This is a genomic window from Streptomyces netropsis, assembly GCF_014203545.1.
Classification (GTDB): domain Bacteria; phylum Actinomycetota; class Actinomycetes; order Streptomycetales; family Streptomycetaceae; genus Streptomyces; species Streptomyces netropsis.
Map to the genome: position 1 here is coordinate 73,726 of NZ_JACHJG010000005.1, position 55,763 is coordinate 129,488.

Annotated in this window: 57 protein-coding genes, 4 tRNA genes and 1 pseudogene (1 of these 62 running past the window's edge); 34 read left to right on the forward strand and 28 right to left on the reverse strand. The window is 69.4% G+C overall.

Features of this window, described 5'->3' with window-relative positions; all coding sequences use genetic code 11:
- Positions 1–335 precede the first annotated feature (335 nt).
- The 10 genes from FHS38_RS13815 to FHS38_RS13860 all read left to right on the forward strand — a co-directional run bounded on the left by FHS38_RS13815 (position 336) and on the right by FHS38_RS13860 (position 10,203).
- A complete protein-coding gene (locus tag FHS38_RS13815; RefSeq protein ID WP_184733853.1) occupies positions 336–1,301 on the forward strand; it encodes a complex I subunit 1/NuoH family protein in 966 nt (321 codons plus the stop codon).
- Positions 1,301–1,861, forward strand: coding sequence for a NuoI/complex I 23 kDa subunit family protein (locus FHS38_RS13820; protein WP_184733854.1), 561 nt, complete (start codon positions 1,301–1,303; stop codon positions 1,859–1,861). Before FHS38_RS13815 ends, FHS38_RS13820 begins: the two co-directional genes overlap by 1 nt.
- Positions 1,858–2,484: an NADH-quinone oxidoreductase subunit J family protein gene (locus tag FHS38_RS13825; protein ID WP_184733855.1), complete on the forward strand. Its 627-nt coding sequence runs from the start codon at positions 1,858–1,860 to the stop codon at positions 2,482–2,484. The genes FHS38_RS13820 and FHS38_RS13825 overlap by 4 nt, the downstream gene beginning before the upstream one ends.
- A complete protein-coding gene (gene nuoK, locus FHS38_RS13830; protein ID WP_184733856.1) occupies positions 2,484–2,897 on the forward strand; it encodes an NADH-quinone oxidoreductase subunit NuoK in 414 nt (137 codons plus the stop codon). Before FHS38_RS13825 ends, nuoK begins: the two co-directional genes overlap by 1 nt.
- Entirely contained in the window at positions 2,894–4,888 is a 1,995-nt protein-coding gene (locus FHS38_RS13835) for an NADH-quinone oxidoreductase subunit 5 family protein (protein ID WP_184733857.1), read from the forward strand. Before nuoK ends, FHS38_RS13835 begins: the two co-directional genes overlap by 4 nt.
- 17 nt (positions 4,889–4,905) lie before the next feature.
- Positions 4,906–6,471, forward strand: a complete 1,566-nt coding sequence (locus FHS38_RS13840; protein WP_184734162.1) for a complex I subunit 4 family protein — start codon at positions 4,906–4,908, stop codon at positions 6,469–6,471.
- Entirely contained in the window at positions 6,471–7,979 is a 1,509-nt protein-coding gene (locus FHS38_RS13845; protein WP_184733858.1) for an NADH-quinone oxidoreductase subunit N, read from the forward strand. Before FHS38_RS13840 ends, FHS38_RS13845 begins: the two co-directional genes overlap by 1 nt.
- A 259-nt stretch (positions 7,980–8,238) precedes the next feature.
- Entirely contained in the window at positions 8,239–9,102 is an 864-nt protein-coding gene (htpX, locus tag FHS38_RS13850; RefSeq protein ID WP_184733859.1) for a zinc metalloprotease HtpX, read from the forward strand.
- Positions 9,103–9,223: 121 nt separating this feature from the next.
- The gene (locus FHS38_RS13855) at positions 9,224–9,652 is read left to right on the forward strand and encodes a nuclear transport factor 2 family protein (protein WP_184733860.1); all 429 of its coding nucleotides are present in this window, start codon (positions 9,224–9,226) and stop codon (positions 9,650–9,652) included.
- 158 nt (positions 9,653–9,810) lie between these two features.
- Complete coding sequence (locus FHS38_RS13860) at positions 9,811–10,203, forward strand: YccF domain-containing protein (RefSeq protein ID WP_184733861.1); 393 nt, start codon at positions 9,811–9,813, stop codon at positions 10,201–10,203.
- 213 nt (positions 10,204–10,416) lie between these two features.
- On the opposite strand, the gene FHS38_RS13865 is transcribed toward FHS38_RS13860, so the two are convergent.
- The 3 genes from FHS38_RS13865 to FHS38_RS13875 all read right to left on the reverse strand — a co-directional run bounded on the left by FHS38_RS13865 (position 10,417) and on the right by FHS38_RS13875 (position 12,458).
- Complete coding sequence (locus tag FHS38_RS13865) at positions 10,417–10,974, reverse strand: nuclear transport factor 2 family protein (RefSeq protein ID WP_184733862.1); 558 nt, start codon at positions 10,972–10,974, stop codon at positions 10,417–10,419.
- 113 nt (positions 10,975–11,087) lie between these two features.
- Positions 11,088–11,537: a DUF6228 family protein gene (locus FHS38_RS13870; RefSeq protein ID WP_221494980.1), complete on the reverse strand. Its 450-nt coding sequence runs from the start codon at positions 11,535–11,537 to the stop codon at positions 11,088–11,090.
- A 432-nt stretch (positions 11,538–11,969) separates the two neighbouring features.
- Entirely contained in the window at positions 11,970–12,458 is a 489-nt protein-coding gene (locus FHS38_RS13875; protein WP_030368439.1) for a YajQ family cyclic di-GMP-binding protein, read from the reverse strand.
- 187 nt (positions 12,459–12,645) lie between these two features.
- On the opposite strand from FHS38_RS13875, the gene FHS38_RS13880 reads away from it, so the two are divergent.
- Positions 12,646–12,727, forward strand: a tRNA-Tyr gene (locus tag FHS38_RS13880).
- A 76-nt stretch (positions 12,728–12,803) separates the two neighbouring features.
- Here the strand turns inward: FHS38_RS13880 and FHS38_RS13885 are convergent.
- Positions 12,804–13,466, reverse strand: a complete 663-nt coding sequence (locus FHS38_RS13885; protein ID WP_184733863.1) for an NAD(P)H-binding protein — start codon at positions 13,464–13,466, stop codon at positions 12,804–12,806.
- A gap of 91 nt (positions 13,467–13,557) precedes the next feature.
- Positions 13,558–14,832 carry an amidohydrolase family protein gene (locus tag FHS38_RS13890; protein ID WP_184733864.1) on the reverse strand — a complete coding sequence of 425 codons (1,275 nt, stop codon included), beginning with the start codon at positions 14,830–14,832 and terminating at the stop codon, positions 13,558–13,560.
- Positions 14,833–15,048: 216 nt separating this feature from the next.
- Between FHS38_RS13890 and FHS38_RS13895 the strand changes: the two genes are divergently transcribed.
- The 6 genes from FHS38_RS13895 to FHS38_RS13920 all read left to right on the forward strand — a co-directional run bounded on the left by FHS38_RS13895 (position 15,049) and on the right by FHS38_RS13920 (position 17,850).
- Positions 15,049–15,121 (forward strand) — tRNA-Thr (locus FHS38_RS13895).
- 51 nt (positions 15,122–15,172) lie between these two features.
- Positions 15,173–15,245: transfer RNA gene (locus FHS38_RS13900), tRNA-Met, on the forward strand.
- Between the two features lie 85 nt (positions 15,246–15,330).
- Positions 15,331–15,495, forward strand: coding sequence for a 50S ribosomal protein L33 (gene rpmG, locus FHS38_RS13905; RefSeq protein WP_087927546.1), 165 nt, complete (start codon positions 15,331–15,333; stop codon positions 15,493–15,495).
- Positions 15,496–15,585: 90 nt separating this feature from the next.
- A complete protein-coding gene (locus FHS38_RS13910) occupies positions 15,586–16,038 on the forward strand; it encodes a MaoC family dehydratase N-terminal domain-containing protein (protein WP_184733865.1) in 453 nt (150 codons plus the stop codon).
- Positions 16,038–16,469, forward strand: a complete 432-nt coding sequence (locus FHS38_RS13915) for a MaoC family dehydratase (RefSeq protein WP_184733866.1) — start codon at positions 16,038–16,040, stop codon at positions 16,467–16,469. Before FHS38_RS13910 ends, FHS38_RS13915 begins: the two co-directional genes overlap by 1 nt.
- 325 nt (positions 16,470–16,794) lie before the next feature.
- Entirely contained in the window at positions 16,795–17,850 is a 1,056-nt protein-coding gene (locus FHS38_RS13920; protein WP_184733867.1) for a UDP-N-acetylmuramate dehydrogenase, read from the forward strand.
- Between the two features lie 103 nt (positions 17,851–17,953).
- Here FHS38_RS13920 and FHS38_RS13925 read toward each other — a convergent pair whose 3' ends face one another.
- On the reverse strand, positions 17,954–19,009 hold the full coding sequence (locus FHS38_RS13925; RefSeq protein WP_184733868.1) for an adenosine deaminase: 1,056 nt from the start codon (positions 19,007–19,009) through the stop codon (positions 17,954–17,956).
- Between the two features lie 173 nt (positions 19,010–19,182).
- Positions 19,183–20,421: a pyridoxal phosphate-dependent aminotransferase gene (locus FHS38_RS13930; protein WP_184733869.1), complete on the reverse strand. Its 1,239-nt coding sequence runs from the start codon at positions 20,419–20,421 to the stop codon at positions 19,183–19,185.
- A gap of 361 nt (positions 20,422–20,782) precedes the next feature.
- Here FHS38_RS13930 and FHS38_RS13935 point away from each other — a divergent pair.
- The 9 genes from FHS38_RS13935 (at position 20,783) to FHS38_RS13975 (ending at position 33,314) form a co-directional block, all read left to right on the forward strand.
- Positions 20,783–20,855: transfer RNA gene (locus FHS38_RS13935), tRNA-Trp, on the forward strand.
- A gap of 108 nt (positions 20,856–20,963) precedes the next feature.
- Positions 20,964–21,254 carry a preprotein translocase subunit SecE gene (gene secE, locus FHS38_RS13940; protein ID WP_130879202.1) on the forward strand — a complete coding sequence of 97 codons (291 nt, stop codon included), beginning with the start codon at positions 20,964–20,966 and terminating at the stop codon, positions 21,252–21,254.
- A gap of 80 nt (positions 21,255–21,334) precedes the next feature.
- A complete protein-coding gene (gene nusG, locus FHS38_RS13945; protein ID WP_184733870.1) occupies positions 21,335–22,252 on the forward strand; it encodes a transcription termination/antitermination protein NusG in 918 nt (305 codons plus the stop codon).
- A gap of 163 nt (positions 22,253–22,415) precedes the next feature.
- Positions 22,416–22,850: a 50S ribosomal protein L11 gene (gene rplK, locus FHS38_RS13950; protein ID WP_130878950.1), complete on the forward strand. Its 435-nt coding sequence runs from the start codon at positions 22,416–22,418 to the stop codon at positions 22,848–22,850.
- Positions 22,851–22,932: 82 nt separating this feature from the next.
- Entirely contained in the window at positions 22,933–23,649 is a 717-nt protein-coding gene (rplA, locus tag FHS38_RS13955; protein WP_130878951.1) for a 50S ribosomal protein L1, read from the forward strand.
- Positions 23,650–24,134: 485 nt separating this feature from the next.
- Positions 24,135–24,695: a 50S ribosomal protein L10 gene (rplJ, locus tag FHS38_RS13960; protein ID WP_184733871.1), complete on the forward strand. Its 561-nt coding sequence runs from the start codon at positions 24,135–24,137 to the stop codon at positions 24,693–24,695.
- 111 nt (positions 24,696–24,806) lie between these two features.
- Complete coding sequence (rplL, locus tag FHS38_RS13965; RefSeq protein ID WP_184733872.1) at positions 24,807–25,190, forward strand: 50S ribosomal protein L7/L12; 384 nt, start codon at positions 24,807–24,809, stop codon at positions 25,188–25,190.
- A 605-nt stretch (positions 25,191–25,795) separates the two neighbouring features.
- Positions 25,796–29,278, forward strand: a complete 3,483-nt coding sequence (rpoB, locus tag FHS38_RS13970) for a DNA-directed RNA polymerase subunit beta (RefSeq protein ID WP_184733873.1) — start codon at positions 25,796–25,798, stop codon at positions 29,276–29,278.
- Between the two features lie 121 nt (positions 29,279–29,399).
- Positions 29,400–33,314: a DNA-directed RNA polymerase subunit beta' gene (locus FHS38_RS13975; RefSeq protein ID WP_184733874.1), complete on the forward strand. Its 3,915-nt coding sequence runs from the start codon at positions 29,400–29,402 to the stop codon at positions 33,312–33,314.
- A 94-nt stretch (positions 33,315–33,408) separates the two neighbouring features.
- On the opposite strand, the gene FHS38_RS13980 is transcribed toward FHS38_RS13975, so the two are convergent.
- The 16 genes from FHS38_RS13980 to FHS38_RS14055 all read right to left on the reverse strand — a co-directional run bounded on the left by FHS38_RS13980 (position 33,409) and on the right by FHS38_RS14055 (position 47,380).
- Positions 33,409–33,681 carry a hypothetical protein gene (locus tag FHS38_RS13980; protein ID WP_184733875.1) on the reverse strand — a complete coding sequence of 91 codons (273 nt, stop codon included), beginning with the start codon at positions 33,679–33,681 and terminating at the stop codon, positions 33,409–33,411.
- Positions 33,678–33,953, reverse strand: a complete 276-nt coding sequence (locus FHS38_RS13985; protein WP_184733876.1) for a hypothetical protein — start codon at positions 33,951–33,953, stop codon at positions 33,678–33,680. Before FHS38_RS13985 ends, FHS38_RS13980 begins: the two co-directional genes overlap by 4 nt.
- Before the next feature lie 56 nt (positions 33,954–34,009).
- The gene (locus FHS38_RS13990) at positions 34,010–35,050 is read right to left on the reverse strand and encodes a peptidoglycan-binding protein (RefSeq protein WP_229822450.1); all 1,041 of its coding nucleotides are present in this window, start codon (positions 35,048–35,050) and stop codon (positions 34,010–34,012) included.
- Positions 35,051–35,351: 301 nt separating this feature from the next.
- Positions 35,352–36,833 carry a phage tail protein gene (locus FHS38_RS13995; RefSeq protein ID WP_184733877.1) on the reverse strand — a complete coding sequence of 494 codons (1,482 nt, stop codon included), beginning with the start codon at positions 36,831–36,833 and terminating at the stop codon, positions 35,352–35,354.
- Between the two features lie 31 nt (positions 36,834–36,864).
- Positions 36,865–37,575: an NHL repeat-containing protein gene (locus tag FHS38_RS14000; protein ID WP_184733878.1), complete on the reverse strand. Its 711-nt coding sequence runs from the start codon at positions 37,573–37,575 to the stop codon at positions 36,865–36,867.
- A complete protein-coding gene (locus tag FHS38_RS14005; protein ID WP_184733879.1) occupies positions 37,576–38,694 on the reverse strand; it encodes a hypothetical protein in 1,119 nt (372 codons plus the stop codon).
- A complete protein-coding gene (locus tag FHS38_RS14010; protein WP_184733880.1) occupies positions 38,691–39,809 on the reverse strand; it encodes a hypothetical protein in 1,119 nt (372 codons plus the stop codon). Before FHS38_RS14010 ends, FHS38_RS14005 begins: the two co-directional genes overlap by 4 nt.
- A 46-nt stretch (positions 39,810–39,855) precedes the next feature.
- The gene (locus FHS38_RS14015) at positions 39,856–40,782 is read right to left on the reverse strand and encodes a phage distal tail protein (protein ID WP_184733881.1); all 927 of its coding nucleotides are present in this window, start codon (positions 40,780–40,782) and stop codon (positions 39,856–39,858) included.
- Between the two features lie 26 nt (positions 40,783–40,808).
- A complete protein-coding gene (locus FHS38_RS14020) occupies positions 40,809–41,990 on the reverse strand; it encodes a hypothetical protein (protein WP_184733882.1) in 1,182 nt (393 codons plus the stop codon).
- Between the two features lie 54 nt (positions 41,991–42,044).
- Positions 42,045–43,118, reverse strand: a complete 1,074-nt coding sequence (locus tag FHS38_RS14025; protein WP_184733883.1) for a phage tail family protein — start codon at positions 43,116–43,118, stop codon at positions 42,045–42,047.
- 16 nt (positions 43,119–43,134) lie between these two features.
- On the reverse strand, positions 43,135–43,758 hold the full coding sequence (locus tag FHS38_RS14030) for a hypothetical protein (protein ID WP_184733884.1): 624 nt from the start codon (positions 43,756–43,758) through the stop codon (positions 43,135–43,137).
- Positions 43,759–44,261: 503 nt separating this feature from the next.
- On the reverse strand, positions 44,262–44,609 hold the full coding sequence (locus FHS38_RS14035; RefSeq protein ID WP_229822452.1) for a hypothetical protein: 348 nt from the start codon (positions 44,607–44,609) through the stop codon (positions 44,262–44,264).
- A 65-nt stretch (positions 44,610–44,674) separates the two neighbouring features.
- Positions 44,675–44,965, reverse strand: coding sequence for a hypothetical protein (locus FHS38_RS14040; protein WP_184733885.1), 291 nt, complete (start codon positions 44,963–44,965; stop codon positions 44,675–44,677).
- A gap of 114 nt (positions 44,966–45,079) precedes the next feature.
- Entirely contained in the window at positions 45,080–45,655 is a 576-nt protein-coding gene (locus FHS38_RS14045) for a phage tail tube protein (protein WP_184733886.1), read from the reverse strand.
- 106 nt (positions 45,656–45,761) lie between these two features.
- Complete coding sequence (locus FHS38_RS14050) at positions 45,762–46,169, reverse strand: hypothetical protein (RefSeq protein ID WP_184733887.1); 408 nt, start codon at positions 46,167–46,169, stop codon at positions 45,762–45,764.
- A gap of 254 nt (positions 46,170–46,423) precedes the next feature.
- A complete protein-coding gene (locus FHS38_RS14055; RefSeq protein ID WP_184733888.1) occupies positions 46,424–47,380 on the reverse strand; it encodes a peptidoglycan-binding domain-containing protein in 957 nt (318 codons plus the stop codon).
- A gap of 226 nt (positions 47,381–47,606) precedes the next feature.
- Here FHS38_RS14055 and FHS38_RS14060 point away from each other — a divergent pair, with 226 nt between their 5' ends.
- Entirely contained in the window at positions 47,607–47,972 is a 366-nt protein-coding gene (locus tag FHS38_RS14060; RefSeq protein ID WP_184733889.1) for a cupin domain-containing protein, read from the forward strand.
- 91 nt (positions 47,973–48,063) lie between these two features.
- Here the strand turns inward: FHS38_RS14060 and FHS38_RS35310 are convergent.
- Positions 48,064–48,156 (reverse strand): annotated as a pseudogene (locus FHS38_RS35310) (GntR family transcriptional regulator); the annotation flags it as partial.
- Between FHS38_RS35310 and FHS38_RS14065 the strand changes: the two are divergent.
- Positions 48,155–48,781, forward strand: coding sequence for a DUF5753 domain-containing protein (locus FHS38_RS14065; protein WP_229822454.1), 627 nt, complete (start codon positions 48,155–48,157; stop codon positions 48,779–48,781). The pseudogene FHS38_RS35310 and the gene FHS38_RS14065 sit on opposite strands and share 2 nt — an antisense overlap.
- Before the next feature lie 6 nt (positions 48,782–48,787).
- The gene (locus FHS38_RS14070; RefSeq protein WP_308433530.1) at positions 48,788–49,006 is read left to right on the forward strand and encodes a DUF397 domain-containing protein; all 219 of its coding nucleotides are present in this window, start codon (positions 48,788–48,790) and stop codon (positions 49,004–49,006) included.
- 68 nt (positions 49,007–49,074) lie between these two features.
- Here FHS38_RS14070 and FHS38_RS14075 read toward each other — a convergent pair whose 3' ends face one another.
- Complete coding sequence (locus FHS38_RS14075) at positions 49,075–49,749, reverse strand: hypothetical protein (protein WP_184733891.1); 675 nt, start codon at positions 49,747–49,749, stop codon at positions 49,075–49,077.
- Between the two features lie 264 nt (positions 49,750–50,013).
- On the opposite strand from FHS38_RS14075, the gene FHS38_RS14080 reads away from it, so the two are divergent.
- Complete coding sequence (locus tag FHS38_RS14080) at positions 50,014–50,361, forward strand: hypothetical protein (protein ID WP_229822455.1); 348 nt, start codon at positions 50,014–50,016, stop codon at positions 50,359–50,361.
- Between the two features lie 94 nt (positions 50,362–50,455).
- Here the strand turns inward: FHS38_RS14080 and FHS38_RS14085 are convergent, their stop codons facing one another.
- The 3 genes from FHS38_RS14085 to FHS38_RS14095 are packed head-to-tail and all read right to left on the reverse strand — an operon-like array spanning position 50,456 to position 51,749.
- Positions 50,456–50,677, reverse strand: coding sequence for a hypothetical protein (locus FHS38_RS14085; protein ID WP_184733892.1), 222 nt, complete (start codon positions 50,675–50,677; stop codon positions 50,456–50,458).
- Entirely contained in the window at positions 50,674–51,387 is a 714-nt protein-coding gene (locus FHS38_RS14090; RefSeq protein WP_229822456.1) for a hypothetical protein, read from the reverse strand. The genes FHS38_RS14085 and FHS38_RS14090 overlap by 4 nt, the downstream gene beginning before the upstream one ends.
- Positions 51,388–51,431: 44 nt before the next feature.
- A complete protein-coding gene (locus FHS38_RS14095) occupies positions 51,432–51,749 on the reverse strand; it encodes a WhiB family transcriptional regulator (RefSeq protein WP_184733893.1) in 318 nt (105 codons plus the stop codon).
- 290 nt (positions 51,750–52,039) lie between these two features.
- Here FHS38_RS14095 and FHS38_RS14100 point away from each other — a divergent pair, with 290 nt between their 5' ends.
- From FHS38_RS14100 to fusA, 4 genes are all read left to right on the forward strand, one after another.
- A complete protein-coding gene (locus FHS38_RS14100) occupies positions 52,040–52,495 on the forward strand; it encodes a helix-turn-helix domain-containing protein (protein ID WP_373301811.1) in 456 nt (151 codons plus the stop codon).
- Between the two features lie 845 nt (positions 52,496–53,340).
- Positions 53,341–53,712, forward strand: a complete 372-nt coding sequence (gene rpsL / locus FHS38_RS14105) for a 30S ribosomal protein S12 (RefSeq protein ID WP_003948652.1) — start codon at positions 53,341–53,343, stop codon at positions 53,710–53,712.
- 2 nt (positions 53,713–53,714) lie between these two features.
- On the forward strand, positions 53,715–54,185 hold the full coding sequence (rpsG, locus tag FHS38_RS14110; RefSeq protein ID WP_130878978.1) for a 30S ribosomal protein S7: 471 nt from the start codon (positions 53,715–53,717) through the stop codon (positions 54,183–54,185).
- Between the two features lie 38 nt (positions 54,186–54,223).
- Positions 54,224–55,763 carry the 5' portion of an elongation factor G gene (gene fusA, locus FHS38_RS14115; protein ID WP_130878979.1) on the forward strand. Its footprint extends 584 nt past the window's final position, so 1,540 of the gene's 2,124 nt are visible here — the first part of the coding sequence; the start codon lies at positions 54,224–54,226; its stop codon lies off the right edge, out of view.

The window sequence follows — 55,763 nt, forward strand, 5'->3', positions numbered from 1 at the left end:
GAGGCGGCCGGGCCTGCGGCCGGGCCTGCGGCCGGGCCTGCGGCCGGGCCTGCGGCCGGGCCTGCGGCCGGGCCTGCGGCCGGGCCTGCGGCCGGGCCTGCGGCCGGGCCTGCGGCCGGGCCCGCACCGGCAGCCCCGGCACCGGCAGCCGCCGAGCCCACCGCTCCCAAGCCCAGCGCTCCCGAGCCCGGCGCAGCCGAACCGGCTCCCGAGCCCGAGCCCGGCGCAGCCGAACCGGCTCCCGAGCCCAAGCCTCGCGCGGCCGAACCGCCCAAGGGCGACCGCGACCGCGACCGCGGCACCCAAGACGACGACCCGGCAGGAGGCGACACCGCATGAGCGACATCCTCGACGTGGCCGTCCGCCTGGCCGCCGTGTTCGTCGCCTTCCTCGTACTGCCGCTCGTCCTCGGGCAGACCGAGCACAAGGTGATGGCCCACATGCAGGGCCGGCTCGGGCCGATGTACGCCGGTGGGTTCCACGGGTGGGCCCAGCTCATGGCGGACGCCGTGAAGTTCGCGCAGAAGGAAGACATCGTGCCCGCGGGCGCGGACCGGCGGATCTTCCAGCTCGCGCCGGCCGTCGCCCTGCTGCCCTACCTCCTCGTGCTGGTCGTGATCCCGATCGGGCCGGGCAACGCCGTCGGCGAGTTCATCGACGCCGGGATCTTCTTCGTCCTCGCCGTCCTGGGCATCGGCGTGCTCGGCTCGCTGATGGCCGGCTGGGCGTCGGCCAACAAGTTCTCCCTGCTCGGAGGTCTGCGGACCGCCGCGCAGCTGATGGCGTACGAGCTGCCGATGCTGCTCGCCGCCGCTTCCGTCGCGATGGCGGCCGGGACCCTGTCGCTGCCCGGCATCCTGGAGGCCTTCCACTGGTGGTGGGTGCCCTGGCAGATCGTCGGCGGCCTCGTCTTCTTCACCGCCGGGCTCGCCGAACTCCAGCGGCCCCCCTTCGACATGCCGGTCGCCGACTCCGAGATCATCTTCGGTGCCTACACCGAGTACACCGGTCTGCGGTTCGCGCTCTTCCTGCTGGCCGAGTTCGCGGGCATCGTCGTGCTCTGCGCGCTGACGACCGTCCTCTTCCTCGGCGGCTGGCACGGCCCCTTCGGGGCCGACGGCCTCGGCCCCGTGTGGACCCTGCTCAAGACGGCGCTGCTCGCCTTCGTCGTCATCTGGCTACGGGTCAGCTACCCCCGGCTCCGCGAGGACCAGCTGCAGAAGCTGGCCTGGACCGTACTCATTCCGCTCGCTCTCGCGCAGATCGCGCTGACCGGCGTCGTCAAGGTGGTGATCCAGTAATGGCGATCCCCGGTTCCGGCCTTGCCAAGGGCCTCGCCGTCACGCTCCGCACGATGACGCGGCGCTCGATCACCGACCAGTATCCGGACGTACAGCCCGAGCTGCCGCCCCGCACCCGCGGAGTGATCGGCCTGTTCGAGGAGAACTGCACGGTCTGCATGCTGTGCGCCCGTGAGTGCCCCGACTGGTGCATCTACATCGACTCCCACAAGGAGACCGTGCCCCCGGCCGCGCCGGGCGGGCGGGAGCGCAGCCGCAACGTGCTCGACCGCTTCGCGATCGACTTCTCGCTCTGCATGTACTGCGGCATCTGCATCGAGGTGTGCCCCTTCGACGCGCTGTTCTGGTCGCCGGAGTTCGAGTACGCCGAGACCGACATCCACGAACTCACCCATGAGCGCGACAAGCTCCGCGAATGGATGTGGACCGTGCCGGAGCCGCCCGCGCTCGACCCGGCGGCCGAGGAGCCGAAGGAACTCGCGGCGGCCCGGAAGACGGCCGAGAAGCTGGCCGCGCAACAGGCCGCCGAGGCGGAGAAGAAGCAGGAGGACGAGGCATGACCGGCACCGCCGACGTCACCGCGCTCGCCGCGAACGCCCACGGCTTCCTCTCCCCGGCCGGCGTCGAGATCCTCTTCCTGCTCGTCGGCATCGTGACCCTCGGCGCCGCCGTCGTCACCGTCACCACCAAGCAGCTGGTGCACGCCGCCCTCTGGCTGGTGGCGGCGCTCGGCGGGCTCGCCGTGGAGTACCTGCTGCTCACGGCGGAGTTCATCGCCTGGGTACAGGTGCTGATCTACGTCGGGTCCGTCGTCGTCCTCCTCCTCTTCGGGCTGATGCTCACCAAGGCCCCCATCGGCCGCTCCCCGGACGCGGACTCCGGCAACCGCTGGGCCGCCCTCGCGGTCGCGGTCGCCGCGGCCGCCGCGCTCGTCTGGGTGGTCGTGGATGCCTTCCGCGCCACCTGGATCGACCTCGACGGCGCCGTACAGGGCTCCACCAAGGTCTCCGGAGAGAGCCTCTTCCGGTACTGGGTGCTGCCCTTCGAGGCGCTGTCCGTCCTGCTGCTCGCCGCCCTCGTCGGCGCGATCGTGCTCTCCCGCCGCGACATCGACGGCGGTACGAAGAAGCAGCCGGGCACGACCGGCAAGGCCGGCAAGGCCGACAAGGGGGGCAAGCACTGATGCATCTCGTCTACCCCGCCGTCCTCGCCGCCCTCCTCTTCAGCGTCGGCCTGTACGGCGTGCTCGCCCGGCGCAACGCGATCCTCGTCCTGATGTCCGTCGAGCTGATGCTCAACGCCGTCAACCTCAACCTCGTCGCCTTCGACGTGTGGCTGCGCGACACGCTCCACGCCGGGCAGGCGCTCACCCTCTTCACCATCGCCATCGCCGCCGCCGAGATCGGCATCGGACTCGCGATCGTGCTGCTCGTGTACCGCAACCGCGGCACCGCCGACGTCGACCGGCTCCGCGACCTCAACGAGGGCGAGGACGCCGAGCGCTACGCGGCCGACACGGACATTCCCGTGGACCCGGCCCGCGCCGACGGCGACCGGCCGAACGGCCCCGACAAGAAGGCAGAGGCCGTCGCGTGACGACCACGACCACCGCCGTCCTCGTCCCGCTGCTGCCCTTCCTCGGTGCCGTCGCCGGCATCCTGCTCGGCCGCCGCGCCCCCGGCTTCGTACGACCGCTGGCCATCCTGCCGACCCTCGCCGCGGCCGTGCTCGCCGTCGTCGTCGCCTGGCAGCAGGGCGGCGGCGAGGACATCGACGCCGCCACCCGGCTCACCCCGACCGGGTCGGTGCCGATCGACCTCGCCCTGCACCTCGACGGCTTCGCCGTGCTCGTCGCGGTCCTCGTCGGCGTCGTCGCCTCCTGCGTGCAGCTCTACTCGACCGCCTACCTGCGAGACGACCCCCGCTACCCCTCCTACGCGGCCCTCGTCTCCCTCTTCACCTCCGCGATGCTGCTCGTCGTCTACTCCGGCGACCTGATGGTGCTGCTGGTCGGCTGGGAGATCATGGGCGTCTGCTCGTACTTCCTCGTCGGCCACTACTGGGAGACCGAGGCCGCCCGCGCCGCCTCCCTCAAGGCCTTCCTGGTCACCAAGCTCGGCGACGTCCCCTTCCTGATCGGCATCCTCGCGCTGGCCGCCGACGCCGGAACGTTCCGCATCAACGGCATCCTGACCGCCGCCGTCTCCGGCGACGGGCTCGACCACCCCACCCTCATCGCGCTGCTGCTCCTCGCCGGAGTCGCGGGCAAGTCCGCGCAGTTCCCGCTGCACACCTGGCTGCCCGACGCGATGGCCGGCCCCACGCCCGTCTCCGCGCTGATCCACGCCGCGACGATGGTCGCCGCCGGTGTCTACTTCATCGCCCGGCTGCTGCCCGTCTTCGCCGCCTCCACCGCGGCGCTGGTCGTGCTCGCCGCGATGGCCGCGATCACCATGGTCGGCTCGGCGCTCGCCGCCCTCGCCCAGGACGACATCAAACGCGTCCTCGCCTACTCGACCGTCGGCCAGCTCGGCTACATGACCGGTGCCCTCGCCGTCGGCGACCGCGGTGCCGCCGTCTTCCACCTGATCACCCACGGTGCGTTCAAGGCGCTCCTCTTCCTCGGGGCAGGCGTGATCATTCACGCCGCCGGCACCAACTCGCTGGCCGCGATGGCACGCATGGGCCACCTCACCAAGCGCATCCCCGACGCCTACTGGACGATGACCGTCGCCCTCCTCGCCCTCGCCGCGGTCCCCCCGTTCAGCGGCTTCTTCTCCAAGGAAGCCGTCCTCGGCGCGGCGGAGCACGCCGCCACCGGAGACGCGAGCGGCATCCCCGGCGCGGTGGGCTGGATGGTCCTGGTCGCCGGACTGCTCACCGCCCTCCTCACCGCGGGCTACGCCACCCGGCTGTGGCTGCTGGCCTTCCACGGCCGCGGCACGGAGGCCGCCGACCACGGCAAGCAGCCCGCCGTCATGAACGCCACCCTCTGGGTCCTGTTCGTCCCCGCCCTCGGGCTCGGCCTCGCCGCCTGGAAGCTCCCCGACTGGTTCGACGGGCACTCCCTCACCCCGACCCTCACCACCTCCGCCCTCGGCACCGGCTGCGCCCTCGTCGGCGGGCTCGCCGTCTACGCGGCCTGGCGGCGGACCGCCGCGCTCGCCGCCGGCACGCCCATGGGCGCCGTCGCCGCCGACCCGGACGCCGCCCCCGCGGTCTCCGAGGAGGAGGCCGTCGCCAGCCACACGGCCGCCTACGGAAACATCGCCTCCGCCCAGGACCCGGCCGACCCCGGCCGGCTCCTCCTCGGCCCCCTGCACCGCCACGCCGCCGTCGGCTTCCACCTCGACGCCGTGTACAGCGCCCTGTTCGTCCGGCCCGTGCGCGCCGGCGCCCGCCTCGCGCACTTCCTCGACCGCGAGGTCGTCGACACGTACGTCCGCGGCGCGGGCGCGGCCCCCGGCCTGCTGGGCCGGGCCGTCCGCCGGGCCCAGACCGGCAACGTGCAGACCTACCTCGGCGCCCTGCTCGCCGGCTCCGTCGTCCTGGCCGTCGCCGCCGTTCTCGTAGCCACCGGAGCCTGACCGTGAGTCATACCGTCATGCAGATCCTCCTCGCTGCGATCGTCGTCGTCCCCCTCCTCGGAGCCGTCGCCGCCCTGCTCCCGGCCCCTCCCGGCCTCAAGGGCAAGAGCCCCGACCAGGCCGTGCTCCGGCACGGCGTCACCGTCACGGGCGCCGTGCTCGCGCTGTCCGTCGCCCTGGCCGCCGGCTTCGACCACGACGACCCCGCCAGGATGCAGGCGACCACCGACATCAGCTGGATCCCGGCCCTCGGCATCCGGATCCACCTCGGCGTGGACGGCGTCTCGCTCCCCCTCCTCGTGCTGACCGCGCTGCTGACCTTCCTCAGCGCGCTCTACAGCTACTTCAAAATGCCCGACGGCCCGTCACCGAAGGCATTCGTCGCACTGATCCTCGTCCTCGAGTCCGGCACCCTCGCGTCCTTCGCCGTCCTCGACCTGATGCTGTTCTTCCTCGCCTTCGAGATGGTGCTCATCCCGATGTACTTCCTCATCGCCCGCTGGGGCGGTGACGGCCGCGAGCGCGCGGCCTGGCGGTTCATCCTCTACACCCTGCTCGGCTCCGTCGTGATGCTGCTCGGCCTCCTCCTCATCGGCATCAAGGGCGGCACGTTCGACATGGTGGCACTCGCCACTGACAACGGCTCCGGGCTCAGCCACACCACCCAGCTCGTCGCGGTGCTCGCCATCGGCGTCGGCCTCGCCGTCAAGGCCCCCATGTGGCCCCTGCACAGCTGGCTCCCCGACGCCCACACCGCCGCCCCGACCGTCGGCTCGGTGCTCCTCGCGGGCGTCCTGCTGAAGATGGGCACGTACGGCTTCGTCCGCATCCTGCTGCCCATCACCCCCGACGGCGTGCACACCTTCGCGCCCTACCTCGCCGCCTTCGCGGTCGTCGGCATCATCTACGGCTCCCTGGTCTGCCTCGCCCTCGCCCGCAGCGGCGCGGGCGGCGACCTCAAGCGCCTGATCGCCTACTCCTCCGTGGGCCACATGGGCTTCGTGCTCCTCGGCATCGCCACCCTCACCCCCACCGGGGTGAACGGCGCGCTGTTCGCCAACATCGCCCACGGCCTCATCACCGGCCTGCTGTTCTTCCTCGTCGGCGCCGTCAAGGACCGCTACGGCACCAGCGACCTCGACCGGCTCTCCGGCGCGAGCGGCGCCGCGCTCTACGGCAAGGCACCCCGCCTCGGCGGGCTCCTCGCCTTCGGCGCCGTCGCCTCGCTCGGCCTGCCCGGCCTCGCCGGGTTCTGGGGCGAGATGCTCGCGATGTTCGGCTCCTTCGAGCCCGCCGAGGGGCTCAGCCGCCCCGCCTACCTCACCTTCATGGTCATCGCCGGCTTCGGCACCCTGCTGACCGCCGCGTACATGCTGGTCGTCGTGCGCCGGGTCTGCATGGGAGGCGACGGCGAAGGCGGCGCCCACGCGCCCGCACCGACGTCGCTCGCCGACGTCCAGACGTACGAGTTCGCCGCCTGGACCCCGCTCGTCGCCCTCACCGTCCTCGCCGGACTCTGGCCCGCGGCCCTCCTCGGCCTCACCGACCCGGCCGTTCAGCAGCTCCTCCGAGGAGGCAACTGATGGGCTCCCTGGTCCAGTCCGTCGACTGGCTCGCCATCGCCCCGCCCACCGTCACCGCAGTGGTGGCGCTCGTCATCCTGGTCGCCGACCTCTTCCTCCCCGAGGAGCGCAAGCCCCTCCTCGGCGGGATCGCGATCGGCGGACTGCTGCTGGCCGGGCTGTCCCTGCTGCCCCTGCACGACGGTGACCGCTCCACGTTCTGCCTGAGCACCGGCACGCGCGCGTGCAGCTACACGGCGGACCACTTCACCCTCGTCATCCAGTTCCTGGTCCTCGGCGGCGCCCTGCTGACGGCGCTTCTGTCCGTCAGCACGCTCACCGACTTCAAACTTCCCTCCGGCGAGTACTGGTTCCTGCTGCTGTCCTCCGCCGCCGGTGCCGCCCTGCTGCCCGCCTCCCGGGACCTCGCGACCCTCGTCGTGGCCCTCGAAGTCGCCTCGCTGCCCGCCTTCGCCCTCGTCGGCCTGCGGCGCGACGACCGCCGCTCCTCGGAAGCGGCGCTCAAGTTCTTCCTCTCCTCGGTCACCGCGACCGCCGTCATGCTGCTCGGCGTCAGCTTCGTCTACGCGGCCACCGGCACCCTGCACCTCACCCAGGTGGCCGAGACCCTCACCGACGTCGACCCGCGGCTGGAGACCCTCGCCCAGGCGGGCGTGGCCCTCACCCTCGTCGGCTTCGCCTTCAAGACCGCGGCCGTGCCCTTCCACTTCTGGGTACCCGACACCTACGTGGGCGCCCCGCTGCCCATCGCCGCCTACCTGTCGGTCATCGGCAAGGCCGTCGGCTTCACCGGTCTCATCCTCGTGACCGTCGTCGCCTTCCCCTCGTACTCCGACATCTGGGGCCCGGCCCTCGCCGTCCTCGCCGCCCTCACCATGACCGTGGGCAACGCCGCCGCGCTGCGCCAGCGCGCGGACCGCGCGAACAGCGCCGTACGCCTGCTGGCCTGGTCCTCCGTCGGCCAGGCGGGCTACCTCCTGGTGCCGATCGCCGCCGCCGCGTACACCGACGACCCCGCCCACGCCATCGGCTCCACCGTCGCGTACGCCCTGATGTACGCCGTCGTGAACCTCGGCGCCTTCGCCGTGGCCGCGCTCGTCGCCCGGACCAGTCCCGCCAACCGCATCGCCGACTACCGGGGCCTCTACGCCCGCCGCCCGCTCGCCGCCCTGGCCATGGGCTTCTTCCTGCTCTGCCTGGCCGGACTGCCGCCGGGCATCATCGGCCTGTTCGCCAAGGTCACCGTCTTCTCGGCGGCGGTCGACGCGGGCCTGGGCTGGCTGGCGGTCGTCATGGCGATCAACGTCGTGATCGCCCTCTACTACTACCTCCAGTGGACGGCGGTCCTCTTCCGCGCGCCGGACGAGGCGGAGGCTGCCGAGGGGCACCAGCGCCTGCGCGTCCCGACCCCCCTGGCGACGGCGATCGCCCTCGCCGCCGTCCTCGGCATCGCCCTCTCCGGCGCCCCGCAGCTCGTCCTGCGCTTCGCCTCCGGCGCACTGCTGTGACGCGGCTCCGAACCCGCCCGTAAGGCGTCCGCACGCTCACCCGGACGGCCTACGGGCGGTCGGCGCGCGACCCGGTGCACGGCCGGTGCGCGTGCGGTGCGCGGCCGGTGTGCGACCCGGTGCGCGGCCGGTGTGCACAAGGGAACTAGCCACCTTCATCTGGCGTTGACCAGTTCGGAAGGTTCCACTGGAACGTGGAAGCGCACGGTGGAAGCACCGAGCAAAGGGTTCCCCTGCCGGACCACTTGGAGGGCGTACCGTGCACCGCCGGCACAACGGGTTGAAGACCGCCGTACTCCTCGGCGGGCTGTCCGCACTCATCATCGTCATCGGCAGCCTCTTCGGACGTACGGGCCTGATCGTCGCCGTCCTCGTGGCGCTCGGCACCAACGCCTACGCCTACTGGAACAGCGACAAGCTCGCCCTGCGCGCGATGCGCGCCCGGCCGGTCAGCGAGTTCGAGGCCCCGCAGCTGTACCGCATGGTCCGCGAGCTCTCCAACGCCGCCCGCCAGCCGATGCCCCGCCTCTACATCTCCCCGACCGAGGCCCCCAACGCCTTCGCCACCGGCCGCAACCCGCGCAACGCCGCCGTCTGCTGCACCGACGGCATCCTGCGTCTCCTCGACGAGCGCGAGCTGCGCGGCGTCATCGGCCACGAACTCAGCCACGTCTACAACCGCGACATCCTCATCTCCTCGGTGGCGGGCGCGCTCGCCTCGGTGGTGATGTTCCTGGTCAACTTCGCCTGGCTGATCCCCTTCGGCCGCTCGGACGACGACGAGGGCCCCGGTCTCATCGGCATGGTCATGATCATGCTGCTGGGCCCGATCGCCGCGTCCGTCATCCAGCTCGCCGTCAGCCGCTCCCGCGAGTACGAGGCCGACGCCTCCGGCGCCCGCCTCACCGGCGACCCCCTCGCCCTCGCCGACGCCCTCCGCAAACTCGACGCCGGCACGAAGCGGCTGCCCCTGCCGCCCGAGCCCCGCCTGGAGACCGCGAGCCACATGATGATCGCGAACCCCTTCCGCGCGGGCGGGGGCATGTCCAAGCTGTTCTCCACCCACCCGCCGATGGCGGAGCGCATCAGCCGCCTGGAGCGGATGGCGGGCCACCGGGGGTAGCCGACGTCGATTACCGGAGAGGTAATCGACGCCGCACGGCCCCTGTCGCAGGATCGTCGAAGTCCCCAGGACTCAGGTCTTCGGACTTCGGATTTCGGACCTTCGACGAGAGGCGACCGCCATGACAGGCACCGGCGACACCACCCGCGCGACCGCGCAGGAGTTCCTGACCCGCACCGCGGCCGGCAGCCCCGACCACATCGCCGCCCTGTTCGCCGAGAAGGTCGACTGGCTCGTCGCCGACAACCCGACCGCCCCCTGGATCCGCCCGCGCTCGACGCGCGAGGACGTGGCCGACCACTTCCGCGACCTGGCCGCCTGCGTGACCCCGGCGCCGACCGGCCACACCATCGACCCACTCGTCGTGGACGGCACGGAAGCGATCCTGACGGGCTGCCTGGCCGGAACGGTACGAGCCACCGGCAAGTCCTTCCGCTCGCCCTTCGCGGCCCGACTGACGGTCGAGAACGGCCTCATCACCCGCTACCACGTCTACGAGGACAGCCTGGCGGTCGCGATGGCGTGCACGCCTCACGCCGGCTGCGCGTGACGCGCAGCGCGCCCATGGCCCCGGTGCGCCCCCGCGTAGCGGGTGGGAATCCCTCGTAGCCGACGCGTAAGGCCCCCGCCTGCGGGCAGTGGCAACCAGAGGCCAGCGCGCAAGCGTCTCAGTGGCCAAGGAGCCAGTTGCGTGGAAGGCTATTAATTATGAAGTTTGTCCTGAATGTCATCTGGCTGGTTCTCTGTGGCCTCTGGATGGCACTCGCCTATGTCGTCGCGGGCCTGATCTGCTGCGTCTTGATCATCACCATTCCTTGGGGCATTGCGTCCTTCCGTATCGCTGCCTTCGCCCTGTGGCCCTTCGGTCGTACGACGGTGGAGCGGCATGACGCCGGCGCGGGGTCGTTGATCGGCAACGTCATCTGGTTCGTCTTCGCCGGATGGTGGCTGGCGCTCGGTCACATCGTCACGGGCATCGCCCTGTGCGTCACGATCATCGGCATCCCGCTGGGCATCGCCAACTTCAAGCTGATCCCCATCTCGTTGATGCCGCTCGGCCGCGAAATCGTCTCCACGGACCGGCCGTTCGCGACGCGCTGACGAAGTAGCCAAGTCCGGGGCGCGGGGCAGAGCGGTTTGTCGTGCCGACCGCGGGCCGTCTTGCCGCCTGCGGCAGCGGGGGCCCTGCGGGCGCGTCCTCAATCGCCGGACGGGCTTGATCGGGCTGGGCCCAGCCGACCAGCCTGTCCGGCGTGTGAGGCCCCCGCCGCGCAGCGGAGGTGCACCCGACACGGCGAATCCGCCGGACAGTCCCTAGTTGACCGAGCCGCCCGCCAGGCCCCGCATGGTCGCCTCCGCCTTCGGCGTCAGCACCAGCGGGCCCTCGCCCGTCGTCCACACCGCCTGGACGGTCAGGCGGCGGAAGCGCCACCCCTGGCCCGTCCGCACCACCTCGCCCGTGAACGTGCCGCCCACGTCGAAGTGGCCACCCGGCTCCGCGCCCCGTGCCTGCTGGGTGCTCGCCAGGTGGACGTGGGTCATGAGCGCGTTCCAGCGCACCGTGGCCCGGTCGCCGTCGAGAGCGATCATGTAGTTCGTGCCGACGTGCTGGGTCCGTTCGAACTTCGCGAACGTCGCCTGCTCGGACTCGGCCAGGCCCGCTATCCCCTCGTGGTCACCGATCGGGGTCGTGACCCGGGCGTCCTCGGTGAAAAGGCCGCGCGCCCAGGCGTCGTCGAAGCGACCGCCACCGGCGGGCACCGTGTCGAGGCTCAGCAGGTAGTGGTCGATGAGACCGGTGATGTCGGCGCGGTCGGCAAGGACCTCGACCCGCGCTTCGAGGGCGGCGAACTCTGCGGCGGTGACGGTCATGGCTGAGCGCTCCCGGGGGATCTGGGCGGCGGCCGTCGGACGGATCGACCGTTCACCGAGAACACTAAAAGCTCAACATTGCTTGAGGTCAAGGCCGTCGGCGCCGTCGGACGTCATGAGGCGCTCCGAAAAAGGGCACGGATCTCGGTGGCGAGGTTTCGCATGTCCTCGCCCGCCGCGTGCACCGTGGTGGTCTCGAAACACCACTCCTCGGCGGGTGGCCGGGCGTGCAGCCCCCACGTCAGACGGACGTACCCTCCCGTGCCGTGCGTGGCCGAGAGCGTCAGATCGTGCTCGAGGGAGCGCCACGTACGCGCCCCCTCCCACCCCCGGAAGTCCTCGGCCAGTTCGTCGAGGAAGGCGTCGAGGCCGTCACCCCGCAACGTGCGGACGGACACGTCGATGCTCACCCGCTCACCTCGCGCTTGCGCGAGGAAGTCGAGCACCGGATCGTCCTTGAACTCCGGGAAGGGGCGCGTGGGTTCACGGAAGCGCAGCCGGGTCGAACTCGGGCTGACGGTCCCTGCGTTCACGACGACGCCGCTCGGCTCTTGGTCGATCATCCGTGCAGGTTAAAACGCAGGCGCTGCCGTGCGCGAAGAAAAAAGGGGGGCGAGGCGGCCGGATTCGAACCGGCGTCCTCCTCCATGACGTGCAGGCGCACTACCTCTGTGCTACGACCCCGCCTTGCGGTGATCATAACCAGCCTGCCCGGGCGTGGAGCCGCTGACTGTTCCAGAGGCGACGCGCCCCGCCGCTGCGGGCATGCCGTGCGCCCGCATCGCCGCGTCACCTACCCGCGCAACGCGCCGCTGCCGGAACGTCGTTGTGATGCTTCTCGCGCACAGGGAACGCGTTGGGTCGCGTCGCGCGGGGGAGGGCACCGCCAGGGCGGTCGTCGAGGTGGACCCGACGGCGCCCCTCGCTGTGCCCTCCCCGACGACAGCGTCCTCGCGGGCCGGAGCCCGCGCCGGGTGGCCTGAACCAGCGGCGTATTACCGGTAGTTCACGAACTGGATCGCGAAGTCCAGGTCCTTGCCCTTGAGGAGCGCCTGGACGGCCTGGAGGTCGTCACGGCTCTTGGAGCTGACGCGCAGCTCGTCGCCCTGGACCTGCGCCTTGACGCCCTTCGGGCCCTCGTCGCGGATGATCTTGGCGACCTTCTTCGCGTTCTCCTGCGAGATCCCCTCCTCGATCGAGGCGAAGATCTTGTACTCCTTGCCGGAGGCCTGCGGCTCGCCCGCGTCCAGCGACTTCAGCGAGATACCGCGCTTGACCAGCTTGGTCTCGAAGATGTCGAGAACCGCCTTGACCCGCTCCTCGGCGTTGGCGCGCATCTCGATCTTCTCGCCGGACCAGGCGATCGAAGCGCCGACGCCCTTGAAGTCGTAGCGCTGCGAGATCTCCTTGGCGGCCTGGTTGAGGGCGTTGTCGACCTCCTGCCGCTCGACCTTCGAGACGATGTCGAAACTGGAGTCGGCCATATTGAGTTGGCTCCTCGTACGTAGATCCATCAGGGGTACGGCCCCGGAGGGCCGCTGCCAGCCTAGCCACCCGGGGCCCGATCGAGGGGCCGCGAATCGAGTGGCGGACCACCCCTGGTCATCGGGTATGGTTTACGTCGTTGCCACGGACAACCGCCGCGAGGCGGGAATCCAGGCAGCAACCCTTGGCGGTGTGCCCGAGTGGCCAAAGGGAGCAGACTGTAAATCTGCCGGCTCAGCCTACCCAGGTTCGAACCCTGGCGCCGCCACGGAACGAGACCCCCGACCTTCTGGTCGGGGGTCTCTTTCGTTTCCGACGGGAGTGAATCGGCGGCAGCCGACCGATTACCCCGCCGCGACCGCCTTGACCGCCTGCTCCACCGGGGTGTCGCCGCCGATCAGCTCCAGCGTGCGGCCCGCCGTGCCCGGCTCGGTGAGGATCGCGGCCAGGACTGCCGCCACGTCGTCACGGGTCACCGCGCCCCGGCCCGTCGACTCCGCCAGGGCCACCTGGCCCGTGCCGGGGTCGTCGGTGAGCCGGCCCGGGCGCAGGACGGTCCAGTCCAGCCCGGCCCGGGAACGCACGTCCTCGTCCGCCGCGCCCTTCGCACGCAGATAGGCCGCGAAGACCGGGTCGGTGTCCTCGGGCGGCTCGCGGTCGGCGCCCATGGACGAGACGATCACGTAGCGGCGGACCCCGGCGGCCTCCGCCGCGTCGGCGAAGAGGGCGGCCGCGGCCCGGTCCACGGTGTCCTTGCGCTCGATTCCGCTGCCCGGCCCCGCCCCGGCCGCGAAGACGGCGGCGTCCGCGCCCTCCAGATGCCGGACGAGTTCCTGGGCCGTCGCCGACTCCAGATCGCACACGACCGGCTCGGCACCCGCCGCGAGGAGATCACCCGCCTGCTCCGGCTTGCGGATCACGCCCGCTACCTCGTCACCGCGCCGGGCGAGCAAACGCTCCAGCCGTAGCGCGATCTGACCATGTCCACCAGCGATGACAATGCGCATGCCTCCGACCGTACGCCGTACGCACCGGGCCGCCATCGGACGCACGGGCAAGATCGGCCACTTCGGCCCGGTCGGCGGCCCGGCAGGCCGGTCAGCCCGGCTCGCCGCCGCCCCGCGACGACTGCCGGGGCAGGTCCAGGGCCACCATGGCCCGGGAGTCCCGGAACTCCCGCACCGCGCTCGTACGGGCCACCACGCGCCCCTCGTGGACCACCAGGCGGCTGTACGCGAGCGAGAGCATCCCCGCGATCCCGCCGCCCCGCACGGCCAGCAGCTCCGCGGGGAAGCCCGCCTCCACCCGCACCTCCGGCAGCCCCATCGCCGCCCGCGCCCGGTCGCTGACGGCCGCGTACGCCTCCTCGGGGCGCAGCTCGCCGCGCGAGGCCAGCAGGAACGCGGCCTCGATGGGGTCACCCCGCCCCACCGGGTTGGCCGCGTCCCGCAGGGCACCGCTGCCCGCCGCGACCTCGACGCCCGCCGCCCGCAGCAACCGCACCGGCGCGCAGGTCGAGACCCGCCCCCGCTGCGGCCCCGACGCGCAGCAGTCGCCCTGGGGCAGGCAGACCACGGTCACGCCCGCCGCCGCGAGCTGTTCGGCCGCCCGCATCGCCGGCTCGCGGGGGAGCCGGGCCAGGCCGCCGCAGGGGCCGAGGGTGACGCCGGGCCGCAGGCCCCCGGCCATGGCGGCCAGCCGGGCGAGCCGGGCCGGATCGTCACCGTCCGTGTGCAGATCGACGGCGCAACCGTGCTCGGCGGCGAGGTCCAGGACGGCCTCGGCGTAGCCCGTCGGATCGGGGTCGAGGTCGGGGCAGCCGCCCACGACGGACGCGCCCATCTTCACGGCGTCCCGCAGCATGGCCAGCCCGTCGGCCCCGGCGGCGCCGGTCAGCAGCCGGGGTACGGCGACGGCGGTCAGGTCGGTGAGGCCGCGCAGCGCCCGGCGCGCCTGGAGCACGGCCTCCAGCGACCGCAGCCCCTGGACGTCGCCGATCCGGACGTGGGAGCGCAGCGCGGTCGCGCCGTGGCCGAGTTGCAGCAGCGCGGCCTCCGTGGCGCGCCGCTGGACGTCCTCGACGGCGTAGGGGACGGGGCCGCCGATGTCGGCCGTCAGCGCGGTGTCGCAGTGCGCGTGGGGCTCGGCGGGAGCGGGCAGCAGCAGATAGCCGCCGAGGTCGACGCGGGGCCCGGGCACGAGGCTGCCGGCCGTCCCGACGGCCTCGATGCGGCCGTTGCTGAGCCGTACGTCCACGGTGCGGCCGTCGGCGAGCCGGGCGCCGCAGAGCACCAAGGCGCCCCCGCCGTGCGGGGGCGGGCCGACGGCGTCGCCGTCGGGCTTCCTCGGCGGCTGCGGCTGGCTGTCGGGCATGGCGCTCCTCCGGGCCGGTGGCGAACATGATCACGCAGCTGGACCGAGCCTAGGGCGCAGGTGGGGCGGCTTCGAGGAGGCGGCAAATAGTCGTACCGGTGTGGCCCGTGAGGCCCTCGGGGAGGGCCTCGGTGAGAGCCGCGAGAAGCCCCTGCGTACGGCGGTCCGATACGGATTTCACCTTCGGCCGCAGACCGTGTAATGTCTTCCTCGCTCGCCCCAATAGCTCAGTCGGCAGAGCGTCTCCATGGTAAGGAGAAGGTCTACGGTTCGATTCCGTATTGGGGCTCTGGTGTGTGAGGTTCCTCGCCTGTGAGGGCGAGGATCTCTCTCGCATCAAAGCGGTGTAGCTCAGTCGGTAGAGCAAGCGGCTCATAATCGCTGTGTCACCGGTTCAAGTCCGGTCACCGCTACACACAGTAGCCGATTGTGGGGTCGGTCCTCCGATCGGCTACTCTTTTATGCGTTCATCCGTCCATTCCGTCAAGGAGCACTCACGTGGCTGCCACCGACGTCCGCCCGAAGATCACGCTGGCCTGCGTGGAGTGCAAGGAGCGGAACTACATCACCAAGAAGAACCGGCGTAACGACCCGGACCGACTGGAGATGAAGAAGCACTGCCCGCGTTGCAAGGCGCACACTGCGCACCGCGAAACGCGATAACACTCAGGCTCGTTCGTGAGGCCGTCCCCATTTCTTGGGGGCGGCCTCACGGCGTATCCCCACCCAGTCCACTCTGGAGGTGCCGAGCCGATGGCGCTCGACCAGTCCTTCGTCGGACGGACCTATCCGGCCACCGACCCGTATGAGGTCGGCCGGGAGAAGATCCGCGAATTCGCCGAGGCCGTCGGCGATGCCAATCCGGCGTACCTCGACCCCGAGGCCGCCAAGGCGCTCGGTCATTCGGACGTGATCGCCCCGCCGACTTTCGTGTTCGCGATCACATTCAAGGCGGCCGGCCAGGTCATCCAGGACCCGCAGCTGGGCCTGGACTACGACCGCGTGGTGCACGGCGACCAGAAGTTCGCCTACACCCGCCCGGTCCGCGCCGGTGACCGTCTGTCGGTCGTCTCCACGATCGAGTCGATCAAGTCCCTGGCGGGCAACGACGTGCTGTCGGTGCGTGGCGAGGTCCACGACGAGACCGGCGAGCACGTGGTGACCGCGCACACGATGCTGGTGGCCCGCGCCGCCGAGGAGGCGTGATGACCGCCCGGATTTCGTACGACGAGGTAGCGGTCGGCACCGAGCTGCCCGCGCAGTCCTTCCCCGTGACGCGCGCCATGCTCGTGCAGTACGCGGGCGCCTCCGGCGACTTCAACCCGATCCACTGGAACGAGAAGTTCGCCAAGGAGGTCGGGCTGCCGGACGTCATCGCGCACGGCATGTTCACCATGGCCGAGGCGATCCGTGTGGTGACCGACTGGGCCGGTGACCCGGCCTCCGTGGTCGAGTACGGCGTGCGCTTCACCAAGCCGGTCGTCGTGCCGAACGACGACAAGGGCGCGGTCATCGAGGTCAGCGCCAAGGTCGCGGCCAAGGACGACGAGGCCCGCACGGTCCGCGTCGACCTCGTGGCCAAGAGCGACGGCCAGAAGGTGCTGGGCATGTCCCGCGCCACGGTCCGCCTCGCCTGAACGCAGCACGTAAGGGGCACCTGCCGTAGCGGGTGCCCCTTACGCATGGCAGGACATCGTCTCCGGTGTCCCGGCAGGAAGCATGCCGGCGTGACGACTGCGGAGGGTGACGGGGTCGCAGGGGGCGTCCCGGAATGCTGCCGGATATTTGTGGGCGGCAGTGCCGGGCACCGATGCGCTCGGGGCTCCCCGCCCGTAAATATCCGATTCCGGGACGCCCCCGGAGGCCCCGGCGCCCGGCCCCGGCCCACCGGCCCGCACCGCGGCCCCGGCCAAGACCCGCACCCCGCCGAGCCCAGCGCAGCGCCCCCGTACTCTTGTGCACGTGCAGGAACTCCACGACGCCCCCCTCGCCCCCCTGACCACCTTCCGCCTCGGCGGCCCCGCGACCCGTCTCGTCACGGCCACCACCGACGACGAGGTCATCGCGGTCGTCCGCGAGGCCGACGCGAGCGGCACCCCGCTGCTGATCATCGGCGGCGGCAGCAACCTGGTCATCTCCGACAAGGGCTTCGAGGGCACCGCCCTGCGCATCGCCACCACCGGCTTCCGCCTCGACGGCACCCGCCTCGAGCTGGCCGCCGGTGAGAACTGGTCCGACGCCGTGGCCCGCACCGTCGAGGCCGGTCTGGCCGGCATCGAGTGCATGGCCGGTGTGCCGGGCTCCGCCGGTGCCACCCCGATCCAGAACGTCGGGGCGTACGGGCAGGAGGTCTCCGCGACCATCACCGAGGTCGTCGCCTACGACCGCCGTGCCGACGAGGTCGTCACCATCCCCAACGCCGACTGCGGCTTCTCCTACCGCCACAGCCGCTTCAAGCAGGACCCCACGCGCCACGTCGTGCTGCGCGTCCGCTTCGAGCTGGAGGACGCGGGCGGGCTGTCCGCGCCCCTCAAGTACCCCGAGACGGCCCGCACCCTCGGCGTCGAGGCCGGCGAGCGCGTACCCGCCGCCACGGCCCGCGAGACGGTGCTGAAGCTGCGCGCGGGCAAGGGCATGGTCCTCGACGCCGAGGACCACGACACCTGGTCCGCAGGATCCTTCTTCACCAACCCGATACTCACCGAGGCCGAGCACACGGCCTTCCTGGCCCGCGCCGCGGAGCGGCTGGGGCCGGACGTCACGCCGCCCTCGTACCCGGCGGGCGACGGGTACACGAAGACGTCGGCGGCGTGGCTCATCGACAAGGCGGGCTTCACGAAGGGGTACGGGGCCGGGCGGGCCCGGATCTCCACGAAGCACACGCTCGCGCTGACGAACCGTGGCGGGGCCACGACCGAGGACCTGCTCGCGCTCGCGCGGGAGGTCCGGGACGGGGTGTTCGCGGCGTTCGGGGTGACGCTGGTGAACGAGCCGGTGACGGTGGGCGTCAGCCTTTAGCCCTGCCGGCTGCGCGCGGGAAGAACCGACCCGATCGCGGGCGGGGCTCAAAGACCGGCCTCAAACGCCGGCCGGGCAGGATTGTGCCGCCCAGGCACCACCGCTAAGGCGTCAGCCAATGGTCGATGTCCGCGAGCAGCTTCTCGCGGACATCCGGCGGCGCCGCCGACCCCCGTACCGACTGCCTCGCCAGCTCCGCGAGCTCCGCGTCCGTGAAGCCGTGGTGCTCGCGGGCCAGCTCGTACTGGGCGGCCAGGCGCGAGCCGAAGAGCAGCGGGTCGTCCGCGCCCAGCGCTATCGGCACGCCCGCCTCGTACAGGGTCCGCAGCGGCACGTCCGCCGGCTTCTCGTAGACGCCCAGGGCCACGTTCGACGACGGGCAGACCTCGCACGTCACACCGCGCTCGGCGAGCTTGCGCAGCAGACGCGGGTCCTCGGCGGCGCGGACGCCGTGGCCCACGCGGCCCGCGTGCAGGTCGTCCAGGCAGTCGCGCACGCTGCTCGGGCCCGACAGTTCGCCGCCGTGCGGGGCGGCCAGCAGGCCTCCCTCGCGGGCGATCTCGAAGGCCCGGTCGAAGTCGCGGGCGAGGCCGCGCCGCTCGTCGTTGGAGAGACCGAAGCCGACCACGCCCCGGTCGGCGTAGCGCACCGCGAGGCGGGCGAGGGTGCGGGCGTCCAGCGGGTGCTTCATGCGGTTCGCGGCGACGAGCACCCGCATGCCCAGACCGGTCTCCCGCGAAGCGCTCTCCACCGCGTCCAGGATGATCTCCAGCGCGGGGATCAGCCCGCCCAGCCGCGGCGCGTACGACGTGGGGTCGACCTGGATCTCCAACCAGCCCGAACCGTCACGCACGTCCTCCTCGGCGGCCTCGCGCACCAGGCGCCGGATGTCGTCGGGGGAGCGCAGACAGGACCGGGCGATGTCGTAGAGCCGCTGGAAGCGGAACCAGCCGCGCTCGTCCGTGGCACGCAGCCGGGGCGGCTCGCCACCGCTCAGCGCCTCGGGCAGGTGCACGCCGTACTTGTCCGCCAGCTCGATCAAGGTCGAGGGGCGCATCGAGCCCGTGAAGTGCAGATGCAGATGGGCCTTCGGCAGCAAACGGACGTCACGGACGGATTCGCTGGGGTACGGGGGCTGCTCCCCGGAAGACTGCCGCATCCCAGGATCTTGCCGTATACGTGTGACAAGCGGTAGGGGAATTACCTGAACGAGGGTCGGGGCGAAAGTAAAGCCGAAGGTGGGCCGAAGGTCGGGCGGAAACCAGAACGCGGGCCCCCGGCCGCAGCCGGAGACCCGCGTTCCACGCCCGCACAGCCGTGGGGCGTCGAGCGTTACGCCTTCGCCTCGGCGAGCAGCTTCTGGATCCGCGAGACGCCCTCGACCAGGTCCTCGTCGCCCAGGGCGTACGAAAGACGCAGGTAGCCCGGCGTCCCGAAGGCCTCACCGGGGACGACCGCGACCTCGGCCTCGTCGAGGATCAGCGCGGCCAGCTCCACGGACGTGGCGGGCCGCTTGCCGCGGATCTCCTTGCCGAGCAGCGCCTTCACCGACGGGTAGGCGTAGAACGCGCCCTCCGGCTCGGGGCACAGCACGCCCTCGATCTCGTTGAGCATCCGGACGACCGTGCGGCGGCGGCGGTCGAAGGCGACCTTCATCTCCTCGACGGCCGTCAGGTCGCCCGAGACGGCGGCCAGGGCGGCCATCTGCGCCACGTTGGAGACGTTGGACGTGGCGTGCGACTGGAGGTTCGTGGCGGCCTTCACGACGTCCTTCGGGCCGATGATCCACCCCACGCGCCAGCCGGTCATCGCGTACGTCTTCGCGACACCGTTGACCACGATGCACTTGTCGCGCAGCTCCGGCACCACGACGGGCAGCGAGGAGAACTCGGCGTCGCCGTAGACCAGGTGCTCGTAGATCTCGTCGGTCAGCACCCACAGGCCGTGCTCGGCGGCCCAGCGGCCGATCTCCTCGACCTGCGCCCGGGTGTACACCGCACCGGTCGGGTTCGACGGGGAGACGAAGAGCAGCACCTTCGTGTTCGGTGTGCGGGCGGCCTCGAGCTGCTCGACCGAGACGCGGTAACCGGTCGTCTCGTCCGCGACGACGTCCACCGGGACACCGCCCGCGAGGCGGATCGACTCGGGGTAGGTGGTCCAGTACGGGGCGGGGACGATGACCTCGTCGCCCGGGTCGAGGATCGCGGCGAAGGCCTCGTAGATGGCCTGCTTGCCGCCGTTGGTGACGAGCACCTGGGAGGCGTCGATCTCGTAGCCCGAGTCGCGCAGCGTCTTCGCGGCGATCGCGGCCTTGAGCTCGGGGAGCCCGCCGGCCGGGGTGTAGCGGTGGAACTTCGGGTTGCGGCAGGCCTCCACGGCGGCCTCGACGATGTAGTCGGGCGTGGGGAAGTCCGGCTCGCCCGCGCCGAAGCCGATCACCGGACGCCCGGCGGCCTTGAGGGCCTTCGCCTTGGCGTCCACGGCGAGGGTCGCGGACTCGGAGATCGACCCGATGCGGGCCGACACCCGACGGTCGGTGGGGGACTGTGCGGGAGGAGTGGCAGCGGTCATGAGGGCATCGTCCCAGACCCGGAACGTACCGGGCACACGGGTTTCACGGACGGCCGCGGCGACGGGCGGGACCGGGCCGGGCACGGCGGCGGAACGGCCAGGACGCACTGCCGGACCGGAGCACCACCCCTCCTCCCGGGGCCTCTTCCGGACCGTCACCTCTCCTTCTCGCCTCCTTCTCGCCTCCTTCTCAGGGCCCTCTCACCTCCCTCCCACGGCTCCATCCAGGCGCCTCGCACCCCGGCTGTTCGACGCTGGGCTCCGGAGCACGTACACTCATGCGTCGTTGGCCCCTCACAGGCGACTCCACTCCGCACACACCGTGCATCCGAGTGGATGCGGTACGTTGGGGGAACCACAAAGGGTCGTAGCTCAATTGGTAGAGCACTGGTCTCCAAAACCAGCGGTTGGGGGTTCAAGTCCCTTCGGCCCTGCTACACGCATCGTCACCAGGGTGCGTGCATGCGTACGTACTGAAATGCACCGCCGTGCGGCTCAACCGGGCGCGGCACGGCCACGACCCGGATTCAGGTGAGGACGTAGTGACGGAAGCCCTTGGCTCCACCGCGACGCCTGAGAGCGGTCGTCCCGAGGACGAGGTGGCCGCCAAGAAGGGCCGCCGTGGTGGAAAGCGCGGGAAGAAGGGCCCCATCGGGCGCCTCGCACTCTTTTACCGCCAGGTTGTCGCGGAACTCCGCAAGGTCGTCTGGCCCACCAGGAGCCAGCTCTCGACGTACACCACTGTGGTGATCGTCTTTGTCCTCATCGTCATTGGTCTGGTGACCGTGATTGACTATGGGTTCGAGAACGCCGTCAAGTACGTCTTCGGCTGAACCCGCGCGTAGGGCGGCTGCTCTCAGGAGAGCCGCCCCTTCGCACGTTCCACCCCTTGAAGCCAGGAAGAAGCAGCCACGTGTCTGACCCGAACCTGAACGACGCCGTCGAGCCCGTCGAGGCGGCAGCGGCCGACGTGGACGCGCCGGCTGCCTCGGACGAGGTCGGCGACGACACCGAGCTTCAGATCGTCGAGAACGCCGACGGCGTCGACGAGCTCGACGCCGAGGACGACGCCGCCGGCGAGCCGGCCGAGCAGGCCGCCCTCCACGTCGAGGACGAGGACGCCGAGCTCTCCGACGAGGACGAGGCCGACGCCGAAGCCGCCGAGGACGAGTCCGAGGAAGAGATCGAGGAGCCCGCCGAGGAGCAGGCTCCCGTCGACCCGGTCGCCGCCCTCCGCGACGAGCTGCGCGGTCTGCCCGGCGAGTGGTACGTCATCCACACCTACGCGGGTTACGAGAACCGCGTGAAGACCAACCTCGAGCAGCGCGCCGTCTCGCTCAACGTCGAGGACTACATCTTCCAGGCCGAGGTGCCGCAGGAAGAGGTCGTCCAGATCAAGAACGGCGACCGCCGCACCGTCCGCCAGAACAAGCTCCCCGGCTACGTGCTGGTGCGCATGGACCTGACGAACGAGTCCTGGGGCGTCGTCCGCAACACCCCCGGCGTCACCGGCTTCGTGGGCAACGCCTACGACCCGTACCCGCTGACCCTGGACGAGATCGTCAAGATGCTCGCCCCGGAGGCCGAGGAGAAGGCCGCCCGCGAGGCCGCCGAGGCCGAGGGCAAGCCCGCTCCGTCCCGCAAGGTCGAGGTCCAGGTGCTGGACTTCGAGGTGGGCGACTCGGTCACCGTCACCGACGGCCCGTTCGCGACGCTGCAGGCGACGATCAACGAGATCAACGCCGACTCGAAGAAGGTCAAGGGCCTCGTCGAGATCTTCGGTCGCGAGACCCCGGTCGAGCTCAGCTTCGACCAGATCCAGAAGAACTAGTTTCTTCCGGTACACACGCCTCCGAACAGGTCAGATTGGCTGCTTGCAGCCGGTCTGACCTGCTCGGTTTTTGGCCGCAGCATGTTACCCGTTATCGTGGTGCGGTATGCCTGCGCGCTCTGTGCGCCGGCAAAAAAACTCTCACTAGGACCCGGAGAGAGCAATGCCTCCCAAGAAGAAGAAGATCACGGGGCTTATCAAGCTCCAGATCAGCGCCGGTGCCGCGAACCCGGCCCCGCCGGTCGGCCCCGCGCTCGGCCAGCACGGCGTCAACATCATGGAGTTCTGCAAGGCCTACAACGCCGCGACCGAGTCGCAGCGTGGCATGGTCGTGCCGGTGGAGATCACGGTCTACGAAGACCGCTCCTTCACCTTCGTGACGAAGACCCCGCCGGCCGCGAAGCTGATCCTCAAGGCCGCGGGCGTGGAGAAGGGCTCTGGCGAGCCGCACGTCAAGAAGGTCGCCAAGATCACCCGCGACCAGGTTCGTGACATCGCCACCACGAAGATGCCCGACCTGAACGCCAACGACCTGGACGCCGCCGAGAAGATCATCGCCGGCACCGCCCGTTCCATGGGCATCACGGTCGAGGGCTGATCAGCCTCCACCCCCCTGGCAGTACCCGTGGAAGGACCAGCGCTGGTCCGCACCACGACTCCATAACCACTGAGGAGAAGCAGTGAAGCGCAGCAAGACTCTCCGCGCTGCGGACGCCAAGGTCGAGGCGGAGCGCCTGTACGCCCCCCTCGAGGCCGTCCGTCTCGCGAAGGACACCTCCGCCACCAAGTTCGACGGCACCGTCGAGGTCGCCATGCGTCTGGGCGTTGACCCGCGCAAGGCCGACCAGATGGTCCGTGGCACCGTGAACCTTCCGCACGGCACCGGTAAGACCGCCCGGGTCCTGGTCTTCGCGACCGGTGACCGTGCTGCGGCCGCGGAAGCCGCCGGCGCCGACATCGTCGGCTCCGACGAACTGATCGACGAGGTTGCGAAGGGCCGTCTGGACTTCGACGCCGTCGTCGCCACCCCGGACCTCATGGGCAAGGTCGGCCGCCTCGGCCGCGTGCTCGGTCCGCGTGGTCTGATGCCGAACCCGAAGACCGGCACGGTCACCCCGGACGTGGCGAAGGCTGTCACGGACATCAAGGGCGGCAAGATCGAGTTCCGCGTCGACAAGCACTCGAACCTGCACTTCATCATCGGCAAGGTCTCCTTCGACGAGACGAAGCTGGTCGAGAACTACGCCGCGGCGCTGGACGAGATCCTGCGTCTGAAGCCGTCCGCCGCCAAGGGCCGCTACATCAAGAAGGCGACCCTCACCACGACGATGGGCCCCGGCATCCCGCTGGACTCCAACCGCACCCGCAACCTCCTCGCGGAGGACGAGACCGTCTGATAGACGCGTTCTCGTAGCGACAGCGATCGTTACCGGGCCGGGCCCCGCACCCTTTCGAGGGTGCGGGGCCCGGCCTTTGCGTACGCATGGCCCCTGCGAGGGCCCTGAGCGGCCCTCCAGGCGCCCCGCGGCGACGCGTCGCCTGGAAGGAAGGGCGGCTCACGGGAGGGCCTCACACCCCCGCTGAGCAGCCCTCAAACCACCTCGCAGGAGGCGATTTGCTTCGGGGCGCCCCCTTCACGTACCTTGAGCCAGAAGCCAAAGACCGCTGGTCGTTGCTGTGCCTTCGCAAGAAGGTGTGGTGGCCGAAGGATCCGCTAGCTGCGGGCGACCTGCGCAGGTGATTTGAGGATGAACTCCCGTGAGGACTTCTGGTCCGGACGGTCGAGTACACGCCCCGAGCGCCTGCGCCGGGGCGTTTCGTTTTGCCCAGGTCCCTTCGCGTGTCTATGCGGTCCGAATCACCCGGAAGGAGGCCGAGGCTCATGGCGAGGCCCGACAAGTCTGCTGCGGTTGCCGAGCTGACGGACAAGTTCCGCAGCTCGAACGCCGCCGTGCTGACCGAGTACCGCGGTCTCACCGTGGCGCAGCTCAAGACGCTGCGTCGTTCGCTCGGTGAGAACGCCCAGTACGCCGTGGTGAAGAACACGCTGACCAAGATCGCGGCTGGCAACGCCGGGATCCAGCTGGAGGACGAGCTTTTCGCTGGTCCGACTGCTGTCGCCTTCGTCACCGGTGACCCGGTGGAGTCGGCGAAGGGTCTTCGTGACTTCGCCAAGGAGAACCCGAACCTGATCATCAAGGGCGGTGTCCTTGATGGCAAGGCGCTGTCCGCCGATGAGATCAAGAAGCTTGCGGACCTCGAGTCCCGCGAGGTTCTGCTCGCCAAGCTGGCGGGTGCCATGAAGGGCAAGCAGTCCCAGGCTGCCGCGCTCTTCCAGGCCCTGCCGTCGAAGTTCGTCCGCACTGCGGAGGCGCTTCGCGCGAAGGTCGAGCAGGGCGGTGCCGGTACGCCGGCTCCCGTCGAGGCCGAGGCTGCCGAGTAATTCGGGCTCACGCCTGAACGACTCGCGTCCGTCACGGTCGCAGCGGGCCCGTAGTACGCCCGCCGAAATGTACATCCGGCACCAGCCGAATTAGTGGAAGGATCGCCCATCATGGCGAAGCTCACCCAGGACGAGCTGCTCGCGCAGTTCGAGGACATGACCCTCATCGACCTCGCCGCCTTCGTGAAGGCGTTCGAGGACAAGTTCGAGGTCACCGCCGCTGCCCCGGTCGCCGTTGCCGCCGCCGGTGGTGCCGCTGCCGCCGCCGAGGCCGTCGAGGAGCAGGACGAGTTCGACGTCATCCTCACCGCCGCCGGTGACAAGAAGATCCAGGTCATCAAGGTCGTGCGTGAGCTGACCTCCCTGGGTCTGAAGGAGGCCAAGGACCTCGTCGACGGCACCCCGAAGCCGGTCCTCGAGAAGGTCGCCAAGGACGCCGCGGAGAAGGCCGCCGAGGCCCTCAAGGGCGCCGGCGCCTCCGTCGAGGTCAAGTGACCTTCGGAGTCTGCTGACTCTCCTGTGCCGTCGGACACGTTCCGGTAGCGCGAACTCAAGGGCGATCACCCATGCGGGTGGTCGCCCTTGGGCGTTCCCGCGGCAGGTGCCTTGCCCTGTGCCCGGGGACGAGTATGGTGATCTTCGTTGTTCCCGTCGTGCGGTCCTCGGTGGCCGCTCAGAGGGGGCGTGGGGGCTGCTGAGGGGCTCCCACGGGGCCGCCTGGGGGCCGAGGGGCCTTGACGAACGGCACGACGCGCGCAATTCTCAGGACGCGCGTCACATCGATCCAAAGGCCGAGGCATGGATCGAAGACGAAGAGGGAAGCCTTGCGTCAGGCGATGTGCCAGACGCGAGGAACAACAGGATCCCGGAGGGAGAGATTGGTATCGCACCGGTCTCCGGAAATCCGCTCTGGACATCAGTGGGCCAAGTGGCTACACTGACCCTTTGCGCTGCCTGTTAGCTGCTCCCTGCCCGTCACCAGGGGCATGCCCGCTGTCGAGCACTGCTGATGGAAACCCACTGAGCTGGGATTTCTCTCGTATGCACGGAGCGGGACCGGTACGCGCGTAGTGAGTCCGAGCCCTCGGAAGGACCCCCTCTTGGCCGCCTCGCGCAACGCCTCGACTGCCAATACGAACAACGGCGCCAGCACCGCCCCGCTGCGCATCTCTTTTGCGAAGATCAAGGAGCCCCTCGAGGTTCCGAACCTCCTTGCGCTGCAGACCGAGAGCTTCGACTGGCTGCTCGGCAATGCCGCCTGGAAGGCTCGCGTCGAGGCTGCGCTGGACAGTGGTCAAGACGTCCCCACCAAGTCCGGTCTGGAGGAGATCTTCGAAGAGATCTCCCCGATCGAGGACTTCTCCGGGTCGATGTCGCTGACCTTCCGCGACCACCGTTTCGAGCCGCCGAAGAACTCCATCGACGAGTGCAAGGACCGCGACTTCACGTACGCGGCCCCGCTCTTCGTCACGGCTGAGTTCACCAACAACGAGACCGGTGAGATCAAGTCTCAGACGGTCTTCATGGGCGACTTCCCGCTCATGACCAACAAGGGCACCTTCTGCATCAACGGCACCGAGCGTGTCGTCGTCTCGCAGCTGGTCCGCTCGCCGGGTGTCTACTTCGACTCCTCCATCGACAAGACGTCCGACAAGGACATCTTCTCCGCCCGGGTGATCCCCTCCCGCGGTGCGTGGCTGGAGCTCGAGGTCGACAAGCGCGACCTGGTCGGTGTCCGCATCGACCGCAAGCGCAAGCAGTCCGTGACCGTTCTCCTGAAGGCTCTCGGTTGGACGACCGAGCAGATCCTCGAGGAGTTCGGCGAGTACGAGTCGATGCGCGCCACCCTGGAGAAGGACCACACCCAGGGCCAGGACGACGCGCTGCTCGACATCTACCGCAAGCTGCGTCCGGGCGAGCCGCCGACCCGTGAGGCCGCGCAGACGCTGCTCGAGAACCTCTACTTCAACCCCAAGCGCTACGACCTCGCGAAGGTCGGCCGCTACAAGGCCAACAAGAAGCTCGGTGCGGACCAGCCGCTCGATGCCGGTGTGCTGACCGTCGACGACATCATCGCGACGATCAAGTACCTGGTGAAGCTGCACGCCGGCGAGACGGAGACCGTGGGCCAGAACGGCACCACGATCGTCGTCGAGACCGACGACATCGACCACTTCGGCAACCGTCGTCTGCGCAACGTCGGCGAGCTCATCCAGAACCAGGTCCGCACGGGTCTGGCTCGTATGGAGCGCGTCGTCCGCGAGCGGATGACCACGCAGGACGTCGAGGCGATCACGCCGCAGACCCTGATCAACATCCGGCCGGTCGTCGCCTCCATCAAGGAGTTCTTCGGCACCAGCCAGCTGTCCCAGTTCATGGACCAGACGAACCCGCTGTCGGGCCTGACCCACAAGCGTCGTCTGTCCGCGCTGGGCCCCGGTGGTCTGTCCCGTGAGCGGGCCGGCTTCGAGGTCCGAGACGTTCACCCGTCGCACTACGGCCGCATGTGCCCGATCGAGACGCCCGAAGGCCCGAACATCGGTCTGATCGGCTCGCTCGCCTCGTACGGCCGCGTCAACGCGTTCGGTTTCGTCGAGACCCCGTACCGCAAGGTCGTCGACGGTGTCGTCACCGACCAGGTGGACTTCCTCACCGCCGACGAGGAGGACCGCTTCGTCATCGCGCAGGCGAACGCCCCGCTGACGGACGAGAACACCTACGCCGAGGACCGCGTCCTGGTCCGCCGCCGTGGCGGCGAAATCGACTACGTGCCCGGCACGGACATCGACTACATGGACGTCTCCCCGCGCCAGATGGTGTCGGTCGCGACCGCCATGATCCCGTTCCTCGAGCACGACGACGCCAACCGCGCGCTCATGGGATCGAACATGATGCGCCAGGCCGTTCCGCTGATCAAGGCGGAGGCCCCGCTGGTCGGCACCGGCATGGAGTACCGCTGTGCGGTCGACGCCGGTGACGTCATCAAGGCCGAGAAGGACGGTGTGGTCCAGGAGGTCTCCGCGGACTACGTCACCGTCGCCAACGACGACGGCACGTACAACACGTACCGGGTCGCGAAGTTCTCCCGCTCGAACCAGGGCACGTCCTTCAACCAGAAGGTCGTCGTGGACGAGGGCGCCCGCGTGATCACCGGCCAGGTGCTCGCCGACGGCCCGTCCACGGACGAGGGCGAGATGGCGCTCGGCAAGAACCTCCTCGTGGCGTTCATGCCGTGGGAAGGCCACAACTACGAGGACGCGATCATCCTGTCGCAGCGCCTCGTACAGGACGACGTCCTCTCCTCGATCCACATCGAGGAGCACGAGGTCGACGCCCGTGACACCAAGCTGGGCCCCGAGGAGATCACCCGGGACATCCCGAACGTCTCCGAGGAGGTCCTCGCCGACCTCGACGAGCGCGGCATCATCCGCATCGGTGCCGAGGTCGTCGCCGGCGACATCCTGGTCGGCAAGGTCACGCCCAAGGGTGAGACCGAGCTGACCCCGGAGGAGCGCCTGCTCCGTGCGATCTTCGGTGAGAAGGCCCGTGAGGTCCGTGACACCTCGCTGAAGGTCCCGCACGGCGAGATCGGCAAGGTCATCGGCGTCCGCGTCTTCGACCGCGAAGAGGGCGACGAGCTGCCCCCGGGCGTGAACCAGCTGGTCCGCGTCTACGTGGCGCAGAAGCGCAAGATCACCGATGGTGACAAGCTCGCCGGCCGTCACGGCAACAAGGGCGTCATCTCGAAGATCCTGCCCGTCGAGGACATGCCGTTCCTCGAGGACGGCACCCCGGTCGACATCATCCTCAACCCGCTCGGTGTCCCGTCCCGAATGAACCCGGGACAGGTCCTCGAGATCCACCTCGGCTGGCTCGCCAGCCGTGGCTGGAAGGTCGAGGGCGACGAGGACTGGATGAAGCGTCTGCAGGCGATCGGCGCCGACGACGTCGCCGCCGGCACCAACGTCGCGACCCCGGTCTTCGACGGCGCCCGCGAGGACGAGATCGCCGGTCTCTTCGAGTCCACGATCCCCAACCGTGACGGTGACCGTCTGGTCCTGCCCTCGGGCAAGGCCCGGATGTTCGACGGCCGCTCCGGCGAGCCGTTCCCGGACCCGATCTCGGTCGGCTACATGTACATCCTCAAGCTGCACCACCTGGTCGACGACAAGCTGCACGCCCGCTCGACCGGTCCGTACTCCATGATCACCCAGCAGCCGCTGGGTGGTAAGGCTCAGTTCGGTGGCCAGCGCTTCGGCGAGATGGAGGTGTGGGCGCTGGAGGCATACGGCGCCGCGTACGCCCTCCAGGAGCTGCTGACCATCAAGTCCGACGACGTCACCGGCCGCGTGAAGGTCTACGAGGCCATCGTCAAGGGCGAGAACATCCCCGAGCCCGGCATTCCCGAGTCCTTCAAGGTGCTCATCAAGGAAATGCAGTCCCTGTGCCTCAACGTGGAGGTGCTGTCCTCGGACGGCATGTCCATCGAGATGCGCGACACGGACGAGGACGTCTTCCGCGCTGCGGAAGAGCTCGGTATCGACCTGTCCCGGCGCGAGCCGAGCAGCGTCGAAGAGGTCTGACGGGTCTGGCCGGGGCTCTCTCGCAGAGCCCCGGCCGTCCCCGGACCCCCAGACCATGATGTAGAGCCCATTAACTCGCTGGCGCGAGGGGGCACAACCCTGAAAGAGGGATTGACGAACAGTGCTCGACGTCAACTTCTTCGACGAGCTGCGGATCGGCCTGGCGACCGCGGACGACATCCGAACCTGGTCCCACGGCGAGGTCAAGAAGCCTGAGACCATCAATTACCGCACCCTGAAGCCCGAAAAGGACGGACTCTTCTGCGAGAAGATCTTCGGTCCGACCCGGGACTGGGAGTGCTACTGCGGCAAGTACAAGCGTGTCCGCTTCAAGGGCATCATCTGTGAGCGCTGCGGCGTCGAGGTCACTCGCGCCAAGGTGCGTCGTGAGCGGATGGGCCACATCGAGCTTGCCGCTCCCGTCACCCACATCTGGTACTTCAAGGGCGTTCCGTCGCGGCTGGGCTACCTGCTCGACCTCGCCCCGAAGGACCTCGAGAAGGTCATCTACTTCGCCGCCTACATGATCACGTGGGTGGACGAGGAGCGCCGCACGCGCGACCTGCCCTCGCTGGAGGCGCACGTCTCCGTCGAGCGTCAGCAGATCGAGCAGCGTCGTGACGCCGACCTCGAGGCCCGCGCCAAGAAGCTCGAGTCCGACCTGGCCGAGCTCGAGGCCGAGGGTGCCAAGGCCGACGTGCGCCGCAAGGTGCGCGAGGGCGCCGAGCGTGAGATGAAGCAGCTGCGCGACCGCGCGCAGCGCGAGATCGACCGCCTCGACGAGGTGTGGAGCCGCTTCAAGAACCTCAAGGTCCAGGACCTCGAGGGCGACGAGCTGCTCTACCGCGAGCTGCGCGACCGCTTCGGCACCTACTTCATGGGTGCGATGGGCGCCGCCGCGCTGCAGAAGCGCCTGGAGTCCTTCGACCTCGACGAGGAGGCCGAGCGCCTCCGCGAGATCATCCGGACCGGCAAGGGCCAGAAGAAGACCCGTGCGCTCAAGCGCCTCAAGGTCGTCTCCGCCTTCCTGCAGACCCGCAACAGCCCCACCGGCATGGTGCTCGACTGCATCCCCGTGATCCCGCCGGACCTGCGTCCGATGGTGCAGCTGGACGGTGGCCGCTTCGCGACCTCCGACCTGAACGACCTGTACCGCCGTGTGATCAACCGCAACAACCGCCTCAAGCGTCTCCTTGACCTCGGTGCCCCCGAGATCATCGTGAACAACGAGAAGCGGATGCTGCAGGAGGCCGTCGACGCGCTGTTCGACAACGGCCGCCGTGGCCGTCCGGTCACCGGTCCGGGTAACCGCCCGCTGAAGTCCCTGAGCGACATGCTCAAGGGCAAGCAGGGTCGTTTCCGTCAGAACCTGCTCGGTAAGCGTGTGGACTACTCCGCGCGTTCCGTCATCGTCGTCGGTCCGCAGCTGAAGCTGCACCAGTGTGGTCTGCCCAAGGCCATGGCGCTGGAGCTCTTCAAGCCGTTCGTGATGAAGCGCCTGGTCGACCTGAACCACGCGCAGAACATCAAGTCGGCGAAGCGCATGGTCGAGCGCGGCCGCACGGTCGTGTACGACGTGCTCGAAGAGGTCATCGCCGAGCACCCGGTGCTGCTGAACCGTGCGCCCACGCTGCACCGCCTCGGCATCCAGGCCTTCGAGCCGCAGCTGGTCGAAGGCAAGGCCATCCAGATCCACCCGCTCGTCTGCACCGCGTTCAACGCGGACTTCGACGGTGACCAGATGGCCGTGCACCTGCCGCTCTCCGCGGAGGCGCAGGCCGAGGCCCGCATCCTGATGCTGTCCTCGAACAACATCCTCAAGCCGGCCGACGGCCGTCCGGTCACCATGCCGACCCAGGACATGGTGCTGGGTCTGTTCTTCCTCACCACCGACGAGGAAGAGCGCAAGGTCATCGGCGAGGGCCGGTCCTTCGGCTCGGTCGCCGAGGCGATCATGGCGTTCGACGCCCGGGAGCTCTCGCTCCAGGCGAAGGTCGACATCCGCTTCCCGATCGGCACCGTCCCGCCGCGTGGCTGGACCCCGCCGGTTGAAGAGGAGGGGGACGACCACGTCGCGGCAGGGGCGTGGCAGCAGGGTGACACCTTCCGCCTGCGCACCACCCTGGGCCGCGCGCTCTTCAACGAGCTGCTGCCCGAGGACTACCCGTTCGTCGACTACTCGGTGGGCAAGAAGCAGCTCTCCGAGATCGTCAACGACCTGGCCGAGCGCTACCCCAAGGTCATCGTGGCGGCGACGCTCGACAACCTGAAGGCTGCGGGCTTCCACTGGGCGACCCGTTCCGGCGTCACCGTCGCCGTCACGGACATCGTCGTCCCGGAGGCCAAGAAGGCCATCGTCAAGGGCTACGAGGCCCAGGACGAGAAGGTCCAGAAGCAGTACGAGCGCGGTCTGATCACCAAGGACGAGCGCACGCAGGAGCTCATCGCGATCTGGACCAAGGCGACCAACGAGGTTGCCGAGGCGATGAACGCGAACTTCCCCAAGACGAACCCCATCTTCATGATGGTTGACTCGGGTGCCCGAGGAAACATGATGCAGATGCGACAGATCGCCGGTATGCGTGGTCTGGTGTCGAACGCGAAGAACGAGACCATCCCGCGACCCATTAAGGCGTCGTTCCGTGAGGGTCTGTCCGTGTTGGAGTACTTCATCTCCACCCACGGTGCCCGTAAGGGTCTCGCTGACACCGCGCTCCGTACCGCCGACTCGGGTTACCTGACCCGTCGTCTGGTGGACGTCTCGCAGGACGTGATCATCCGCGAGGAGGACTGCGGCACCGAGCGCGGCCTCAAGCTGGCGATCGCGACCAAGGGCGCCGACGGTGTCCTGCGCAAGACGGACGACGTCGAGACCAGCGTGTACGCCCGTATGCTCGCCGAGGACGTCGTCGTCGACGGCAAGGTCATCGCGCCTGCCAACGTCGACCTCGGTGACGTGCTCATCGAGCAGCTCGTCGCGCACGGTGTCGAGATGGTCAAGACCCGCTCGGTCCTGACCTGTGAGTCCGCGGTCGGCACCTGTGCCTTCTGCTACGGCCGCTCGCTGGCGACCGGCAAGCTCGTCGACATCGGTGAGGCCGTCGGTATCATCGCGGCCCAGTCGATCGGTGAGCCCGGTACCCAGCTGACGATGCGTACCTTCCACACCGGTGGTGTGGCCGGTGACGACATCACCCAGGGTCTGCCCCGTGTCGTCGAGCTCTTCGAAGCCCGTACGCCCAAGGGTGTCGCCCCGATCTCGGAGGCGGCCGGCCGCATCCGTATCGAGGAGACCGAGAAGACCAAGAAGATCGTCGTCACTCCGGACGACGGCAGCGACGAGACGGCGTTCCCGATCTCGAAGCGTGCCCGTCTGCTGGTCAGCGAGGGCGAGCACGTCGAGGTGGGCCAGAAGCTCACCGTGGGTGCCACCAACCCGCACGACGTCCTGCGCATCCTCGGTCAGCGCGCGGTCCAGGTCCACCTGGTCGGCGAAGTCCAGAAGGTCTACAACTCGCAGGGCGTGTCGATCCACGACAAGCACATCGAGATCATCATCCGGCAGATGCTGCGCCGCGTGACGATCATCGAGTCCGGCGACGCGGAGCTGCTGCCGGGCGAGCTCGTGGAGCGCACGCGCTTCGAGGGCGAGAACCGTCGTGTGGTCACCGAGGGCGGTCACCCCGCCTCCGGCCGTCCGCAGCTGATGGGTATCACCAAGGCCTCGCTCGCCACCGAGTCCTGGCTGTCGGCGGCGTCCTTCCAGGAGACGACCCGGGTTCTGACCGACGCGGCGATCAACGCCAAGTCGGACTCCCTGATCGGCCTCAAGGAGAACGTCATCATCGGTAAGCTCATCCCGGCCGGTACGGGTCTGTCCCGCTACCGCAACATCCGGGTGGAGCCGACCGAGGAAGCCAAGGCCGCGATGTACTCGGCCGTCGGCTACGACGACATCGACTACTCGCCCTTCGGGACGGGTTCGGGTCAGGCCGTGCCGCTGGAGGACTACGACTACGGTCCGTACAACCAGTAAGTCGGTACCAGTTAGTCGGTACCAGTAAGTCGGTACACACGCTCAGGGCGGTCACCTCGGAAGAGGTGACCGCCCTGCGGCGTTTTCGTCACCCTCAGCGTGTGGTGATGCCCCACGCTGAGAGCACCAGCCCGGCGAGGGCTGTGAGCGCGGCGATGCTGGCCAGCGGCCAGCGGGCCCGCTCCAGGGCGTAGAGCCGGGACTCGTGGTCGGCGAGCTGTCTGTCGGTCTGGTCACTGCGCTGGACGAGCAGCGCGAGGGCGCCGTCGACCCGGGCGAACCCGGCCTCCATCGTGCCGCGGAGCCGTTCCAGCTCCAGGGCGACGGTGGCGGTGGTGCCGGATGCTTCCGTGCCGGTGTCGTTCATGCGCGGCCCCGGTCGTCCTCGGCGGCGAGGGCGCGCAGGGCGGCGTCACCGTTCGGGGGCGTGCCCTCGGTGCGGAGCCAGGCGGGGAGCAGGGCCTGTACGGCCGGCAGCGCCATGACGCGGGCGAGGCCGCCCGCGGCGGCCAGCGCCCCGGCGACCCAGGGGAGGGTCGCGGGGACGCCGGAAGCGTCGACGATCGCGGGCAGGACGACCGCGAGGCCGACGGCGGTCTGGAGAACGGTGCGGAGGGTCCGCTTGGTGGCGTCGGACAAGGGACGGCCTTTCCGGGTTTTCAGGTGTTCCGGGTTTCCGGGTGGTGGCTGGGTGATCAGGAAGAGCGCGGGACCTTGAGCGCGTCCCAGGAGTTCCGGCCCGGCCAGCCGTCGGCGTCGGAGCCGCTGAAGCCGAGCTTGCGCTGCCACTTCGCGTAGGAGTTCCGGTCGGCGTCGGTCCACCGGGAGCCGGGGCCCTCGCCGTACGCGGAGCAGCCCTCGGCGACGAGACGGCGGCCCATGGCGGTGACGACGGGGGAGTCGGGCTCGCCCTTGAAGAAGTCGGCGCCGGGGAAGGGCTCGTAGTCGTTGCCCGCCGCGGGGACCTTCAGCTTCTGGCCGGGGTGCAGGACATCCGGGTCCTTCAGGCCGTTGAGGGTCACCAGGCGGGGGACGTCCGTGGCATGGGACTCGGCGATGCCGGTCAGGGTGTCGCCGGGCTGGACGGTGTACGGCTGGGTGCCGGAGCCGTCCCCTTTGGTCGGCGTGGTCGGCTTCGCCGGGGCGGAGCCGAGGCGGCCCGCGATCTTTCCGCGCATGCCGTCCATGGAGAAGCCGACCGGGTCGATCTTGGTGTCGGTCCACTCCTTGTGCCCGATGACGGACCCGGAGCCCCAGTCGTGCGCGCGGCAGAGGGCGGCGGAAACCCGCTCGATGGCCTCCAACTGGGCGGCGGGCCAGGGGTCGTCGCCGTCACCGAGGTTGATGCACTCGAAGCCGTAGAAGCGCGCGTTGCCGTCGACGTCCATCGACGTCGGTCGGGGCAGGGCGGACTCGGCGACGACGGCGCCGAGGACATCGCTGTCGCCGCTGCCGGCGTGGTTGGTACGGCCGTTGCCGACGAGGTGGACGGTGCCGGCCTTGTCGATGACGCCGTGGCAGAGCGGGCCGGGCAGCTCGTCGTAGCCCTCGTAGCAGAGGTCGACGCTGCCCTGGGTGCCGCTGGTGACGGTGTGATGGATGATCACGCCGTTGACCGGGCCCCAGGCGCCCTTGTGGTTGCGGTTGTGCTCACGCCAGCCGCCGACCTCGACGACGTTCACCCCCTCGGCGCGGAGGGCGGCGACGAACTGGTCGGCGGTGAGGGGAGTAGCCATGTGGATTCACTCCGGTGTGGGTAGGGGGGAACGCTGCTGAGTGGTGTCCTCAAGCGCCGGACGGGCTGAAAACCAGGTCCAGGTGAGGACGCGCCCGCAGGCGGAACTCCGCCGGACGAGCCCAGGGCCTGTCCGGCGGTCGCTGCGGGGCTGTGTCGTACGCACCACCGCTGCGCGGCGGTGTCCTCAAGCGCCGGACGGGCTGTCATCGGCTGGGCTCAGCCGAGGTCAAGCCCGTCCGGCGCTTGAGGACGCGCCCGAAGGGCGCTCGCCGCCGCAGGCGGCAAAGACGGCTCGCGGCCTAGGCGACCGCGGCCCAGATGGCGTTGGCGTCGTCGATGACGGACGACGGGGTGAAGGAAGCGGGCAGCGAGGTCTGGCCGGTTGCGGGGAGGCGGCCGTGGCGTATGAACTCTCCCGGCATGCGGGCGGCGCAGGACGGGCGGAGGCCGAAGTTGGCGCCCACGGCGAAGCCCGGGCCGTCGGTCCTGGTGGCCGGACCGTTGAAGACGAAGGCGACCCAGTACTTTCCGGGCTGCGCGACGTACGAGGAGGTGAGAGGGAAGGCGACCGTGGCGCCCTCGTGCACCGCCGGGAAGATGTCCTTCAGTGACGGGGTCACGGCCACCCGGGCGCCGGCGGCGTTGTACAGGCCCGCGTAGGACGCGGTGCTGAGGGTGTTCCCCACGTAGCCGTGGCAGAAGAACGCCAGCTTGCCGATCTCCGTGGGGGTGTGGAAGACGACACCCATCAGATACACGTTGCCGGTCTGGCAGTACTGCGGTGCCTGGGTCTTCTCGGTGGATGTCGACATCGACGCCGTGGCCGGGTCGAACGTCCACGCCTTGAACCCGAGATCGCCCGGCCCCCAGGTGCCGGGGCTGGAGACCTGGTCCACGTAGTCCTTGCGGACCAGGTGCCCGCCGTTGGTCGGCGCGCCCAGCGACATGGGCGGTGACATGAAGGTCTTCGTCCCCTCGACCGTCTGCGCACCACTCAGTAGCACCGCCGTGTCCACCGGAACGGCGTTGACCTCATTGGCCGTCAGCACGACCTTGCCCGTCGCGCCGTTGACGGACTGGACGGGGAAGTCCGTGGGCTTCGCGTACCGCAGGTCACCCGCGGCCTGGTCGAGGGCGCCCAAGTCTGCGGCGGTCAGGACCACCGCGCCCTTCTTGCCGTTGACGGACGACACGGGGGCCACCGCACCCGGCGGCAGCTGCGCGGCCGGCACCTTGCCGGTCGCGTCCAGGCCCGCCACACCGCTCGCCACACCGACCGACGCGGCCGGGACCGCCTTCACGTCGGCGGCCGCGAGGGTGATGTCCGCGGTGCTCTTGCCGTTGACGGACCGGACGAGCCCCGGCGCGCCCGCCGGTCCCGCCGGGCCCGGGGCACCGGCCGGGCCGGGCGGGCCCGGGACGGCGACGTACTCGGGGGCCTCGGGGTTGACCGGGGCGATGTCGGCGAGGTCGACGGTCGTCTGGGAGGCCGGCAGCACGATGTTGTACGTGCGGTTCACCGGCAGCCCGGACAGCTGCTCGATGACGGTGTACTGCCACTTCGCCGGGTTCATGCCCGGGGCGTCCGTGGCGGGCAGGACGGCCTTGATCCGGCCGTCCGCGTCGAGCTGGGCGACGATCGGGCCGCCGAGGATGACGTCGCTGCCGGTGTGCGTCAGCAGGGTCGGCGCCTGGAAGGTGACGTTGCCGGTGAGGGCGAGACCGTCCGGGGTGAGGTAGCGGGCGGTGACGGTCACCGTGGGGATGATGGTGGGCAACACGTGGATGGCTCCTGGGGTGTCGAGGAGGAGGTCAGGACTGGACGCCGTACAGCGCGCGCGGGCTGCACGAGACGGCGCTGCCCGCGGCGGTCGCACGGGCCTGGACCTTGAAGGTCACGCGGCTGTCGAACGCGGCCCCGATGGGCGCGGTGAACTCCAGCGGCCCCGGGGCGGCCGGTCCGACCTGGACGTCGTTGGCCAGCAGCCGGACCTCGCCGCCCGCCGTGGCGGCGATCAGGCAGTAGAGGTTCGGGTGCTGGGCGATGGCTTCGCCGCTGTAGAGCGTCGTCCACTCCGTGGAGTCGGTGGACTCCCAGCGGCCGGTGTTCTCCGGCGTCGGCATCGGATACGGGATGTACGGCCGGGCGAGACCCTCCCCCGTGGTGTCGTCCGCGAAGAGGGCGTTGCCCTTGCGGTCGAAGACCTTCACCGACTGGCTCGGCTGGAGGTCGGGGGCCTCGGCGTGCACGGTCAGCGCCTTCGAACCGTCGTCGCGGCGGACGAAGAAGCCCTGCTGCTCCCCGTCGGGCCGGGCGGGGGAGACCTGGCCGATGTAGAGGAGCTCCGCGCCCTTCTGCTCGTCGCGGTTGCGGACGGCCAGCTGGCCGCCGTCGCTGATGACGACGTTGCCGCCGCTGACCCGGTCCATGGCGGGGCGGGTGTTCGCGCTGCCCATGAGCGCCCGTACCTGCCGCTCCAGGGAGCGGATGCGGTCGAGGAGATCGGTGGGGATCGCGGCCATCTATGCCTCTTCCAGATAGAGCTTCGCGGTCTCGCTCCTGCCGCGCGCGGGCGGGGTGACGGTCAGGCCCACGACGCGGTAGCGCAGGTCCGGACCGTTCACGTGCCACCCGTCGCGGATGCGCAGCCGGACGGACGAGCCGATGAGCGCGGGGGTGATCCGCCCGTCCACGCGGATGGTCACCTCGGGGATGATCTGCGGCCGGCGGGCCCGGGCCAGTTCGGCCCGCGCCGCGCTGTTCAGGTCCGCCTGCTCCGAGACACCGCTGTGGTCCGAGGAGTTCTCCAGGCGCGGCCAGCCCGCGTCGAGGTCCTCGGTCGCGACGGCGGGTACGGACATCTCCGGGAGCGAGTCGGAGGCCTGGTTGCGATTGGAGGTCTCGCCCCGGGCGATCCAGACGTTGGCCTGCACGGTCGAGTCGGCCGGCAGGCTGTACGTGAGCACCTGGCCGGGCCGGTCGAGCACGATGTCCGCGTCACCGGTCGTGATCTTCGGATGGCCGAGCTGGAGCTTCTTGACCCGCGCGCCCGTCTCGGGGTCGCGGAAGCACTGGACGCGCCACTCGAAGCCGTCCTGCATCGCGGCCAGTTGGTCGATCAGCTCCCGCACCCGGGCCAGGTCCGTATAGGCGTAACGGCGGTTCCACACCACGCCGGAGAAGTCGTCCCCGTAGGTGATGCCGATGTCACCGCCCGGCTGTGACTGGACGTGTCGGACGAGGGCACGGGCGATCTCGAACTGGTCGACGGTCGAGAAGTTCCGGTCCCGGCCCAGGATGCGGTGGTCCAGGTAGGAGTCGAAGGTGCCCGCCTGGATCTGCACGCTCAGCCGGCCCCGCTCGTCCCCCGCCGGGGTGCACGTCCACAGGATGCCGCCCCACCAGATGTCGGAGCCGCGCTCCAGCCAGACCGCGGTGCGGCCGGGCTGGAGCGCGGTGCGGGCCCGCTGCGCGAGGGCCGTATCGGGGAGCGGGACCGTGGCGCGCAGCTGCCCCGGCTTGCCGATGAAGTCGTCGAACTCGACTTCGGTGAGGGGCAGGGAGTCGATGACCCGGTCGGTGCGGAGGTCGCAGAAGAGGGCGCGGTACGTCACGTCCGCCGTCGGCGTCATCCGCGTCATACGGCGGCCTCGTAGGTGCCGTACACCTCGTACCAGTTCTTGGCGACGGGCGGCATCGGGTCGTCGCCGTCGACCCAGAAGCCGGTGGGCTTGCCGGAGGCCTGGACGGCGGACCAGCTGCGGGCGACGCCCCTCTCCTCGTACGAGGCGCTGATCTCGGCGCCACCGTGGAAGTAGCCGTTGGACTCGCCGCCGATGCGGGCCCGGAAGTTGACGGTGTGGGCCGGCTTGCTGACCGGACGGACCGGAAGGCTGAGGTACCAGTTGCCGTTGCTGCCGGAGCCGCCCCACGTGGTGGTGGAGCCGATGGTGAGCAGGGCGCGGAAGTGGACGATGGGGCCGTCCTGGATGTAGCGGCCTTCCACGGTGCCGTTGCCGAGGTTCACCGGCGGGCCCTGGGTCGCCCTCCAGGTCGGCGTGTAGTCCTGCCAGGACGGACGCTGCGGGTAGGGCATCCACTTCTGCCCGTCCCAGCGCTCCAGCCCCGCACCGGTGTCGCGGTACTGACCGGGGTAGGCGCCGTCGAAGCCCAGGCCCCAGCCGAGCGGGATGATGCCGCCGACCGCGACGGTCGCCCGGCGGCGGTCCTTCACGGCGGTCGCCCAGTTGATGCCGCCGGTCCCCGACGAGGCGCCCTTCGGGACCGTGACCTCGGCCAGCGCCAGCGAGCCGAGCGGCGTTTTGGGCGCGACGGGGTTGGCCGCCGGTACGCCCTGGACGACCTCGACGACCGCGGCCGTCTGGTTCGAGGAGTCCTGCTGGGCGTCGTACACGCGCAGCACGACGAGGTCGACGCGGGGATAGCCCGGGTCGCCGTCCCCGAAGGTGACGCTCGTGTGCTCGGCGCTGACGACGGGGTAGGAGCCGGCGACCTCGGTGCTCTGCACGATCGCGCGGCCCGGAGCCACCTTGGCGCTCATGCCCGCGGTGTCACCGAAGACACGCAGGCCGGAGATGGTCTCGGTGCCGCCGGCCGAACCGGGGATCACCCCGTCGCGCGAGGTCAGGACGCCGTTGGGGGTCATGGTGCCGAGCGGGGCGAGCCGGGTGTCGACTCGGGTCTGGCCGCCGTCGGCGTCGGTGGAGTTGAGCAGCCAAGCACTGCGGATGTTCATACCGTTCTCCAGGTGGTGTGCGGGGTGGTGGGAAGGCGGCGGGCTCTTACCAGTGCGCGTTGCGCCAGGTGACGGCCACCGAGGCGCCGGGATCGACCGCCCCGGGCTCGGCGCGGAACGCCAACGCGGTGGAACCGGGATCCAGTTGGAAGAGCTGCTCGGGCGTCGACCAGGCGGTGGCGGTGTGGATGCGGGAGGCGGAATCGTTGAGTGTGACCGTGCCCGCGTTGGTGTCGATCGTCAGCACGTCGGAGGCGGCCAGCCTGATGTCGTACTCGATGCGCAGGCCGTCACTGAGGCGGGTCAGGGACGGGCGGCGCACCGGGCCGCGGAACTCGATCACGGGGTTCGCCGGGGCGTCGCCGCCGTTGACCGCGGTGACGATGCCGGTGGAGGTGATGTCACCCCAGTTCAGCGGCCACTTCAGGCCCTGCTCCCGGTCCCAGCTCAGACCGCGTTCGGGGGTGGGCAGCCCGGTCCGTTCGGTCCGCTCGTCGACGGCGAAGCGGCGTGGATCGGCGCAGACCCACTGCACGGTGGCCTTCGCCGCGCCGTGCGTCACGAACATCCGGTCCTGGGGGATGGAACGCTGGTTGACCCGGGCCCGGCAGGCGAGGGTCTCGCCGTGCAGCCGCACGGCCAGCCACTGCTCGCCACTGTGCACGGCGGTGGCGGCCCGGAACTGCGCGGCCACGGCCGCCGCCCGGGACGGCTGGTCGGGCAGCAGCCAGATGGGCGCGGTGACGGTACGGGCCTGCGACCACTGGGAGCCCGGCCAGGCGCCGTGCTGGTCGGGGCGCAGCACGTCGCCGCTGTCGAGGCCGGGCAGGTCGGCCCAGCCGGTGAGCCCGCTGTCGGCGATCTCGTAGTCGGTGCCGGGGCCGAAAAGCAGTCCGGCCCACTGGATCTGCCCATCACGGGTGATCAGTGAGCCGGGGGGTGCGGTGGCGGTGTTCATTTGTGTCAGGGGCATGGGTTGGGTGGCCCTCACCTTCTCGTTTACGTCGTGTGCTGCGTCGTGTGCGCCAGGAACAGCAGGTCCTCGGCGATGCCGTGGGAGCCGCGGTTCTCGGGCTCGTAGTAGTTCTCGATGCGCCGGGGCGCCGGGCGGGCACCGGGTACCGAGCGGGCGGCCTCGGCGGTGCGCGCGAGCAGCCGGTCGAGCGCCGACAGCGGAAGCACGGCCTCGGCCTCGCCGGCCTCGGCGAGGATCACGGGCACACCACCGTCGCGCGGGGAGACCACGCCGCCCTGGGCGAGCATCGGGATCTTCGACAGGTGCACCCCGAACTTCTTGCCGAAGAGGCTGAAGCTGAGGCTGTTGAGGCCGTCGATCACCCAGTTGGCGAACGCGATGAGCCCGTTGAGGGGCCCCTTGATGACGCCGACGACCATCTGGAATCCGGTCCGGAGGAAGTCACCCATGCCGTGGAGGGCCTTCTCCATCGCGGAGTTGACCTTGTGGAACCCGTCGGGGACGGACTTGGTGACCCACGTGACGACGGGCTTGATGACACTGCTGATGCCGTCCCAGACACCCTTGGTCACCGCGACATAGCCGGTGACGACCGGGACGATGACGGTCAGCGCCGTGTCGATCAGATCGCCGACGGAGCTGAAGACCGTCTCCATGAGCTGCTGCCCCAGCTCCGATTCCATCGCGAACTCGATGATCTGGACGGCGAACGGGGCGAGGAGCGTGGCCACGAGGACGAAGGGGTTGGTCTTCATGACGAGGTTGACGGCCGTCATGACCTTGGAGGCGATGTTCAGATTGCCGCCGAGGACCCCCGTGATGCGCCCGATGACGCCCGCGCCCTTGCCTTGAAGGGCGATGGACTTCGTGGCGCCGTCGGACTGCCGCTTGATGTTCTTCAGCAGACGGGTGGACTGCTGGGCGCCGGTCTTCGACTTGAGGATGCCGGTGTTGGCGGTGCCGGCCTGCCTGCCGAGCGCGGTGGCGGCTCGCCCGGCGGCGGTGGTCCCGGTGCCGAACTGCTTGACGTCCTTGCCGGCCTGACCGGTGGAGGACTTGATGCGATCGGCGGCGCGGGAGGCGTTGCGGATGCCGGTCTGGCTGGTACGGATCGCGCGGGTGGCCTGGCTGAGCGCGGAGCCGAAGTTACGGAAGGCTCCGGCGGAGTTGGCGAGTGGGTTGCGCGGGGCTCGGGCGATTGCCATCGCTGCCGCCATGGTGGGTATTCCTCCCCTCGGGAGCGGGGGATGTCGGATGTTTCATCCGCGGGCCTTGGCGAGGAACATCAACGCCATGGCGGTGTCCTTGGGATCGCTGGACGACGTGGCGTAGTAGTTCTCGATATGGAAGCCGTTGCCGGTCCCCTGGTCGCCGAGCGCTCCGGCGGAGGCGAGGCGGGACTGCACGGCGGTACGGGTCAGCAGCCGGTCGAGTTTCGACAGCGGCATGACGGCCTCGGACTCACCGGCCTCGGCGACGATCGCGGGCACACCGCCGCTGCGCGGTGCGACGATGCCGCCCTCGGCGAGCATCGGGATCCTGGGAATGCTGACGCCGAAGGTTTTGCCGCCGACGAGGGGCACCCAGCCGGGGATGGAGACCTTGATGCCGTTCAGCGCGCCGATGGCGCCGTTGATCAGGCTGATCACACCGTTGAGCGGGGCCTTCACCGCCGACATGATCCCGTCGAAGACGCCACCCGCGAAGCGGGACAGACCGCCCCAGGCGCTGGAGAGCGCGTCCTTCACGGTGTTGAACGCACCGGGGACGGCGGAGCCGATCCAGAGGGCGATGGGCAGGATCGCGGCCTTGATGCCGTTCCACACACTGGAGATGATCTTGCCGGTGGCCTTCATGATGGGCCCGATGGCCTTCATGACGGACGAGACGACCTTGCCGATGACGTCGAACGCCACCCTCATGATCTTCTGCATCGCCTTCGACTTGGACGCCATGGTGACGACCTTCTCGATGAGCGGTGCGAAGAGTTCGAGCAACATCCCGATGACGTTGCCCTTCATGGACTTGTTGAGCCCCTTGAACCCACCGTCGGCCTTCTTGAGCCCGCCCTGGAACTTGCCCATGGACTGGCCGCCCTTGCCGGCCTCCTTGCCGACCTTGGCGACCGACTTCGCCGCCTGGTCGGCGGCGGTCTTCATGCCCTTGAGCTCGCGGGTGGACTGCTTGGCGGAGTTCTTGATTTTGCCGACGTTGGTGTTGGCGGTGCCGGCCTGCTTGCCTAGGGTGCCGGCGGAGCGGCCGGCGCCTTCCAGGCCGGTTTTGAAGCCTCGGAGTGAGCCGTTGGCTCTGCCGAGGGATTGGACTAGAGACATGAAAATCCTCTAGGGGTCAGTGGCCGATGGTTGTCATGAGGCGCCTTGACGCTTCCTCGACCTCGCGCAATTGTGCCGCCTGCCGCCTTAGATCGGCTGCGCGCGCAGTGTTTGCTCTGCTCGGTGGGATAGATCCCCCCAACCGGCGGCTGTCCGTGCGGTTTGCTCGACTCTCCAGCGATGCCCGCTTGGCGGATGAATTGTGTGCACGATCCTGCAGGAGCGTCTTGATGGCCTCACTGTGGGTGGTCAGCTTTGCTTTGATTGCGGTGACTTCATCAACGGAGACGCTTGGTTTCTTCGGCTCAGGTGGGTCAATCTTGTTCTTGAGGTTTTTGACGTGGTCGCCGAGGGCCCCCTGGAGGGAATATTTCTCAAACAGGGGAACACCGGCTATGGTGAGACCCTTTTCGTCATATTTGATCAACGAAGGGTCGAACTTGACCACCTGGGCGCCGGCGGTTACGGCTTGGACTCCGCCGGGCTTTACGAGCTGATATTTCGCGAAGAGGGTATTGAAGGTGTCTGTGGCTATCCTCTCCGTACTCTCCGTCAGCCTTCCCCAATCGAAGAAGGCTTCCCGTGGAGGGATGTATTGCCCTTCGGCCGGGAGTGGCAAATCAGGAGTTGGCGAGGTCATCGTTCGTTACGCCCTTCCCTGTCCGTGTCGCGACGTCGCTGAGGGTTTGAGAGCCGCTTGGTAGAGTCGAGTTGATCACCCGGATGGGGTGATACGGGGCAAAATGAGAGGCTTGGTGGATCTTGATAGGGATTGCCGTCATATTCGCTGTCGTCACTGCTCTGTTCGTGAGGTTGTTCGTGAGGGAGAGATCTCTCGTGCGGAACGGGGTAGAGATCGACGCGGTGTGCGAATCCAATAGGTGGAGAGACGGGGTCGTCGCCAGTGTGTGCAGCTTTGCTCTGGAGGATGGCGAGCGGATAGAGGTGGCGAGCTCGTATCGTAAAAGCCCGCTTCATGAACCTGGGCAGCCGGTGAGGGTGCGGTATCAGTCAGGGAGCCCTCGCAAGGCAACGTTGGTGAGCGACGAAGGCCGTCAAGGGGTTCTGATTCTTGTTTGTGCCGTTATTTTTGGTGCCCTGGCTCTAATGTTCGCAATCGCGGCGGTCGTTCGGTAAGGCTGGTCAGCTGAAGAAGTTTCTGAGCTGATCGGGCGTCGGTGCCGTGTCCGGAGAACTTGGGATGCTGTCTGCTGGTGCAGGTTCTGGTTCGAAATCAGGGAATCCTGGCCTTGGTACTGCTTCCGGGTAGTCCGGTGGTTCGGAGTCTTCGCCGCTGTTCAGCGTGGTCGTCATCCAGTTGGCGACAGCCAAATGGTCCACCGCAGCCGCGAGCAAATGCGTAGACGAGTCCCATTCCACGGCTTCCCCGTGCAGATCACGATTCACGGCGCTGTCACGTGGCATGTGCTTGACCAGCACCGAGAGCCGTCGCGTCGAGAGCGACCCCCGGTGCCAGTCCAGCAGGTCCACGCCGTAATGCCGCAGCAGATCGGCTTCGAGAGCCTCGGCGTGTTCTTCTACGAACGCGTCGAGGCTCAGTCTTCCCCCAGGCCGAGCCCGGTCTCCTTGCCGTACGCCTCCAGGATCGCGGCGATGTCCTGCATCGTGACGTCGTGCTCCAGGAAGAGCTTGAACTGCTTCTCGCCCAGCAGTAGCCCCAGCAGTCCGTCGACGTCGTTGTCGTCGAGGTCGCGCAGAGCACGCGCCGTGCGGTGGCCGATCTCGGTGGGGAGTTCGAAGGTGTCGCCGTCGAGCTGGAACGACCACGACTTGCCGTGGGCCTCCATGCGCTGGGCGCGGGCCGCGTTGACGTCGAATCCGGACATGGTGCTGCTCCTTGGAAGAGAAGAAGGATTGAAAGACGGGTGCCGCCCCGTGCTGGATGGAGCACGGGGCGGCGACCTGTTGAGATGGCTCGTTGGAAGGGGCCGACTTCGGCCTTACACCGCCGAGTACGCCGAGTCCTTCATCAGCCAAGTCGCCAGCGGCGCGCCGTAGCTGCTGGCCATCGCCGTGAAGGTGACACCCAGCTTCACCGCGCCCTTGCGGTTGAGGTCCATGTCATCGCTGACCGTGACCAGGCCGCGCGGGACGACGAAGCGGTAACGGACGTCGGTGCCGTCGGTGAACTCAAGGCCGAGCGCGCGCTCGTCCTCGCCCTGGTCGCTCTGGATCTCGTACTTGTAGATCTTCGAGTTCGGGGCGGTCTCGGCGACCTTGCCGCCACCGAAGAAGAACGGCAGCGTGTCCTCGTTGAGCTGGAGCATGCCGAACTTCAGGGTCAGCTCGCGCTCGGTGTAGATCGTGCGGGCCGGGGTCAGCGACTGCCACGTGTCGATGTTGGCGGTCTTGCCCTTGCGGCCGAACTTCACACCGTCGGTGCTGGTGTAGCCGAGGTCGTGCCAGGCGTCGCTCCACGCGGTGTCGGTGTCGGCCGGAGCAGACGTGCCGACCTTGGCGACGAGGATGCGGCCGGTGCCGGCAACGCGGATCTCGCTCGGGTTCATACCGGGCATGGGGTTCTCCTTGATGAGAGTGATGTGTGAGGTGGTGCGGGGTACGGCAAAGGCCCCGCCGGTAGCGGCGAGGCCTGGGGAAGAGCGTGCGGGGTCCGTCCTGGACTTACGCCGGGCGGAGCGAGAACCGCACCGTGGTGAGGTAGCGATTGCCGGCGGGCCGGTTGTAGTCCGGCAGCCAGCGCACGGCCTCCGTCTCGACGACGTCGGTGACGACCGCGGTCCCGTAGACGGTGCCGCGGAGCTGGAGGAGCGCGGCGCGGACGGACAGCGACACGGTGTGTGCCGCCGTCTTGTCCGGTCCGTAGACCTCCAACTCGACGAGGGGCTGGTCGAGATGGAGATCGTCGACCCAGGCGCCGCCGGTCCGGGAGACCAGCACCACCTTCTGCGTACCGTCGAAGCCGTTGGGCGGACGGTTGTCGACAACCACCCCGGCCAGTTCCGGCCGGTACTTCAGGTTCTCGACGATGAGGCGTTCCACATCGGGGAACGAGAGCAGGGCCTCATTCACATGCGGTCTCCTTTCGTGCGGGCGGCGGGTGCGTTGGGCGGCCGGCGCGTGCGGCGCGGCGCGGTGGCGAGCGGCTGCCGTAGGGAGAGCGGGCTGCCGTATGCGGCCCGTACGTACCGGCCGCACAACGCGAAGCGGCGGTGCCGCCGCCCTGTTGTGGGCGCAGCTCCGCCGCTGCACTTATTGTGAACGAGATCGCGCGGGCGCGCAACTAGAAGTTTCGAGCTCGCAATCATGGATGCCGTGGGGCACGGCTACGGCTCGCTGGTCATCGCTTCCAGCGCCCGGCGCGTGTTCGGGCCGTAGACGCCCGAAGGGTCACCCTCGACGTCGTTGTCCCGCTGGAAGTCCGCCACGGCGTGGCTGTCCTCGCCGCTGTAGTGGCCGTCCTCCCGGACGACATCCGGAGCCAGGAGCCAGCCGCCCTCCTCGTTCAGTCGCTGTTGCATCTCCAGGACTTCCGAGCCCCGCATGCCCTGCTTCAGCGTGGCCGCCGTGTTGTCCGACGGCGGGCCAGTACGGGCCGTGGCACCCGGCGGTGTCGAGACGCCGCTTGAGGCCTCGGCGTGAATGGGCGTCCCCGCCGAGGCCGGGTGGGCTCCCGAGGCCGAGGGTGACGCGCTCGTCTTCGCGTCGGCGCTTTTGCCTGGCGACGGCGACGCGGACGCCGATGCCTTCGCGGTTGCCCGGGAAGCCGAGCCCGACGGCGTCGGGCCCTCGGTGGCGTCCCCGGTGGAGGCGGTCGCCGTGGGGCCGCCCGCGAGGTCGTTCGGCCGTGCCTGATCACGTTCGTCATCGCCGCCGAGCAGGCCGGCGGCGAGCAGACCGCCGCAGACGGCGACCACCGCCACCGCCGTCCCGACCGCGGCGGCCAGGGGGCGCTTCCGGCTCCGTCGGCGTCCGCGCGGGCTGTCGACGCGCTGCGGCCCGTTCTCGCCGGGGGCGGGGTGGGCGAACAGGCCCAGGTCCTCCGGGGTGGCGCCGGCCCCGCGATCCGTTGCGACGCTCACGGCCGTGGCCATGGGTGCCGTGCGAGGACCGTCCTCGTACGGCCCGGCCTCCGTCTGGGCGACGTACGGCCGGATCCGCAACGGATCAAAGCCCCCGGTCACGGCGTCCGCACCCGCGCGCAGCGCGCACCCGCAGCCGGGGTCGCTGTCCGCGTCCCGCTCCGTACCGCAGTCAGGGCAGCGCTGTGCCGTCACCGTCATCCCTCCGTCGAATGGCAGCGATTATGCAGACCGGATTCCGATCTGCACAGGCCTGACCTGCGATAAAGCGGTTTCAATGCCTTCTCCGGCGGGCCGTAACCCTGCAAACCCCCCAAGACCGGGCGGTCGGCGGTGCGCCCCAGATCTCGCGTGGCCCAGCCGTCAGGATCAGACTGGAGGGGAGTGGAGTCTTCCTGGGCCCCAGCCGGGCCGGGTAGGAGGAGTCATGACGTCCACGACGCGGAAGGACGCCCCCATCGCGTTCGAAGGCAACGGTGCAGAGCTGCGCCGGGAGGAGCTCGGCGGCGATATGGGTGGCGCGTTCGTCTACTTCCCCAAGGGCACGGACATGGCGCCGGCTCTGAAGGGGCTGCCGGACGACCTGTGTCAGTGCCCCCACTGGGGCTACATGCTCAAAGGCCGGTTGAAGCTGAAGACCAAGCAGGGGGACGAGATCTACGAAGCGGGGCAGGCGTTCTACTGGGCACCCGGCCACGCACCCGAGGCGCTTGAGGACTGCGAGTACGTGGACTTCTCACCCCTGCAGAAGTTCAACGAGGTGATCGCCCACGTGAAGTCGCAGATGAGCTGAGTCCAGAGCTCGGCGGTCTCGCCGCCGGGGCGGCGAGACCTGAGTGGGGGCGGCGCTCTGGTGCACAGGGGCAGCTGGCCGGGCGCCGTCAGCGGCCGACGACCAAGTGTTCGTCCTTGAGGAGCTGTAGAGCCTTCTGCACCGTTGCGTTGGAGGCGTCGAGGCTGGCTTTGAGCTGCGCGGTGGGAAAACGCGGCTGGTGGCAGCAGTACTCAGATGTTCTGTCGACTGCGGCCGCCGAGTACGTCAGCTTGGAAGCGGCAGCCTCACACATCAAGGACTTCCAGCCGATCCTCGTTCCTGGCCTGCTCCAGACGGAGGACTACGTCCAGGCGCTCATGGACGGGGGCCGCCCTGACGACACTCCGGAGCAGATCTCCATGCGGGTCCGGCTCCGGATGGAGAGGCAGAGCATTCTGTCCGGCGAAGCGCCACCCCTGTTGTGGGCAGTCGTCGGGGAGGCGGCACTGCGTAACCAAGTAGGTGGGCCGGCAACCATGCGCCACCAGATCAAGGCTCTGCTGGAGGTATCCGACAAGCCCAATGTGACGCTGCAGATTCTGTCGTTCACCGCTGGGGCACATCCTGGGGTGGACGGAGCTTTCACAGTCCTGTCGATGCCTGAGCAGGATGAGCAGGAGGTGATCCTCGTCGAGGCCATGACCAGCTCGCTCTACTTGGAGACCGAGCAACAGGTGAGCCGGTACAAGTTCGCCTTCAATCACATCAGGGCTGCTGCCGCCAGCCCTTCGCAGTCGAGGGATCTGTTGCGCCGCGCCCTCTACGACTACAGAGACTTAGGAGACTGACCAGCCGTGATACCTGCCGTTGATCTGAGGTGTGCCCTTTGGTTCAAGAGCACTTACAGCGGGACCGACTCCAACTGCGTCGAGGTTGCTCACGCCCCGGGCGTGATCGGTGTCCGGGACTCGAAGAACCCGTGTGGGCCCGTCCTTGTCTTCGGACCGGTGGCGTGGAAGGCATTCCTGGCGGGAGGAGAAGTGGCGAAGAACGGCGTGCACCAAAGCCGGTGAACCCCGGCTCGGAGAGGGTGCACGTTGGCTGGGACGTAGAGCTCGTTCCGGCCCCGCAGGGCAGGCAATCAGGTGGTCAACCGCAGCACCGCGTCACGAATATCCGCGATCTCCGTCTCCACGTCGCGGTACCAGTCGGTGACCTTGCGGTCGGGATCCACCTCGACGCTGCCTGCGTCCAGGGCCCGCAGGCGGTCGCCGATCGCGTTGAGCCGGGCCTCGAGGGCGAATCGGCCCTGGACCGTGCCCGCTTGTGAGAGTTCGGCGTGCGCCGCCGCGAAGGAAGTGTGGGCGCGCTCGCGGATCGGGGCCACCTTTACGCGCAGCTCCAGGAGCTTGTTCCGCAGACCGAGGAGGGACTCGGTGGCGCCCTCCAGGTCCGGCACCGTGGAGGCACAGCTCTGGCTGTACTCCGTGAAGAACTCGGCGGCAGACTTGATCGCCTCGAAGTCGGCGTCTGCCAAGTCGCACCACGTGGCGCGCATGTCCTCGTACGTGGCGATCATCGAGTCCACGCTGTCCCACGTGGCCTGGCTCTGTGCCAGCTGGGTGCGCACCGTGTTCACCGGCAGCCCGTCGCCGAAGCCGAGCGTCGCCGAGACCTGGTGGTGGGCGTCTTCGAGCCGGACGCGCGCATCCCGCAGCAGTCCGTGGGCGTCTTCCGCCACCTGCATCACATACGCCAGCGTCTCCCCGGCTTCCGTCAGCAGCCGGGCTTCGGCGTTACGTCGCCGTCCCCACATATCGTCTCCCCACCCCTCTGCGTGCCCCCTGCACGTAGTGAGGCGATCTTACGTTCGAGCGGGGTCGTGCGGGCGATGTCGCGGACTGTCCCCCTGAGGAGACGGAGTGTCAGACCACCGGGTTAGATTAATGGGCGATCGCGCACACTCCCGGGTATCTCACGACAGATGCACAGGAGGCGTCACGGAGGGGCATATGAGTCGGCCAATAGCACCTGGGGGTGGCATGAGCGAGTCGGTCGTGGGGTGCGGAGGAATCACGCGGTGAGTGTCCACAGCGAGCGGCTCGCGGAGGTCGTGGCCGCCACCGTGGAGGTGGCCGCCGAGTCCGGGTCCGCCGGAGCCTTCACCGGCGAGGTCGCCCAGGCACTGGCCGCCGTCGTCGGCAAGGTGGCGGACAGGGCCGTCGACGCCGCGGAGCTCAGTGGGTTCGTCAGTGGGTGGCAGGAGGCCATCGAGGCGGTGGGGGAGGACGCCTCGGAGGGTGCTCAGGTGGTGCGGATGTCCTCGTGGGGCACCATGAGCGGGGGCGGCTCCTCCAGTGGGAACTCCGGGGGGAGTTCCGGCGGGAGCTCCAGCGGGAACGATTCTTCACCGCCCCGGGTCCGTTAGGGGCCGGCCCGGAGTACGTAAGGAGCGCCCCGCAGCCTTCCGGCTGCGGGGCGCTCCTTTTATATAGGCGCCCTGCGTATATAGGGGACAGGGATCACGCCCGCGCGCGGCGCTCGTGCGCCCTGCGCGTCGCGCGCTCCGCCGCGAAGACGTCCTCCAGGCGGAAGAGGTGCGACCGGCCGCGGCGGCCCGCCGGGGTCAGGTGTTTGAGCTGGACCCACTTGCGGATGGTGTCCGGGACCACCGCCGCCTCTTCCGCCGCCATCGCCGTCGTCACCAGGGCGGACGCCGGTACGTACCTGGGCGCTGTCGTCATCGGGAACCACCCTCCGTGCTCGTGCCCTCATCCTGGGCGGCTGTCAGCTCCGTCAGGTCACCGTCCGTCGCCTCCGCGAGCTGACGCCACTCCGCGCGGACCCAGGAGTGCCGGTGGCGGTCGTCCGTGCGGCAGGTGCAGGCCGGGTCGGCGCAGCGGCAGCCGGGGTTGACGCACAGGACCGTCTCGCGGTGGGGGAAGACGCGCAGGGAGACGGAGTCGCAGTGCAGGCAGCGGCCGCTGACGCGGACCGGGGTCTCGGCGTCACCCAGGGCCAGGGAGCAGCGGCGGGCCATGCGGCGGGCCTCGCCCCGTACGTGTTCGGCGAGGACCGGCTGGGCCGAGACGCGGTCCAGCAGGCCCAGCAGCCGGGCCAGCCGCTGCTCCACCGTGCCGCGCTGCGGGCGCGGGACCCGCAGCTTCTCGCACACCGCCTCCTCCAGCTCCACCACTCCGTCGGTGATGTCGCGGATGGTGTCCGAGACGAACAGACGGATGGGGGCACCGGGGGCCGTCGGCCTCCCGCCCCGGCCGCCACCACCGGTGAGGGAGGGACGGGCGCTGCGGCTGGGGGCGAGCTCCTGGCTCAGCTCGGGGAACTGGCGGAGCAGGATGCCCAGCCATACCCCCGCCGGGTCGGGACGGTCGGGCCGGTCGGGCTGATCGGGCAGGGCGGCGGCGCGGGCGGAGTGGTCTGGGCTGTCGGGCATGGCTGCTCCCTGAGTAATTCCTACGGACGGTCGATGGCGCGGTCCTACTCCGGATCGGCGAAGGCCCGCTCCGGGTCCAGATCCGCCGGGATCCTCACCTCCCTGCCGTTGCGCCACAGGCGCCCGCCGCTCACCCCGTCGAACCAGCTCTCCGCCGGGGCGACGGTCTCCAGGCAGTGGCTGCGTACGGGGCAGACGGCGCAGGCGCGCAGGGCGGGGAGGGCGGGTTTGGCGCGGCGGGCGAAGACCGCCTCGTCCGGGAGGCCGGCGCAGGCGGCGTGGGTGCGCCAGTCGGCCGGACGGGCGGGGGCGGGGTAGGCGTCCCCGTGGAAGGTGGTGTGGACGAGCGCGGATGCGGGCATGGCAGGTGGTCCCTCTCAGGGCATGGGAGGGGTTGCGGAGGCCCCCGTGACCCTTGTTGCGGTTGCGCAATCAACAGTACCGAGCTTGCGTGCGAGAGCGCAACAAAAGGTCGAAGCGTGCTGCCTGCCACGGCCCTGGAGGGGTATTTACTAGTCAAGTGGCGCGAATTAAGGGCTGCGGGGTAGCGGGTTGCGCGCTCGCACCGCATTCTGGTTATTGCGCGCGCGATCGGACGGTAGGGTCTGTTGTTGCGGAGGGAGAGCGTGTTATGGGCGAAAAAGGCTCGGATATGGAGCGTTTCGCGAGCTGGGTCGAGGGTCTGATGCGTGAGCGCGGATACGACATCGACAGCCCGCGGGGCGGCGGCAGGTCCCGGCTGGCGGAGGACGCCGGCGTGCATCGCGCCGCGGTGACGCGGCTGCTGCAGCGGCAGAGCCTGCCGGACCTGGAGACGATGCGCGCCCTGGCGCGCGTGCTCGGCGTGGGGCTGCGCGACATGCTGATCGAGTCCGGCAGGGTGACGGCGGACGACCTGCCGCTGCCCGGCGCCGGCCGGAGCGGCGCGGCGGCCTCGGGCCCCGGCGCCGGCCGGGTGACGCCCGCCGAGGCGGCCGACCTGCTCGGCATCCCCGACAGCCACCGGCGACAGTTCGTCGAGATGACCGAAATGATCATCGCGGTGGGCGGGGTGCGCCCGGCCGACGCGCACAGTGGCGTCCAGCGGGGCGTCTCGGCCAGTCGCTGAGCGTCGCTCCCGGTTCCGGTCAAACGGGCGAGCCGGGTCGGCCGCGCCGCCGCGTCGGCCAGGTCGGTCGGGTCCGTCGGATCGGCTGCGCCAGCCAGGTCGGTCGGATCGGCCACGGCAGCCACGTCGGCCAGGTCGGTCGGATCGGCCACGGCGGCCACGGCAGCCAAGGGCAGTCACGTCGGCCACGGCAGCCGCAGCAGCCGCGGCAGTCACGTCGGCGAGGCCAGTCGGGTCAGCCCGGACCGGCCAGGTCAGCCGTTGGGCGTAGTCGTTTGTCACGATTGACTGATTCAGGGTGATTCGCCCCGCCGTGTGGCGCCGCCTCGCGTGACCATCCCCGTGTGTCACCCGTGGGCGCCGCCGACCGCCCGGCGCGCGCCGCTGTGAGCCGTGTCGCGTGCCCGCCCGGCCCACGCGGTCCCCGGGCCGCCGTCCGGGCGGCGCGCGGCTCCGGACCGGGTCCGGAGCGTCCGGTTCCGATCGGCCGGGACCCTTGGGGCGCCTGGGCGGCAGCGGTACGGTGGGGTGCGGCGGGCCGGAGCCGCGCGGGCTCCCTGATCGGCGACATACGCTGCACATCAGGGTGTCCTCCGCGTGTGCATTTGTTTTGACCGCAGCCCATGCGGTAGGTACGCTCTGACCTTGTGCCTGGGGTGTCCCTGGGCTCTCGTGCGTGCCTTTTGACCGTACGAGGGGCCCAGACCGTAGCGGTCAGAGACGCCGAAATCTGCACCATTCCGCCGGTCGGCGGGGGTCTGCAGCCTTCGACACACCCGACCGCGTGGGTCGGCGAAACCCCAGGTTAGTTTTATCGTGATCGGCACACAGAAACCGGAGAAACGGTGCCTACGATCCAGCAGCTGGTCCGAAAGGGCCGGCAGGACAAGGTCGAGAAGAACAAGACGCCCGCACTCGAGGGTTCGCCCCAGCGTCGTGGCGTCTGCACGCGCGTTTTCACGACCACCCCGAAGAAGCCGAACTCGGCGCTCCGTAAGGTCGCGCGTGTGCGTCTGACCAGCGGCATCGAGGTCACCGCTTACATTCCGGGTGAGGGCCACAACCTCCAGGAGCACTCCATCGTGCTCGTGCGTGGCGGTCGTGTGAAGGACCTGCCGGGCGTTCGCTACAAGATCATCCGTGGCTCGCTCGACACCCAGGGCGTCAAGAACCGCAAGCAGGCTCGCAGCCGCTACGGCGCCAAGAAGGAGAAGTAAGAATGCCTCGTAAGGGCCCCGCCCCGAAGCGCCCGGTCATCATCGACCCGGTCTACAGCTCTCCTCTTGTCACCTCGCTGATCAACAAGATCCTGTTGAACGGCAAGCGTTCCACCGCCGAGCGCATTGTGTACGGCGCCATGGAAGGCCTGCGCGAGAAGACCGGCAACGACCCGGTCATCACCCTCAAGCGCGCGCTTGAGAACGTGAAGCCGGCCCTCGAGGTCAAGTCCCGCCGTGTCGGTGGCGCCACCTACCAGGTGCCGGTCGAGGTCCGTCCGGGCCGCGCCTCCACCCTGGCGCTGCGCTGGCTCGTCGGTTACTCCCGCGCCCGTCGCGAGAAGACCATGACCGAGCGCCTCATGAACGAGCTCCTGGACGCCTCCAACGGTCTCGGCGCTTCGGTCAAGAAGCGTGAGGACACGCACAAGATGGCCGAGTCCAACAAGGCCTTCGCGCACTACCGCTGGTAGTCGCTACCCACATCGAGACCGAGAGAAGACTGAGCCATATGGCCACCACTTCGCTTGACCTGGCCAAGGTCCGCAACATCGGGATCATGGCCCACATCGACGCGGGCAAGACGACCACCACCGAGCGGATCCTGTTCTACACCGGTGTTTCGTACAAGATCGGTGAAGTCCACGACGGCGCTGCCACGATGGACTGGATGGAGCAGGAGCAGGAGCGCGGCATCACGATCACGTCTGCCGCGACGACCTGCCACTGGCCGCTGAACGACGTCGATCACACGATCAACATCATCGACACGCCGGGCCACGTCGACTTCACCGTCGAGGTGGAGCGTTCGCTGCGCGTCCTCGACGGTGCCGTGACGGTGTTCGACGGCGTCGCCGGTGTTGAGCCGCAGTCCGAGACCGTTTGGCGTCAGGCGGACCGCTACGGCGTGCCGCGTATCTGCTTCGTCAACAAGCTCGACCGCACCGGCGCCGAGTTCCACCGCTGCGTCGACATGATCGTCGACCGCCTCGGTGCGGTGCCGCTGGTCATGCAGCTGCCGATCGGTGCCGAAGCCGACTTCAAGGGCGTGGTCGACCTCGTCCAGATGAAGGCTCTGGTCTGGTCCGCCGAGGCCGCCAAGGGCGAGATGTACGACGTCGTCGACATCCCGGCCACGCACACCGAGGCCGCCGAGGAATGGCGCGGCAAGCTCCTCGAGGGTGTCGCCGAGCACGACGACGCCATGATGGAGCTCTTCCTCGAGGGCCAGGAGCCCACCGAGGAGCAGCTGATGGCGGCCATCCGCCGCATCACGCTGGCCTCGCGTGGCAGCGCCGACTCCGTCACCGTCACCCCGGTGTTCTGTGGCACCGCGTTCAAGAACAAGGGCGTCCAGCCCCTGCTCGACGCGGTCGTGCGCTACCTGCCGTCGCCGCTCGACATCGAGGCTGTTGAGGGTCACGCCGTCAACAACCCCGACGAGGTCGTGAAGCGCAAGCCTTCCGACGACGAGCCGTTCGCCGGTCTTGCCTTCAAGATCATGAGCGACCCGCACCTCGGCAAGCTCACCTTCGTCCGGGTTTACTCGGGCCGCATGGAGACCGGCACCCAGGTGCAGAACTCCGTGAAGGGCAAGAAGGAGCGCATCGGCAAGATCTACCGCATGCACGCGAACAAGCGTGAGGAGATCGAGTCGGTGGGTGCCGGTGACATCGTCGCCGTCATGGGTCTGAAGCAGACCACCACCGGTGAGACCCTCTGTGACGCGGGCAAGCCGGTCATCCTCGAGTCCATGGACTTCCCGGCCCCGGTGATCCAGGTCGCCATCGAGCCGAAGTCCAAGGGCGACCAGGAGAAGCTGGGTGTCGCCATCCAGCGTCTCGCCGAGGAGGACCCGTCCTTCCAGGTCCACACGGACGAGGAGACGGGCCAGACCATCATCGCGGGTATGGGCGAGCTGCACCTCGACGTGCTGGTCGACCGTATGCGCCGTGAGTTCCGCGTCGAGGCGAACGTCGGCAAGCCGCAGGTCGCGTACCGCGAGACGATCCGCAAGGCCGTCGAGCGTATCGACTACACGCACAAGAAGC

Excerpts from the sequence above, each read along its gene's own strand:
- FHS38_RS13815 (WP_184733853.1), top strand. The coding sequence starts at position 336 with ATGAGCGACATCCTCGACGTGGCCGTCCGCCTGGCCGCCGTGTTCGTC.
- FHS38_RS13820 (WP_184733854.1), top strand. The coding sequence starts at position 1,301 with ATGGCGATCCCCGGTTCCGGCCTTGCCAAGGGCCTCGCCGTCACGCTC.
- FHS38_RS13825 (WP_184733855.1), top strand. The coding sequence starts at position 1,858 with ATGACCGGCACCGCCGACGTCACCGCGCTCGCCGCGAACGCCCACGGC.
- nuoK (WP_184733856.1), top strand. The coding sequence starts at position 2,484 with ATGCATCTCGTCTACCCCGCCGTCCTCGCCGCCCTCCTCTTCAGCGTC.
- FHS38_RS13840 (WP_184734162.1), top strand. The coding sequence starts at position 4,906 with ATGCAGATCCTCCTCGCTGCGATCGTCGTCGTCCCCCTCCTCGGAGCC.
- FHS38_RS13845 (WP_184733858.1), top strand. The coding sequence starts at position 6,471 with ATGGGCTCCCTGGTCCAGTCCGTCGACTGGCTCGCCATCGCCCCGCCC.
- FHS38_RS13855 (WP_184733860.1), top strand. The coding sequence starts at position 9,224 with ATGACAGGCACCGGCGACACCACCCGCGCGACCGCGCAGGAGTTCCTG.
- FHS38_RS13860 (WP_184733861.1), top strand. The coding sequence starts at position 9,811 with ATGAAGTTTGTCCTGAATGTCATCTGGCTGGTTCTCTGTGGCCTCTGG.
- FHS38_RS13865 (WP_184733862.1), bottom strand. The coding sequence starts at position 10,974 with ATGACCGTCACCGCCGCAGAGTTCGCCGCCCTCGAAGCGCGGGTCGAG.
- FHS38_RS13870 (WP_221494980.1), bottom strand. The coding sequence starts at position 11,537 with ATGATCGACCAAGAGCCGAGCGGCGTCGTCGTGAACGCAGGGACCGTC.
- FHS38_RS13875 (WP_030368439.1), bottom strand. The coding sequence starts at position 12,458 with ATGGCCGACTCCAGTTTCGACATCGTCTCGAAGGTCGAGCGGCAGGAG.
- FHS38_RS13885 (WP_184733863.1), bottom strand. The coding sequence starts at position 13,466 with ATGCGCATTGTCATCGCTGGTGGACATGGTCAGATCGCGCTACGGCTG.
- FHS38_RS13890 (WP_184733864.1), bottom strand. The coding sequence starts at position 14,832 with ATGCCCGACAGCCAGCCGCAGCCGCCGAGGAAGCCCGACGGCGACGCC.
- FHS38_RS13910 (WP_184733865.1), top strand. The coding sequence starts at position 15,586 with ATGGCGCTCGACCAGTCCTTCGTCGGACGGACCTATCCGGCCACCGAC.
- FHS38_RS13915 (WP_184733866.1), top strand. The coding sequence starts at position 16,038 with ATGACCGCCCGGATTTCGTACGACGAGGTAGCGGTCGGCACCGAGCTG.
- FHS38_RS13925 (WP_184733868.1), bottom strand. The coding sequence starts at position 19,009 with ATGCGGCAGTCTTCCGGGGAGCAGCCCCCGTACCCCAGCGAATCCGTC.
- FHS38_RS13930 (WP_184733869.1), bottom strand. The coding sequence starts at position 20,421 with ATGACCGCTGCCACTCCTCCCGCACAGTCCCCCACCGACCGTCGGGTG.
- rplK (WP_130878950.1), top strand. The coding sequence starts at position 22,416 with ATGCCTCCCAAGAAGAAGAAGATCACGGGGCTTATCAAGCTCCAGATC.
- rplJ (WP_184733871.1), top strand. The coding sequence starts at position 24,135 with ATGGCGAGGCCCGACAAGTCTGCTGCGGTTGCCGAGCTGACGGACAAG.
- rplL (WP_184733872.1), top strand. The coding sequence starts at position 24,807 with ATGGCGAAGCTCACCCAGGACGAGCTGCTCGCGCAGTTCGAGGACATG.
- FHS38_RS13980 (WP_184733875.1), bottom strand. The coding sequence starts at position 33,681 with ATGAACGACACCGGCACGGAAGCATCCGGCACCACCGCCACCGTCGCC.
- FHS38_RS13990 (WP_229822450.1), bottom strand. The coding sequence starts at position 35,050 with ATGGCTACTCCCCTCACCGCCGACCAGTTCGTCGCCGCCCTCCGCGCC.
- FHS38_RS14000 (WP_184733878.1), bottom strand. The coding sequence starts at position 37,575 with ATGGCCGCGATCCCCACCGATCTCCTCGACCGCATCCGCTCCCTGGAG.
- FHS38_RS14005 (WP_184733879.1), bottom strand. The coding sequence starts at position 38,694 with ATGACGCGGATGACGCCGACGGCGGACGTGACGTACCGCGCCCTCTTC.
- FHS38_RS14010 (WP_184733880.1), bottom strand. The coding sequence starts at position 39,809 with ATGAACATCCGCAGTGCTTGGCTGCTCAACTCCACCGACGCCGACGGC.
- FHS38_RS14015 (WP_184733881.1), bottom strand. The coding sequence starts at position 40,782 with ATGCCCCTGACACAAATGAACACCGCCACCGCACCCCCCGGCTCACTG.
- FHS38_RS14020 (WP_184733882.1), bottom strand. The coding sequence starts at position 41,990 with ATGGCAATCGCCCGAGCCCCGCGCAACCCACTCGCCAACTCCGCCGGA.
- FHS38_RS14025 (WP_184733883.1), bottom strand. The coding sequence starts at position 43,118 with ATGTCTCTAGTCCAATCCCTCGGCAGAGCCAACGGCTCACTCCGAGGC.
- FHS38_RS14030 (WP_184733884.1), bottom strand. The coding sequence starts at position 43,758 with ATGACCTCGCCAACTCCTGATTTGCCACTCCCGGCCGAAGGGCAATAC.
- FHS38_RS14040 (WP_184733885.1), bottom strand. The coding sequence starts at position 44,965 with ATGTCCGGATTCGACGTCAACGCGGCCCGCGCCCAGCGCATGGAGGCC.
- FHS38_RS14045 (WP_184733886.1), bottom strand. The coding sequence starts at position 45,655 with ATGCCCGGTATGAACCCGAGCGAGATCCGCGTTGCCGGCACCGGCCGC.
- FHS38_RS14055 (WP_184733888.1), bottom strand. The coding sequence starts at position 47,380 with ATGACGGTGACGGCACAGCGCTGCCCTGACTGCGGTACGGAGCGGGAC.
- FHS38_RS14060 (WP_184733889.1), top strand. The coding sequence starts at position 47,607 with ATGACGTCCACGACGCGGAAGGACGCCCCCATCGCGTTCGAAGGCAAC.
- FHS38_RS14075 (WP_184733891.1), bottom strand. The coding sequence starts at position 49,749 with ATGTGGGGACGGCGACGTAACGCCGAAGCCCGGCTGCTGACGGAAGCC.
- FHS38_RS14085 (WP_184733892.1), bottom strand. The coding sequence starts at position 50,677 with ATGACGACAGCGCCCAGGTACGTACCGGCGTCCGCCCTGGTGACGACG.
- FHS38_RS14090 (WP_229822456.1), bottom strand. The coding sequence starts at position 51,387 with ATGCCCGACAGCCCAGACCACTCCGCCCGCGCCGCCGCCCTGCCCGAT.
- FHS38_RS14095 (WP_184733893.1), bottom strand. The coding sequence starts at position 51,749 with ATGCCCGCATCCGCGCTCGTCCACACCACCTTCCACGGGGACGCCTAC.
- FHS38_RS14100 (WP_373301811.1), top strand. The coding sequence starts at position 52,040 with ATGGAGCGTTTCGCGAGCTGGGTCGAGGGTCTGATGCGTGAGCGCGGA.
- rpsG (WP_130878978.1), top strand. The coding sequence starts at position 53,715 with ATGCCTCGTAAGGGCCCCGCCCCGAAGCGCCCGGTCATCATCGACCCG.